Annotated in this window: 56 protein-coding genes (2 of these 56 running past the window's edge); 40 read left to right on the plus strand and 16 right to left on the minus strand. The window is 53.5% G+C overall.

Translation table 11 applies throughout. The features are described from left to right. From prc to LF929_RS11715, 3 genes are all read right to left on the minus strand, one after another. On the minus strand, positions 1–1,018 hold the 5' portion of the coding sequence (prc, locus tag LF929_RS11705) for a carboxy terminal-processing peptidase (protein ID WP_038907763.1). Its footprint begins 1,004 nt before the window's first position; only the first 1,018 of its 2,022 coding nucleotides appear in the window; its start codon is at positions 1,016–1,018; the stop codon falls past the left edge of the window. 19 nt (positions 1,019–1,037) lie between these two features. Further along, positions 1,038–1,769: an RNA chaperone ProQ gene (gene proQ / locus LF929_RS11710; protein WP_038904122.1), complete on the minus strand. Its 732-nt coding sequence runs from the start codon at positions 1,767–1,769 to the stop codon at positions 1,038–1,040. 84 nt (positions 1,770–1,853) lie between these two features. Further along, positions 1,854–2,360 (minus strand): GAF domain-containing protein, encoded by a 507-nt coding sequence (locus LF929_RS11715; RefSeq protein WP_038909542.1) that lies wholly within the window; start codon positions 2,358–2,360, stop codon positions 1,854–1,856. A gap of 303 nt (positions 2,361–2,663) precedes the next feature. Between LF929_RS11715 and yebS the strand changes: the two genes are divergently transcribed. The 4 genes from yebS to LF929_RS11735 all read left to right on the plus strand — a co-directional run bounded on the left by yebS (position 2,664) and on the right by LF929_RS11735 (position 8,463). After that, positions 2,664–3,962, plus strand: coding sequence for a membrane integrity lipid transport subunit YebS (yebS, locus tag LF929_RS11720; RefSeq protein ID WP_226093548.1), 1,299 nt, complete (start codon positions 2,664–2,666; stop codon positions 3,960–3,962). 15 nt (positions 3,963–3,977) lie between these two features. Continuing rightward, a complete protein-coding gene (locus LF929_RS11725; protein WP_226093549.1) occupies positions 3,978–6,608 on the plus strand; it encodes a PqiB family protein in 2,631 nt (876 codons plus the stop codon). Between the two features lie 105 nt (positions 6,609–6,713). Next, positions 6,714–8,162, plus strand: a complete 1,449-nt coding sequence (rsmF, locus tag LF929_RS11730) for a 16S rRNA (cytosine(1407)-C(5))-methyltransferase RsmF (RefSeq protein ID WP_226093550.1) — start codon at positions 6,714–6,716, stop codon at positions 8,160–8,162. Between the two features lie 109 nt (positions 8,163–8,271). Further along, complete coding sequence (locus LF929_RS11735) at positions 8,272–8,463, plus strand: YebW family protein (RefSeq protein ID WP_226093551.1); 192 nt, start codon at positions 8,272–8,274, stop codon at positions 8,461–8,463. Positions 8,464–8,692: 229 nt separating this feature from the next. On the opposite strand, the gene LF929_RS11740 is transcribed toward LF929_RS11735, so the two are convergent. Together LF929_RS11740 and LF929_RS11745 are read right to left on the minus strand one after the other, a co-directional pair. Next, positions 8,693–10,699 (minus strand): methyl-accepting chemotaxis protein, encoded by a 2,007-nt coding sequence (locus LF929_RS11740; RefSeq protein WP_226093552.1) that lies wholly within the window; start codon positions 10,697–10,699, stop codon positions 8,693–8,695. 696 nt (positions 10,700–11,395) lie between these two features. Next, on the minus strand, positions 11,396–12,208 hold the full coding sequence (locus LF929_RS11745; protein WP_172640070.1) for a helix-turn-helix domain-containing protein: 813 nt from the start codon (positions 12,206–12,208) through the stop codon (positions 11,396–11,398). Between the two features lie 154 nt (positions 12,209–12,362). On the opposite strand from LF929_RS11745, the gene LF929_RS11750 reads away from it, so the two are divergent. The 15 genes from LF929_RS11750 (at position 12,363) to LF929_RS11820 (ending at position 24,867) form a co-directional block, all read left to right on the plus strand. Then, the gene (locus LF929_RS11750; protein WP_210174939.1) at positions 12,363–12,845 is read left to right on the plus strand and encodes a hypothetical protein; all 483 of its coding nucleotides are present in this window, start codon (positions 12,363–12,365) and stop codon (positions 12,843–12,845) included. After that, positions 12,842–13,354: a replication protein B gene (locus tag LF929_RS11755; protein ID WP_210174938.1), complete on the plus strand. Its 513-nt coding sequence runs from the start codon at positions 12,842–12,844 to the stop codon at positions 13,352–13,354. The genes LF929_RS11750 and LF929_RS11755 overlap by 4 nt, the downstream gene beginning before the upstream one ends. Positions 13,355–13,476: 122 nt before the next feature. Beyond that, positions 13,477–13,692 carry a DUF2732 family protein gene (locus LF929_RS11760; protein WP_210174937.1) on the plus strand — a complete coding sequence of 72 codons (216 nt, stop codon included), beginning with the start codon at positions 13,477–13,479 and terminating at the stop codon, positions 13,690–13,692. Then, complete coding sequence (locus tag LF929_RS11765; protein ID WP_210174936.1) at positions 13,692–13,916, plus strand: TraR/DksA family transcriptional regulator; 225 nt, start codon at positions 13,692–13,694, stop codon at positions 13,914–13,916. The genes LF929_RS11760 and LF929_RS11765 overlap by 1 nt, the downstream gene beginning before the upstream one ends. Before the next feature lie 95 nt (positions 13,917–14,011). Beyond that, the gene (locus LF929_RS11770; RefSeq protein ID WP_210174935.1) at positions 14,012–16,135 is read left to right on the plus strand and encodes a replication endonuclease; all 2,124 of its coding nucleotides are present in this window, start codon (positions 14,012–14,014) and stop codon (positions 16,133–16,135) included. A 63-nt stretch (positions 16,136–16,198) separates the two neighbouring features. Next, on the plus strand, positions 16,199–16,420 hold the full coding sequence (locus LF929_RS11775) for a hypothetical protein (protein ID WP_012884482.1): 222 nt from the start codon (positions 16,199–16,201) through the stop codon (positions 16,418–16,420). A gap of 499 nt (positions 16,421–16,919) precedes the next feature. Further along, positions 16,920–17,123, plus strand: a complete 204-nt coding sequence (locus tag LF929_RS11780; protein ID WP_012884479.1) for a tail protein X — start codon at positions 16,920–16,922, stop codon at positions 17,121–17,123. Between the two features lie 42 nt (positions 17,124–17,165). Next, on the plus strand, positions 17,166–17,627 hold the full coding sequence (locus tag LF929_RS11785; RefSeq protein WP_038904112.1) for a phage tail protein: 462 nt from the start codon (positions 17,166–17,168) through the stop codon (positions 17,625–17,627). Between the two features lie 302 nt (positions 17,628–17,929). Next, positions 17,930–18,583, plus strand: a complete 654-nt coding sequence (locus LF929_RS11790; RefSeq protein WP_026358052.1) for a phage baseplate assembly protein V — start codon at positions 17,930–17,932, stop codon at positions 18,581–18,583. Beyond that, on the plus strand, positions 18,580–18,930 hold the full coding sequence (locus LF929_RS11795; RefSeq protein WP_019846002.1) for a GPW/gp25 family protein: 351 nt from the start codon (positions 18,580–18,582) through the stop codon (positions 18,928–18,930). The genes LF929_RS11790 and LF929_RS11795 overlap by 4 nt, the downstream gene beginning before the upstream one ends. 4 nt (positions 18,931–18,934) lie before the next feature. After that, entirely contained in the window at positions 18,935–19,843 is a 909-nt protein-coding gene (locus tag LF929_RS11800) for a baseplate assembly protein (protein ID WP_038904110.1), read from the plus strand. Then, on the plus strand, positions 19,836–20,447 hold the full coding sequence (locus tag LF929_RS11805) for a phage tail protein I (protein ID WP_019846003.1): 612 nt from the start codon (positions 19,836–19,838) through the stop codon (positions 20,445–20,447). The genes LF929_RS11800 and LF929_RS11805 overlap by 8 nt, the downstream gene beginning before the upstream one ends. A 229-nt stretch (positions 20,448–20,676) precedes the next feature. After that, on the plus strand, positions 20,677–21,852 hold the full coding sequence (locus tag LF929_RS11810) for a phage tail protein (RefSeq protein WP_368678941.1): 1,176 nt from the start codon (positions 20,677–20,679) through the stop codon (positions 21,850–21,852). A 159-nt stretch (positions 21,853–22,011) separates the two neighbouring features. Next, the gene (locus LF929_RS11815; protein ID WP_226093684.1) at positions 22,012–23,367 is read left to right on the plus strand and encodes an esterase-like activity of phytase family protein; all 1,356 of its coding nucleotides are present in this window, start codon (positions 22,012–22,014) and stop codon (positions 23,365–23,367) included. Positions 23,368–23,520: 153 nt separating this feature from the next. After that, entirely contained in the window at positions 23,521–24,867 is a 1,347-nt protein-coding gene (locus tag LF929_RS11820) for an aromatic acid/H+ symport family MFS transporter (protein WP_210175865.1), read from the plus strand. 88 nt (positions 24,868–24,955) lie between these two features. Here the strand turns inward: LF929_RS11820 and smrA are convergent, their stop codons facing one another. Continuing rightward, positions 24,956–25,522 (minus strand): DNA endonuclease SmrA, encoded by a 567-nt coding sequence (gene smrA, locus LF929_RS11825; RefSeq protein WP_210175866.1) that lies wholly within the window; start codon positions 25,520–25,522, stop codon positions 24,956–24,958. Between the two features lie 153 nt (positions 25,523–25,675). Beyond that, positions 25,676–26,167 (minus strand): phage tail protein, encoded by a 492-nt coding sequence (locus tag LF929_RS11830; RefSeq protein WP_368678942.1) that lies wholly within the window; start codon positions 26,165–26,167, stop codon positions 25,676–25,678. 36 nt (positions 26,168–26,203) lie between these two features. On the opposite strand from LF929_RS11830, the gene LF929_RS11835 reads away from it, so the two are divergent. The 15 genes from LF929_RS11835 (at position 26,204) to LF929_RS11905 (ending at position 41,639) form a co-directional block, all read left to right on the plus strand. Further along, a complete protein-coding gene (locus LF929_RS11835; protein WP_210175003.1) occupies positions 26,204–26,785 on the plus strand; it encodes a recombinase family protein in 582 nt (193 codons plus the stop codon). A 161-nt stretch (positions 26,786–26,946) separates the two neighbouring features. Further along, positions 26,947–27,585, plus strand: a complete 639-nt coding sequence (locus LF929_RS11840; protein ID WP_226093156.1) for a phage tail protein — start codon at positions 26,947–26,949, stop codon at positions 27,583–27,585. 2 nt (positions 27,586–27,587) lie between these two features. After that, entirely contained in the window at positions 27,588–28,199 is a 612-nt protein-coding gene (locus LF929_RS11845; protein WP_226093157.1) for a tail fiber assembly protein, read from the plus strand. 226 nt (positions 28,200–28,425) lie between these two features. Then, positions 28,426–29,595 (plus strand): phage tail sheath protein, encoded by a 1,170-nt coding sequence (locus LF929_RS11850; RefSeq protein ID WP_012884465.1) that lies wholly within the window; start codon positions 28,426–28,428, stop codon positions 29,593–29,595. Positions 29,596–29,609: 14 nt separating this feature from the next. Continuing rightward, positions 29,610–30,128 carry a phage major tail tube protein gene (locus LF929_RS11855; RefSeq protein WP_023639476.1) on the plus strand — a complete coding sequence of 173 codons (519 nt, stop codon included), beginning with the start codon at positions 29,610–29,612 and terminating at the stop codon, positions 30,126–30,128. A 60-nt stretch (positions 30,129–30,188) separates the two neighbouring features. Further along, the gene (locus tag LF929_RS11860) at positions 30,189–30,479 is read left to right on the plus strand and encodes a phage tail assembly protein (RefSeq protein WP_210175006.1); all 291 of its coding nucleotides are present in this window, start codon (positions 30,189–30,191) and stop codon (positions 30,477–30,479) included. Positions 30,480–30,511: 32 nt separating this feature from the next. Then, positions 30,512–30,631 (plus strand): GpE family phage tail protein, encoded by a 120-nt coding sequence (locus LF929_RS11865; RefSeq protein ID WP_012769533.1) that lies wholly within the window; start codon positions 30,512–30,514, stop codon positions 30,629–30,631. After that, the gene (locus LF929_RS11870) at positions 30,624–31,703 is read left to right on the plus strand and encodes a hypothetical protein (RefSeq protein ID WP_226093158.1); all 1,080 of its coding nucleotides are present in this window, start codon (positions 30,624–30,626) and stop codon (positions 31,701–31,703) included. The genes LF929_RS11865 and LF929_RS11870 overlap by 8 nt, the downstream gene beginning before the upstream one ends. Before the next feature lie 10 nt (positions 31,704–31,713). Further along, positions 31,714–32,208: a phage tail protein gene (locus LF929_RS11875; RefSeq protein ID WP_038906312.1), complete on the plus strand. Its 495-nt coding sequence runs from the start codon at positions 31,714–31,716 to the stop codon at positions 32,206–32,208. After that, positions 32,205–33,380, plus strand: coding sequence for a contractile injection system protein, VgrG/Pvc8 family (locus LF929_RS11880; RefSeq protein WP_226093159.1), 1,176 nt, complete (start codon positions 32,205–32,207; stop codon positions 33,378–33,380). Before LF929_RS11875 ends, LF929_RS11880 begins: the two co-directional genes overlap by 4 nt. A 96-nt stretch (positions 33,381–33,476) precedes the next feature. Then, positions 33,477–33,668, plus strand: a complete 192-nt coding sequence (locus LF929_RS11885) for an ogr/Delta-like zinc finger family protein (protein ID WP_012769529.1) — start codon at positions 33,477–33,479, stop codon at positions 33,666–33,668. Between the two features lie 388 nt (positions 33,669–34,056). Beyond that, complete coding sequence (guaD, locus tag LF929_RS11890; RefSeq protein ID WP_210177236.1) at positions 34,057–35,361, plus strand: guanine deaminase; 1,305 nt, start codon at positions 34,057–34,059, stop codon at positions 35,359–35,361. Between the two features lie 224 nt (positions 35,362–35,585). After that, positions 35,586–37,400: a diguanylate cyclase gene (locus LF929_RS11895; protein WP_226093160.1), complete on the plus strand. Its 1,815-nt coding sequence runs from the start codon at positions 35,586–35,588 to the stop codon at positions 37,398–37,400. A 298-nt stretch (positions 37,401–37,698) separates the two neighbouring features. Next, entirely contained in the window at positions 37,699–39,390 is a 1,692-nt protein-coding gene (locus LF929_RS11900; RefSeq protein WP_226093161.1) for a methyl-accepting chemotaxis protein, read from the plus strand. 701 nt (positions 39,391–40,091) lie between these two features. Continuing rightward, a complete protein-coding gene (locus tag LF929_RS11905) occupies positions 40,092–41,639 on the plus strand; it encodes a PAS domain-containing methyl-accepting chemotaxis protein (RefSeq protein WP_226093162.1) in 1,548 nt (515 codons plus the stop codon). A gap of 122 nt (positions 41,640–41,761) precedes the next feature. On the opposite strand, the gene LF929_RS11910 is transcribed toward LF929_RS11905, so the two are convergent. Together LF929_RS11910 and LF929_RS11915 are read right to left on the minus strand one after the other, a co-directional pair. Then, positions 41,762–42,061 (minus strand): hypothetical protein, encoded by a 300-nt coding sequence (locus tag LF929_RS11910; protein ID WP_016942416.1) that lies wholly within the window; start codon positions 42,059–42,061, stop codon positions 41,762–41,764. A gap of 432 nt (positions 42,062–42,493) precedes the next feature. Then, positions 42,494–43,192, minus strand: coding sequence for a metallophosphoesterase (locus LF929_RS11915; protein WP_226093163.1), 699 nt, complete (start codon positions 43,190–43,192; stop codon positions 42,494–42,496). 190 nt (positions 43,193–43,382) lie between these two features. Between LF929_RS11915 and LF929_RS11920 the strand changes: the two genes are divergently transcribed. Then, a complete protein-coding gene (locus LF929_RS11920) occupies positions 43,383–44,669 on the plus strand; it encodes a chloride channel protein (protein ID WP_226093164.1) in 1,287 nt (428 codons plus the stop codon). Between the two features lie 44 nt (positions 44,670–44,713). Here LF929_RS11920 and LF929_RS11925 read toward each other — a convergent pair whose 3' ends face one another. The 6 genes from LF929_RS11925 to LF929_RS11950 form a co-directional block, all read right to left on the minus strand. Further along, positions 44,714–46,297: an ABC transporter substrate-binding protein gene (locus LF929_RS11925; RefSeq protein ID WP_226093165.1), complete on the minus strand. Its 1,584-nt coding sequence runs from the start codon at positions 46,295–46,297 to the stop codon at positions 44,714–44,716. Positions 46,298–46,405: 108 nt separating this feature from the next. Then, the gene (locus tag LF929_RS11930) at positions 46,406–47,089 is read right to left on the minus strand and encodes an ABC transporter ATP-binding protein (RefSeq protein ID WP_226093186.1); all 684 of its coding nucleotides are present in this window, start codon (positions 47,087–47,089) and stop codon (positions 46,406–46,408) included. After that, positions 47,089–47,931 carry an ABC transporter ATP-binding protein gene (locus tag LF929_RS11935; protein WP_226093166.1) on the minus strand — a complete coding sequence of 281 codons (843 nt, stop codon included), beginning with the start codon at positions 47,929–47,931 and terminating at the stop codon, positions 47,089–47,091. The genes LF929_RS11930 and LF929_RS11935 overlap by 1 nt, the downstream gene beginning before the upstream one ends. After that, positions 47,918–48,778: an ABC transporter permease gene (locus LF929_RS11940; protein WP_168365837.1), complete on the minus strand. Its 861-nt coding sequence runs from the start codon at positions 48,776–48,778 to the stop codon at positions 47,918–47,920. The genes LF929_RS11935 and LF929_RS11940 overlap by 14 nt, the downstream gene beginning before the upstream one ends. Continuing rightward, the gene (locus LF929_RS11945; RefSeq protein ID WP_038904088.1) at positions 48,775–49,815 is read right to left on the minus strand and encodes an ABC transporter permease; all 1,041 of its coding nucleotides are present in this window, start codon (positions 49,813–49,815) and stop codon (positions 48,775–48,777) included. Before LF929_RS11945 ends, LF929_RS11940 begins: the two co-directional genes overlap by 4 nt. A 161-nt stretch (positions 49,816–49,976) precedes the next feature. Further along, on the minus strand, positions 49,977–50,669 hold the full coding sequence (locus LF929_RS11950; protein ID WP_210175017.1) for a gamma-glutamylcyclotransferase: 693 nt from the start codon (positions 50,667–50,669) through the stop codon (positions 49,977–49,979). A gap of 787 nt (positions 50,670–51,456) precedes the next feature. Between LF929_RS11950 and chaA the strand changes: the two genes are divergently transcribed. Both chaA and dauA read left to right on the plus strand, forming a co-directional pair. Further along, the gene (gene chaA / locus LF929_RS11955) at positions 51,457–52,557 is read left to right on the plus strand and encodes a sodium-potassium/proton antiporter ChaA (RefSeq protein WP_019846619.1); all 1,101 of its coding nucleotides are present in this window, start codon (positions 51,457–51,459) and stop codon (positions 52,555–52,557) included. 324 nt (positions 52,558–52,881) lie between these two features. Then, positions 52,882–54,597: a C4-dicarboxylic acid transporter DauA gene (gene dauA / locus LF929_RS11960; protein ID WP_210177245.1), complete on the plus strand. Its 1,716-nt coding sequence runs from the start codon at positions 52,882–52,884 to the stop codon at positions 54,595–54,597. Between the two features lie 74 nt (positions 54,598–54,671). Here dauA and LF929_RS11965 read toward each other — a convergent pair whose 3' ends face one another. After that, the gene (locus tag LF929_RS11965) at positions 54,672–55,103 is read right to left on the minus strand and encodes a hypothetical protein (protein WP_038904086.1); all 432 of its coding nucleotides are present in this window, start codon (positions 55,101–55,103) and stop codon (positions 54,672–54,674) included. A gap of 227 nt (positions 55,104–55,330) precedes the next feature. Between LF929_RS11965 and rstA the strand changes: the two genes are divergently transcribed. The 3 genes from rstA to asr form a co-directional block, all read left to right on the plus strand. After that, the gene (gene rstA / locus LF929_RS11970) at positions 55,331–56,074 is read left to right on the plus strand and encodes a two-component system response regulator RstA (RefSeq protein WP_019846616.1); all 744 of its coding nucleotides are present in this window, start codon (positions 55,331–55,333) and stop codon (positions 56,072–56,074) included. Continuing rightward, positions 56,071–57,426, plus strand: a complete 1,356-nt coding sequence (gene rstB / locus LF929_RS11975) for a two-component system sensor histidine kinase RstB (protein ID WP_016942429.1) — start codon at positions 56,071–56,073, stop codon at positions 57,424–57,426. The genes rstA and rstB overlap by 4 nt, the downstream gene beginning before the upstream one ends. A gap of 75 nt (positions 57,427–57,501) precedes the next feature. Continuing rightward, on the plus strand, positions 57,502–57,671 hold the beginning of the coding sequence (gene asr, locus LF929_RS11980) for an acid resistance repetitive basic protein Asr (protein WP_368678943.1). It continues 364 nt past the right edge of the window; 170 of the gene's 534 nt are visible here — the first part of the coding sequence; its start codon is at positions 57,502–57,504; its stop codon lies beyond the right edge, outside the window.

The raw sequence follows: 57,671 nt of genomic DNA on the forward strand, positions 1-57,671 counted from the left end.
CCAGGCGTATGCGTTCACGGGTCAGCGTGATGGTTTGCGTTTTGTTGCCCTTGCCTGCAGGCAACACTTCCAGACGCACCTTGCTACCTTTCGGCCCTTTGATCAGCGCGACGACGTCATCAAGCCGCCAGCCAATCACATCCACCATCGGCTTGCCCGCTTGTCCTACGCCTACGATACGGTCGCCAACGCTAATGCGTTTGCTTTTCGCCGCCGGGCCACCCGGCACCATCGAATTGATGACGGTGTAATCTTCATCCATCTGCAGCACCGCACCAATACCTTCGAGCGACAAGCTCATTTCAGTGTTGAACTGTTCGGTGTTGCGAGGAGACAGATAACTGGTGTGCGGATCGATTTCCCGCGCGAAGGCATTCATAATGATCTGGAACACATCTTCGCTATTGCTCTGGACCAGACGGCGAATCGCAAACTGATAGCGTTTGGTCAAGGTTTCCTTGATTTCCGCATCGGTTTTGCCGGTCAGCTTCAGGCTTAGCCAGTCATATTTGACCTTGGCATCCCACAATGCGTTGAGTTCATCTACGCTTTGCGGCCAGGGCGCTTTAGCGCGATCAAGGTCGATAAAATCGTTGCCGTTGAGGTTAATCGGCTTTTCCAGCAGCGTCAGCGCATACTGATAACGCTCGAAACGGCGCTTCTGAGCCAGGTTATACATGGCGTATGGCAGGCTGAGCTTGCCATTCTTCAGATTTTCCCCTAACTCACCTTTCTGACCGGCAAACTGCGCCACGTCTGAAGCCAACAACACGTTATGGCTGTAATCCAGCATGTTGAGATAACGGTCGAAGATCTTGCCGGAAAATTGCGCATCCAGCATAAACTGGCGATAGTGGGAACGTAGGAAGCGCGATGCCACGCGCTCACTGACGGTAGAATGCTGCGCTTCTGGCTGCAGTTGAGGAATTTGGTCTGCGCGGGTGATGTTCTCACTGGCAAAACTGCCCCCGGACAGCAAAAGCCAGGTTAATGCGACTGCTTTAACAAATTTGTTCATGCCCTGGTTGGCCTCCGTATCAGAACTGCAAATGTTCTGCGCGTACGATCATCGCCAGACCAGAAGCCAGTTGTACCCTGACCCCGTCTTTAGCGATCTCCAGCACAGTGGCATCCATGGCGTTTTTGCCAGCCCTGACCTTGATTTCCTGGCCGATTTGCAAGCTGGAAATATCCGTCACTGCCTGCCGTTCCGGTGCTGCTGCACGGGCTGCTTTAGGCTGACGAGGTTGGGATTTATCGGATGACGGAGAAGCGGTCTGTGTGGCGCGAGGAGAAGACGGACGCGGTTTGCGCGGCGCGGCACCAGCGGCATCACGTTCACGACGCGGGGCATTCTTGCCGGCAGACGGACGCGTACGGGAAGGTTCAGCTTCACCGGACTCGCGTTTCTTCGCCTGTTGCTCGGCACGCTGAGCCTGGACACGGGCCTTAGCCTCTTCCAGTTGCTTGCGGGCATGCTCCACATGCTGCTGCTCAAGCTCGCCGCACGGGTTACCGTCAAGGTCAACGCGTTGAGCACCGAGTTTAACGCCATACAGATAACGCCAGCTTGACGTATAAAGCCGAAGCGCAGAGCGCAACTGCGTCTTGCTAACGTGTTCAGATTCGGACACGCGTTCGACCAGATCCTGAAAAATACCAATCTTTAACGGACGCGCTTCGCCTTCAAGCGTGAAACAAAGCGGAAAACGCTCTGCCAGATAGGCGATCACTTCTTTACTACTGTTCAACTTAGGTTGATTTTCCATGAAATTTCCTGATTACAACGGGTTTGCCAACCAGCGCAGGCATGAACAGGCGTCATTATAATGACGCCATCGGCAATTGCTACGTTATCCTTGTCGCAACATAAGAGAATTGATGAAAGATAGCAGATCGCTCTGTGACAATTGGCGGCATAACACCGCAGTGATAGCCAGTAAACCGGCTTCGTCTTCGGCGTCAAAACGATCATGAACCGTGCTGTCAATATCCAGCACGCCAATCAAGTGACCATCTACCGTCAGCGGCAACACGATTTCAGCATTACTGGAGGCATCGCAGGCGATATGACCGGGGAACGCATGGACATCGCCAACCCGTTGAACATGGTTTTCCGCAATAGCTCGACCACAGACCCCTTTTCCTGCTGGAATGCGCACACAAGCCGGACGCCCTTGAAACGGCCCCAGAAACAGCGTGTCGCCATCCAGCAAATAAAAGCCGGCCCAATTCACACCATCCAATCGTTCAAACAGTAACGCACTGCTGTTTGATAATATCGTGAGGAAGCGATCTTCACCGGCAATCAGTGCGGTTAAGTCACGTTCCAGTTCATTGTAGAATTGTTGTTTTTTCATCATTTGCATAGGCAGAAATTGTCTTTACGGACCGCCTGGCGGCTGATGTCCGCAGTACATTACATAAACTCTCGCGTCGGGATGCTACAGGATTTCTCTTGCCAGCCCAACTTTCACCGCACTGGGTGTGCCATAAAGCCACCGTCATCGCGCATTATACCACGCGCGACACCGCTAATTGCCCGCAGGATACCGTCTGATGACACCGTCATGTGACCTGACAAGAGTAGCAGTGATTTTGTGTCATCCATCATTCAGTTACACTATGATAATACCTGTCCTGTTAACCTGCCCGCAGGAAATATGAAAATTTATAACGCCGCTGCGCCTATCGAGTCGGCCGATTCGCCGCCTGCCGCGCCGCGCCGCTTTCAGCGTTGCCCACAATGCGATCAGCCCTTCATGTTGCCCCGGCTCAAACGCCATCAACACGGCCACTGCCCGCGCTGCGCGGCACACCTTGCCAGCGGCCGCGATTGGTCTATCTCACGGCTGGTGTCGATGGCCATCGCCATGCTGGTACTGATGCCGTTTGCCTATACCGAGCCGCTGCTCAATATTCGCTTGCTGGGTGTGTCCATCAATGCCAGCTTGCTGGAAGGTATCTGGCAAATGACACGCCAGGGCCACCCGGTCACCGCCAGTATCGTGGCATTTTGTACTATCGGTGCACCACTCACCCTGGTCTTCGCCCTGTTGTATCTGTTTTTCGCTCCACGCGTCGGCATGAACCTGCGTCCGGTCTTGTTGCTGTTCGAGCGCCTGAAAGAATGGGTCATGCTGGATGTGTATCTGGTCGGTCTGGCGGTCGCGTCGATTAAAGTGCGTGAATTTTCCGAGGTCCTGCCCGGCAATGGGTTGCTGGCGTTTCTGGTGCTGATGGCGCTAAGCCTGTTGACGCTGATTCACCTTAATGCCGAGCAGCTCTGGCAGCGCTACTATCCACAACGAGACCTACATCCACAACGAGACCCACATCCACAACGAAACCCACAACGTGATCAACAGCGTGCCAACCCAGCCCCAGCAGAGGCTCTGGTCTGCCTGTCCTGTCATTTTACTGCACAGCCTGACCATCAAGGCCGTTGCCGTCGTTGCCATGTGCCGCTCACGCCGCGCCGTCCTTATAGCCTGCAAAAATCCTGGTCGGCGCTGATTTCCGCCGTTATTCTGCTGTTGCCTGCCAATTTGATGCCGATCTCAATCATTTATGTCAACGGCGTTCGCCGCGAGGACACCATTTTTTCCGGCATTATGTCGCTGGCAACCAGTAATGTCCCGGTGGCGCTGGTGGTTTTTATCGCCAGTATTCTGGTGCCGTTCAGTAAGGTTATCATCACCACATTTCTGCTGGTCAGCATCCATTTTCGGATGAAAACCGGCCGCATGCTCCGTATGCGTCTGCTGCGCCTGATGTCCTGGATTGGGCGTTGGTCGATGCTCGACCTGTTTGTCATCGCCCTGACCATGTCGCTGGTTAACCGCGACCAATTGCTTGCTTTTACCATGGGACCTGCGGCGCTTTATTTTGGCGCTGCCGTTATCTTGACCATATTGTCTGTCGAGTGGCTGGATAGTCGACTGATATGGGATAACGACTAAATTAATAGGATAACAATGTCGAACTCAACGCCGATGCCCGCCGCTGAAGCCCGCATCAAATCCCGACGTCGCTTGTCGCCTTTCTGGCTGCTGCCCGTTGTCGCCTTGCTGATTGCCGGCTGGTTGCTCTACACCAACCAGCAGGAGCGTGGTGCGACGGTAACAATTGATTTCGTCTCGGCGGACGGCATCGTTCCCGGCCGCACACCGGTGCGCTATCAAGGGGTGGAAGTCGGTACTGTGCGCAACATAAAACTCAGCGATGATTTGCGCACGATTCAGGTCGTCGCCAGCATCCGTAACGACATGAAGGATGCGCTACGCAGCGGTACCCAGTTCTGGCTGGTGACGCCCAAAGCCTCACTGGCCGGGGTCTCAGGGCTGGATGCACTGGTTGGCGGTAACTATATCGGCATGTTACCCGGTCGTGGCGACCCGGCGACTCACTTCACCGCACAAGATAATCAGCCGAAATATCGCGCTAACAGTGGCGAATTGCTGGTACACCTGCATGCTGACGACCTGGGGTCGCTCAATGCCGGTTCGCTGGTCTATTTCCGTAAGATTCCGGTTGGGAAAGTCTACGACTACAGCGTTAATGCCGATCACCGTGGTGTGACGATTGACGTATTGATCGACCGCCGTTTCACCGGGTTGGTGAAAAAGAACAGCCGCTTTTGGAACGTTTCCGGGCTAAAAGCCGATGTCAGTTTCAGCGGGGCGACCGTTGAAATGCAAAATCTATCGGCACTGGTTAACGGTGCTATCGCTTTTGACTCGCCCGAACAGAGCGAACCCGCCTCTGCGGACCAAATTTATGATTTGTATCCGGATCTGGCACACAGCCAGCGTGGCGTGTCGATAACGTTGGATTTGCCTTCTGGCGATAAACTGCAAGCCGGGCACACTCCCTTGCTGTATCAGGGACTGGAGGTGGGTACACTGCAACGGCTCACCCTGGAAGCTAACCAGCGCGTCACCGGTGAATTAATTGTCGACCCGTCCGTGGTGTCGCTGATGCGAGACAACACCCGCATTGAGCTGGCCGCACCGCGTTTATCGCTCAGTGATCTCAACCTGCCCAGCCTGTTAGGGGGGACAACACTGACGCTCATCCCCGGCGAGGGCGAACCGAAGCAACACTTTACCGTGGCTGACGCGACACAACAGCAGTTGCAACAGCCCGGTGCGCTTAACGTCGAATTAACGGCCGACCAGAGTTACGGTATCGACAGCGGCCAACCGATCATGTTGCACGGTGTGCAAATTGGTCGCATTGTTCAACGCACGCTGACCGATAACGGTGTGAGTTTTACCGCCGTTATCGACCGCCAATACCGTCACCTGCTGCATAAAGACAGTCAATTTGTCGCCAGTAGCCGGGTCAATGTCAAACTCGGGCTGGATGGCGTACAGATGCTGGGCGCCAGCGCGCAAGAGTGGCTTAACGGCGGAGTCACCGTGTTACCGGGCTCGACCGGTGAGCCACAATCACGTTACCCGCTCTACAGCGATCGGGAAAAAGCCGGTGCCGGTATTCAGGGGACAACGCCCCCCACCACGCTGACGTTATTGGCCGACAGCCTGCCGGATATTCAGGACGGCTCCGTCGTGCTGTATCGCAAATTTCAGGTCGGTGAAATTACCCGTATTCGCCCCAAAGCCGACACCTTCGAAATCGATGTTTATATTCGACCGGAATACCGCAAGTTGCTCACCGATAACAGCGTATTCTGGGCCGAGGGCGGCGCGCGCGTGCAACTGAACGGCGCAGGACTGACGGTTCAAGCTTCTCCGCTCAGCCGGGCGCTGAAAGGGGCGATTAGTTTTGACAATGTGGACGGCGCTGCCGATGTGCAAGGCGGCAAGCGCCCGTTGTACAGCAATGAAACCGCCGCCAGAGCCATTGGCAGCCGAATCACATTGCGCACCTATGATGCCAGCAAGCTCTCCGCCGGTATGCCAATCCGCTATCTTGGCATCGACATCGGCCAACTGGAGTCACTCAAACTGGCGGAGCAGCGCGACGAAGTGCGAGTACAGGCGGTGCTATACCCGGAATACGTTCGCCATTTTGCCCGTGCGGGTACCCGTTTTTCGGTGGTGACACCCGACATCTCCGCCGCAGGGGTCAACCACCTGGAAACGCTGATCCAGCCCTATATCAACGTCGAGCCAGGCAATGGTGCCGTTACCCGCAGTTTTGAACTGCAAAAAGCCACGATTTCCGACTCACGCTATCAGGACGGGCTCAATATCAGCGTTGATACCGCGGAAGCCGGATCGCTACAGATTGGTACCCCGGTACTGTTTCGCGGTATTGAGGTCGGCACGGTGACCGGCCTGTCACTCGGCACCTTGTCCGATCGGGTCTCTGTCGCGCTGCGTATCAGTAAACGCCATGCTCATCTGGTACGCGATAACTCGGTATTCTGGCTGGCTTCCGGCTATAACCTGCAATTTGGCCTGACCGGCGGTGTTATCAAAAGCGGCACGTTCCAGCAATTCATTCGCGGTGGTATCGCCTTTGCCACACCACCCACCACACCGCTGGCACCGACAGCACAGGCCGGTAAACACTTCCTGTTGCATAGCGAAGAACCCAGTGGCTGGCGCGACTGGGGAACCGCCCTGCCGGAACGATAAGCACAGGCGGCTCACCGCATCTGAAGCAGTGAGCCGCCATCCCTTCCCATCACTGGGATATGGTAAGATTCATACTTTGATTGTTGTTGTAACGGAAACGCTGCCGTGGCTAAACCTATTCCTGCTTCCCTCACCCCCGATTTTCTGACCGCCATGCAAGCCATCATGCCTGCGCACCTGAGCATGGATGACTTCATCGATGCCTGCCAGCGGCCATTACGCCGTAGTATTCGCGTCAACACATTGAAAATTAGCGTGCCTGATTTTCTCACGCTGGTCGCCCCTTACGGTTGGGAAATGGAGGCAGTACCCTGGTGTCACGACGGTTTTTGGCTGCTCAACGCGGATGAAGAAGCCATGCGGCTGGGTAATGCGCTCGAACACCTGAGCGGCCTGTTTTACATCCAGGAAGCCAGTTCGATGCTGCCAGTCAGTGCGCTGTTCATGGGGCATGATACCCCAGAGCGGGTGTTGGATATGGCCGCCGCCCCCGGTTCTAAAACCACCCAGATTGCCGCCCATCTCAACAATCAGGGATTGATTGTCGCCAACGAATACTCCGCCAGCCGGGTGAAGGTTTTGCACGCCAACCTGCATCGTTGTGGCGTGAGCAATACCACGCTGACACACTTTGACGGCCGGGTCTTCGGCAGCGCCTTGCCTGAAACCTTTGACGCTATCCTGCTGGATGCCCCTTGCTCTGGCGAAGGCGTGGTCAGGAAAGATCCTGCTGCCATGAGTCACTGGTCGCTGGAAAGCATCGCTGATATCGCCACCACTCAACGCGACCTGATACTCAGCGCCTTCCATGCACTGAAGCCGGGCGGCGTGCTGATTTACTCCACCTGTACCCTGAATCATCAGGAAAACCAGCAGGTGTGCCATTGGTTAATGCAACAATTCCCCGGCGCGTGTGAAATCGAGTCGCTAAAAGGCCTATTCCCACAAGCGCATCAGGCTCTGACAGACGAGGGGTTCCTGCACGTCTTCCCACAGATTTATGACAGCGAAGGTTTTTTTGTGGCGCGCTTGCGTAAAACTGCGGGCGTACCGCCGCTGGCACCGCCGGATTACAAACCGGGCAAGCTGCCATTTACGCCGCTCAGCAACAAAGACGCACAACTGATTTGCCAAAGCGCCCGACGTTTGGGTTTGCGATGGTCAGATCAACAGTTACAACTGTGGCAGCGAGACGATGAGATCTGGTTGTTTCCAACCGCACTGCAACCCATGCTGGGTAAAATGCGCTTCTCCCGTATCGGCATCAAACTGGCGGAGCGTTTTGCCAAAGGGTATCGCTGGCAGCATGAAGCCATTGTGGCGCTGGGCGACCCGCAGAGCCCGAACGCCTTCGTGCTTACTGCCGAGCAGGCCGTGGACTGGTTCCGGGGAAAAGACATTTATCCTCCCGCCTTCATCGACCATGACGACATATTATTGACCTGGCAGCAGACCCCGCTGGGGCTCAGCAAACGTGTTGGTCAGCGACTGAAAAACACCCTGCCTCGCGATCTGGTTCGCGATGGGGCCAATCTTGTGCTTGCTATCGATTAATCTTCAATTTCATCGATTAATCTTTGACCGGGTCGCCGCTTGCGGCGTTCCCGATCGGCGTTTTTCATCTACACTCACAATCAAGGCGTAGTAACCTGTTGAGGAATCTATGTTCGCACTGGTGATCTTTGTCTGTTACCTGGGGGGTAACTGCGAGAGTCTGGTCGCGGGAACCTATATCAATGAACCTCAGTGTCTGAGCGCCATGGAGGAGCAACAAATCCGTAATGGCGGCTGTTTTCCGATTGACGATTTTCGCAGCGGGTACTGGAAACCGGCCCGCGAATACCGTGACCGTTAACCCCTCACGTCGTCCTGTGTTTTGCAGTTACGAACGGCAACTCAGGCAGCACTCGCCATAACCGTTATTGACTCACCCGACACACAATTCAATAAGCAGATGTTCAAAATACGTCCCCAATAAACGGCAACGCATAACACATAAAAAAGGGCAATGTCATAACGGTAACGACATTGCCCAAACTGATGTAATAAAGACCGACTGTTATGGACAGACTTTCACTCACTTATCAAAACTTCACCCACTCATCTTTGTCAGAATGGTGTTTAGACGACTGATCCGTCTTCGCAGTGTGTTTACGCCCTGACTGACTCGATTTACCGGACGACGGTTTACCCAGCAATAGCGCCTGATGACTGGCTGCAGCACCGGAAGTATGGGTATGGTGGTGCGTATGGGAATCGTCACCTAAATGAAACGCCGATACCGCCTGCATCAGCAACTGTGACTGTTCTTCCAACGCATTAGCCGCCGAGGACGACTCTTCCACCAGCGCGGCGTTTTGCTGCGTGGTGCTATCCAGCTCAGTCACTGCCTGAGCGATTTGGCTAATCCCGCGACTTTGCTCATCGGATGCCGAGGCAATTTCGCCCATGATGTCAAACACATGGGTAATAGAGCGGACGATATCCTGCATGGTTTTGCCTGCATCATCCACCAGCTCTGAGCCGGTATTCACCCGCGATACCGATTCCTGAATCAGCCCTTCAATTTCTTTTGCTGCCTGTGAACTACGCTGAGCCAGATTACGCACTTCGCTGGCGACGACAGCAAAACCACGCCCTTGTTCGCCCGCTCTTGCCGCCTCGACCGCCGCATTCAGCGCCAGGATGTTGGTCTGGAAGGCAATACTATTGATAACCGAGGTAATTTCGGAAATGCGCTTAGAACTACTTGAAATGTCGTTCATGGTTTTCACCACGTTACTGACTATCTCACCGCCCTTGATGGCATTTTGTGAGGCTTCTGAGGCCAGTTGTGAGGCGTGATGCGCGTTTTCAGAGTTCTGTTTTACCGTTGAGGTCAGCTGTTCCATACTGGCAGCAGTTTCCACAACGGCAGCCGACTGCTGCTCTGTGCGGGACGACAAGTCTGAATTACCGGCCGCGATCTCCGCCGAGGCCGACGCTACATTTCCGACCCCTTCGCGAATATCCCGAATCATGGTGCGTAATTTGTCATTCATGTTCGCCATAGCGGTAATCAGCATGCCTAGCTCATCACGGCGTGAAGAACTGACTGATGACGAGAGATCACCTTCAGCGATGCGTTCAGCCACCGACAAACCCTGTCTAAGTGGCGTTACAATCTGCACCGAAATACGCCATGCCATGAAGATGCCAAACAACACCACCGCCAGCCCGGTCACCATCATTTTTAATTCCGATGAACGAGTGGTTTGAGTCGAGTTAGCCAGTTGCTGACTAAACAGGGCAGACACGTCTTTATTCAATGTATCCGCCGATGCCGTCATGGCCTGACTGGCACGGGTTTCATCCTGAAATGCCGTCAGATAGGCACCGGCAGATTGACGATACACCAGAAAATAATCCCAGGCCGTTTTCAGACTGGCTTGTATCGCTGCTGGCAACTGCCCGGCTTTTTCTTTAATGACTTTTTCCGCCGTATCAATACTCTTCAGCGTCACTGCCAGCGTGTTATCAGACGGTGCCAGCAACAAATCATGGGCTACATCACGAATATCTGACATGCGTTCACCCAGTTGATACAGCACCAACTGGGTATCAGAAGGAAGTCCGGTTGCCTGCTGCCATTGGCTCTGGAACGTTTCCAGCACTTTTTCACTATCATCCTGGCTAATTGCCAATCCTGCGGTATCACGCTTTTTGCTGGTGGCAATAAACGCTTCTCGCGCAGCACTATAGACTTTCAAATCCTGATCGATACGTTCGACATCATCAAAGGTATTCTTATCCCAGCTCAGATTTTTAGCCTGGGCGAGAATATCGCCCATCTTATTAAGCAGCACCCCGTTTTTCTCAATCACACTGTAATCGTGCGTGAACTGGAATTGCGTACGCAAGACCCGCGCTTGAGCCAATGTAGCATTAAGATCATTCGTCACCTGAACCTTAGTATTACTATCATCGATGGTTCTAAACCCGACGAGGCCGGATATCAATACCACCAGCGATAATAGCAGCACTACGCCAAACCCTAACGACAGCCGGGTTCCCACTTTAAGATTATCGTATTTTTCACCCAGAATACTCATAGCATCACCTGTTTATGATTATCGTGATCTGATTACCAGCGTATTATTTCGGCCATCACCAGACTGTAAGCCTATTGATTCCCCTGCACTCCAAACACATAAGGCATAGCACATAGCGACGATGATGGATAAAAACATCGTCATGTAATAACTCAGCGATTAACTACTCACAAAGATTCACTGCCATCCAGGTTTTATGTCCATACATCCCGCCTCAAAAATTTATCGGCCTGTATAAAGAGTAGTTTAATCAAAACACCCAAGAACCCCCAATAATTAGACAACTATCACAACTCGTCTTTTTTCAATTAAATGTCTAATAAATCATAACCATATAGAATAAATAAATATTTATTCCAAAAATGAGTACAAACAATAATGTGAAAAATAAAAAAGCAACATAATAATAATCAGCTATAATCCGCCGATCCATTCTACTGTGATAACCACAGTAACTAATGTAATTATAATGTTATGGTTATGATAATTATTTGATAGTGAATTTTTATATATCCTAAATAATTCAAGTTGCAGGACAACACGCATGCGTGTTGAACAACGCAACGCGTTGGCCCTTTAGGGCAAGGCTCATTAGAGCCTTGTAATGCGGCAAGAGAGCGACAAATTCACAAGAATAATGACGAAGAGAGAACACATACAGCGCACCTCGGTACGCCATATGTGTTGATGTTGATTTTAGAGACTGGGCGTTAACGTCAGCACCACTACCCCACGGGGAGTGACCTCGTCGACCCCGCACTGAAATTGCGAGCCGCCGCCTTCAACCTGCATTTTGCGCCCCGGCAACAGGGCCACATCATAGATATCGTTTTTACCATCAATATCCAGCAACCAACGTCCATTACTGATACTGGTAATACCGGTATCCACCAGCCAGGAAGCGGTGCTCCCCTCCACCAGCAACGGTGCATGCAAGCCAGCAGGAATGCATTGTGGGTCAGCTTTCCACTCCCCTGCTTCCTGCAATTTACCTGTTTTTAGTACGTTGCGTGGAATCAGGGTAATACCCGCGTCATCATGACGGCTCACCGGCGTATCATGCTGTTGCGGCGATCCTTTACCGGTCGCCAGCCACGCCAGTGACACCCCGGTATCCAGCGCGCAAGTAACGACAACATCCCCAGGAAAGAAATCTCGCCGAATCCAGGTACTGATCGTCCCAGGCGCAATGCCCAGTAAATCACCCAACTCTTTTTGCGTACTAAAGCCATAGGCATCAAGCATACGACGCAGTACCGCCTTACCACCCGATGACAGAATTTGCTCATAAAGCGCCTTGCCTTTCAGCGGTGATTTATGAGCAAAGACATTCGCATTTGCAAACTCACCAGTTACCAGCCATCCTGCTTCGGCTCCAGTATCTAGCGCACATTTAAGAATAATGTTACCCGGCACGTTCCCTCGCTGAACCCAGTTACTGATTGTATTGGTAGGTATTTCAGTTACCTCGCTCAGTTCCTTCTGAGTCTTTACTCCATAGCTTGACATGATGCGCTCAAGCACGGAGGCCGCAGACACGGCATCACTATTTGTATTCAAAAACACCTCACGAGTATTTGCATATACACGTTACGTGTTTTATAGTGTCGACATAGCACATGTAACACCATAGAACACCCTGGCCTGGGGGAGATATTGCTTTATGTCGAACGAGATTTCAATTCTATCGCTCATTTCTGAGGAAAATCCTACGTCAGTGAGTGCTTTTTGTGTCATCGCAACACCGGTAGCCATAGATTATCGAATACCTCATTTTATGCCTGCTCAGGTAACGGCGACTTTCACCTGCTTGCACAACGCGATGCAAACGGTATCGGCAATGGCTGATCTCTGGCGCTATTCACCTGCTACCGGGAATAGATACTGCACCGCAATCGATCTCCCCAGTTACTGTTATTTTGAAAATGCAAAAACACCGTTCACTCCTGACGGGAAATCGGACGCATTTTCACTTGTTGCAACGTTACAGCTGCCGCCAAATGGGCAATACCATTTGAACGTTGTGAATGGTACTAATGACTTTACCACGAAATTCGGAAATTCGAACTCTACTAAAGTTCAGTACCACCATCCCCAGTTCAGCAACCGGCCAAACGCCCGTGATAGTCAGCGAGCGTCATCATGAAGCCGCATTATGCCTTTACTGCCAATCACCTGCAGGCTCTGCCGCCAAATTTGCGGGCGCTGCTTGGAAAACATTTTGCTGATTCGCGCTGGGAACAGACTTGCCTGTTTTACCAACGACTTTCGGAACGCTATCGGCGCACGCTGTGTTTTCATGCTGCCCTGCACCAACGCTGGTGTGTCTACCTGCTTAATGAGATGGATGAAATGGCAAGAGAGCGGGTTGTCAGCGCGTTGAGTGAACTACGCAACGCATTTGGCGGGTCGGAGATTAAGGAAAGAAATGACGTATTGCCATTAGTCACCCGCTTACACCTTAGCGAGCGCCGCACTCTGTTTTTTCACGCCGGGCTCACAGCGCGGGAATTCAACCACCCTTTGCGGCGTATCGATGAGCCAGATTGCCAATGGACAGATGCACTGGTTCGCGCTGCCGGTGAATTACACAGCCTGTTTAGCGATGCCCCTGACATTCTGTCCAGTATCAAACCCGAACACTATTTTCGCTAACACCCGTTTTTATCGCTAACGGCTGATTTCATCAGAAAACCACCGCCGTTAACTCAACCGCCGCCAGACAGGCCGCCATTTTGGCTGGCAGGACTTGTTGCGGCTTATTATCAGGAGAATGTATGAAAAATAACCAAAAAAGGCACTGCACAAGCTTCATCCCACCGAGTAGCCGCCCGCAGGATAGCTGGCGCACCGACCTTGCTCATCGCTACAGCGAGCATCTGGATAATCTGGCGCAACACGCCTGTCAGGAGCATTTATCCGCACAGGAACTGGTAGCGCTATTGCAACAGGAAGCAGAAAACATTCGGCACCAGCTGTGGGAGGCGCACTGATGGCAGACAGTATGGACATCTCTCAGGAGCAGCAAGCGTTACTGCTGGATGCACAAATTGCGCACGCACGTACCGCGCCCGTCATCCCATCGGCATTAGTCTGTGAAGATTGTGATACGCCGATTCCCGAGGCTCGTCGGCTGGCGATTCCCGGTGTGGTGTGCTGCGTATCCTGTCAGGAAATCCGTGAACAGCGGCTACGCCATTACCGGCCGCTGTCCTGATGACAACATCTACGAACTGACAGACCGGAAACGGTACGGCAATTTGTGCCGATCATCCGGCAAACACACATTGGGTAAAAACACGCGGGCTGGTTATGACGTCTGACAACAGCGAAAAAAGTGCCGATAACGGGGAACAACGCTGGGCATACGCCTGGAATGCCCCTCGTACGGCTATTCTGCCCGAATCCAGTACGCTGTCTTCAGATACGCTGCGACAAGGGCAGGCAGTCTTGTATCAACTGGCGCTGTTACCGCGTTTCCTCGCTGATCACTTTCGGCGACGCTTCGAGTATCTCAAGCAACATCAGGGGCTACAGGCCGCGTTTAACTACCTGTTAGCGGTGGTTCATCGTCGGCTGTGGCCCCGAATCGACGCCGTTAACTCCCGTTACCGGATGAACACTCGCCGTTCTTCGCGCTTCATCAGTGAGGCGGAACAATACCACCAACTGCCGGACATGCCAGACAGGGTGCTGTCTGCATTTGCCAGCCGTATCGCCGGTCACATGAATGATGCCTACAACGCGCGTTGCGATCAGTACTTGCAGGCGTGTAGTGGCAATCATCACATGCCGCTATTCAGTGACGAGATACAAACCCGTCTCTATGGTCAATTGGCGACGCTGGCACAGGCACTGAACGTAACCCCGGCGTACTGGCATCGCCACCAGAGTGGAACGCTCACGCTAGAACAAGCCTGCGCCGGTATCATGCGGCTGGTGACCCCGCGCTGGTGGGAACGGCAGTTAAAAATACAGCGTACCCGTTGGCGTGAAGCGTTGTGGATTGCCAGCGGCGAAGTCAGCCGGGCGGCATCGCCGTTTCTCAGCCGTCAGGCCTGGCAGGAGAGTCACTACCGCCGACTGGCGACGCTGGATTTCCTGAAAAGTCGGGATCTGGAAAATACCCGCAGTGGTGAGCGCGTGGATCTGATCGATAAAGTCATGTCCAGTATCGCTAACCCCAGTATTCGCCGTATGGAACTGATGGCGATGCTGGCAGGCATCGAACGTTATGCCACAGCGCATCAACACATCGGTATGCTGGTCACGCTAACGGCTCCTGGGCATTACCACCCCACCCGTACCCGTAATCACGACCAGGTATTGCCTAACACCGGATGGATGCCGGATTGCCCATCGCCCAAAATGACTCAACATTATTTGGTCAAGCTGTGGAGCAAAATTCGTACTGCACTCAAAGACCGCAAGTTATCCGTTTACGGTCTGCGGGTCGTCGAACCGCATCATGATGGTACGCCGCACTGGCACCTGATGCTGTATTGCGAGCGCGCGCAGCGTCAGGCGATTGTCGATATCCTGCGGCGTTATGTGCTGCAACAGGAAAACAGCGGCGCAGCGCAACGCTTGTTTGACTGCAAACACATCAACAAAGGCGGTGCAACGGCTTATGTTGCCAAATACATTGCCAAAAATATCGACGGCTACGCATTAGACGATGAAACAGACCATGAAACGGGAAAACCATTGAAAGATATGGCGGCCGCCGCTTCTGCATGGGCATCGCTGTGGCGCATCCCCCAGTTTCATTTTATTGGCCTGCCTACCGTCGGTGCCTATCGGGAATGCCGGCGCATTCGCAGCCGTTCTCTGACAGGCGCATTGGGGGAGCAGGCCGAACGCGTGAGATATGCCGCCGACCACGGCGACTTTGCTGCCTATATTGAAGCGCAAGGGGGAGCCAACGTTGCCCGAAAATGCCAGTCGGTTCGCGTCGCCAGAGCCGCCAGCGAACGACTCAACGCTTATGATGAAACGATCGTGCGTACTGTCGGTATTTTTTCTGTCCAGTGCGGCAGTGAACGCGTCTTCCCCACCCGGCCAGATGAATGGCGAATCGTGGCCAAAAACCGTACCACTCACCACGACGAAACCGACAGGCAGCGGTCTGCTCTCCCTTGGAGTTCTGTCAATAACTGTGGGGGGAGGATTTCACGGGCTGCACTCCCGTCGTCATACCGTGATATTCCTCGTGTTCCTTCAGCACGATTAACCAATTTCCAGCGTGACAAACTGGCGTCATTAGGCCCCCGGTTAAGACAACGAGGCATTCACCTTTCACGCTGGGAACGGGAGGCTCTGGTTCGAGGCGCCAGGGTCAGCGTTGACGGGCAACTGATTGATGAAATTAGGAATAAAGCTATATCCGCCGTTGATGGAAAGCGCATCATGGACACACAGGTCCTGCACTTATGAGTTGACGAATATTACTGAATAAAGTACTGTATATAAATACAGTCTCACAATGGAAGAGGTACCGTGGAACAGACTGAAAGCAGAGAGCTGACCTTGTCAAGGATTCGATTAATTGCCGATATGTCTTTGATATCACAATGCAATCCTGAAGAAATGAAAATCGCCATGTCGCTAATCGCCGACTTATCTCACGGCGAGCTCCCGCATAGTGATTATCAGCAATTTCTGAAGAGCAGTGGTGATGGGCAACAGCTAAAGGCATGGTTAGAGCAACAATCGTTGTGAGGGATTGCGATGGATAATAACGACCGGCATGAAACGCCTGGTTATTTAACCAGATGCACGGGCAAATTAATGGATTTTCTCTGTGGCCAATGCGCCAGACTTATACACAGCAACATTTTTTTTCGTATCCAGACCGTTTGATAATAGCGGCCAGTCCGATTAAACCCGGAATATACGTTTTGGCATGAATTGTAATAACTGACTCAGTGCAGACCTGTTCGTTGGTAATATTTTTTTCGTTTTATACAGCAAGGTAAAATTAAGAACCTATCCCAACTGGCGCGATAATGGAGGAAATAGCCTGGTGGGATAGGTTCTGTCATATCTCCCCATCCTCCCTTTTAATCATTCGAATGACATAACAACGCGCTTATATGTTGTTGTGCTATCAGCACCACACCGCGCCTGCATTGCAGTTGAGGCTGATCCTCGGGAGGATAACGAATCAGAAACAGCCCGTTTTATTCGGCCTTATTTTATCTGCACTCAAAGGTGTCACATGAAAGTCTACGCTCATCAGGACGACTCGCTGGATGCGCTCTGTTACCGCTATTACGGCCGTACGCAGGGCGTAGTTGAAACCGTCATGCAGTCCAACCCGGGACTGGCAGATCTTGGCCCCATTCTGCCACACGGCACTGCCGTTACCCTGCCCGATATCAGCGTGTCCAGTTCTCAGGAAAGTATCAATATTTGGGAATAATCAGCCTACGCTGACGATCGCCGCCACACCAGGAACCTTACTATGCAAAAACCGCAAAGCCTCAGACTTGCACTGACCACAGCATTACCGTCATTGAGTAATGCATTACAGTTTCGGATCCAGGAAGGTGAAATTGCTGCGTTGCAGGAACCCTCCCTGTCATTCGAATACCGTTATCAGCTGCTACTGACGCTGAATAATTTCGCTGATAACCCCGATACACTTTTCGTCACGCTGTTACTTTGGGTGCGCCAAAACCAGCCCGATTTACTGACGCGGGAAAGCATTCGCAATAAAGGTATTAGTTTCACCATTGATAATAATGCCGATAATACCAGCACGTTGTCTATTCGCCTTAACCTGACAGAGCGTAATCGCGTCAGCGAACTAAACCAGACCGTGCAGGTCAATTACGAACCGGAACCCACTCCGCCTGAACCGGTTAGCCGGCCCACCGCGCTCTATATCGCTGGGGAATTGATCAGTCAATGGAAAGGCAACTGATCGTTTGAAATAACACTGTCCCCATAAAGGCCGTTGTGAAAGCGGCCTATTTTTTTACTATTACCTCATTCCCACCTCAGATACGTCCCCTCTGCCATATAGTGATTCCTGATATTACTTTCTTATTATTTTATTTATCTCCAATTTGTCATCACGATTCTATCGGCGTTTTTTTCGTATTCATTTCCCCTTATCGCTCATACCAGGTTATTCAGCGTTTACCTCGCAACGAATAATGCAACTACCGGTGGTATCCGTAGCCACACAACCGTGGACAATTGTCTCATTCACTGGGAAGACGCATGCTTCCCACCATGAATACATACGAATATCTCTCCGAAATCCAGCGTGCGCTGCGTAACCTGATTCGTATCGGCGTCGTTACTGAAGTTGATACCCAACAGGCGCGCTGTCGCGTGCAGACCGGTGGCATGGTCACCGGATGGCTCCACTGGCTGTCCCGTCGCGCGGGGAGTTCCCGCGAATGGTGGGCACCGTCGGTGGGTGAACAGGTACTCATACTTGCTATAGGAGGCGAGCTCAACACAGCTTTTGTCGTACCGGGTATTTATAGCGATAACCACCCTGCACCGTCGGTTTCTGCGGATGCCTGCCACATCCGTTTTCCCGATGGTGCTGTGATGGAATATGAACCAGCGAACGGCGCACTGACCGTCACCGGCATCAAAACCGCCACTGTCGTTGCGGCAGAATCCGTGTCCGTTACCACAAAAAACGTCACCATCAACGCCAGCGAACGCATCACGCTGGATACTCCGGAAGTCGTCTGTACGCATAAGCTGATTACTCAGACCATCGAAGTGCAGCAAGGCGGCAGCATCACAGGCAGCGTCACCCATTCAGGGGGCAGTTTCTCCTCTAATGGTGTGGTGGTCCATACCCATCAACACGGCGGCGTACAAAGTGGCGGCGGCACAACAGGAGGACCTTTATGACCAGCGCATCGTACACCGGCATGAATCGCAACACCGGCGTCAGCCTGAGCGATCTGGAACATTTGCGCCAGAGCGTGCGCGATATTCTCACCACCCCGCAAGGCAGCCGGGTCATGCGGCGTGATTATGGCTCGCTGCTGTCCACGCTTATCGACCAACCGCAGACACCCGCCCTGAAGCTACAGGTTCAGGCTGCCTGCTATGTCGCGCTGTTGAAGTGGGAACCCCGCCTGACGCTGACGTCCATCTCAATGGAAAGCCACTACGACGGCCAGTTGATTGTGGATATTTCCGGCACGTTGTCCGGCAACAGCACATCCCTTTCGTTAACCATTCCTGTGAGCTGAGATCATGCCCATTATCGATTTAAGTCAGTTACCCGCCCCAAGCGTCGTGGAAACGCTGGATTATGAAACCCTGTACGCCTCGCGCAAGGAAACGCTGCTATCACTTTACAGTGACGATGAACGTGCCGCCATTGCACGTACCCTGACCCTGGAGTCAGAGCCGTTGGTAAAACTGCTGCAGGAAAATGCCTATCGCGAACTCCTGTTACGCCAACGCATCAACGAAGCCGCTCAGGCTGGGATGCTGGCGTTTTCCCGTGGCAACGATCTGGATCAGTTGGGTGCTAACGTTAACGTATCACGACTGGTGATCACCCCGGCCGATGCGACCACCGTTCCACCGACCGCCGCAGTGATGGAGTCGGATACCGATTTTCGTCTGCGTATCCAACAGGCTTATGAAGGTCTGAGTGTGGCGGGTTCCATCGGCGCATACCAGTTTCATGGACGCAGCGCCAGCGGCCAGGTCGCCGACATTTCGGTTATCAGCCCCGGTCCTGCCGAGGTACTGGTATCGGTCCTGTCTCGGGAAAATGACGGTACCGCCAGTGACGCGCTCATCGCCACCGTTAACGCCGCACTCAACGCCGAAGATGTCAGGCCGGTGGCAGATCGGGTCACCGTCAAATCGGCGGTGATCGTTCCTTACGACATCAATGCCACGCTGTATTTGTACCCCGGACCGGAAGCCGAACCGATACGTGCTGCTGCCGAGAAGAAGCTGCAGAGTTACGTCACCACCCAGCACCGCTTGGGACGCGACATCCGCCGATCGGCCATTTACGCGGCATTGCATGTGGAAGGCGTTCAGCGGGTAGAGTTAGCCAGTCCGGCCGCTGATATCGTACTGGATGATACCCAGGCGTCGCATTGCACTGGCTACACCCTGATATTGGGGGGCACGGATGAATAAAAGCCCCCTGCTTCCCCCCGGTTCATCCACACTGGAGCATGCGGTCGCGACGACTGGCGCCAGTGTGGAAAACGTGCCGATTCCCCTGCGCCAGATCTGGAATCCCGACACCTGCCCGGTCGAGCTGTTGCCCTATCTGGCCTGGACATGGTCGGTTGATCGCTGGGATGAAAGCTGGTCGGAAGCCGTCAAACGAAAAGTCATCAAAGATGCGTTTTTTATCCATCGGCATAAGGGCACTATCGGCGCACTGCGCCGGGTGGTTGAACCGCTGGGATACCTGATTCGCATCAAAGAGTGGTGGCAAACCGGCGATGTTCCCGGCACCTTCCGGCTGGATATCGGCATCCAGGAATCGGGCATTACAGAGGAGTCCTTTCAGGAACTGGAACGCCTGATTGCCGATGCCAAACCCGTCAGCCGTCAGATGTTAGGGCTGAATATCAATCTGGACACGCAAGGTACCGTCTCGCTGGGCGCCAGCTCTTACAGCGGTGACGAGTTAACCATCTACCCCTACTTCCCAGAAACCATCAGTATTTCGGGCGAAGAATTCACCGGTGGTGCGATTCATCTGATTGACGACCTGAACGTCGGCGGTTAATCCACGCTCCTCGCCAAGCCAGCCTGCGCTGGCTTTTTTTATGTCCCCCTCCCCGATGTTGTCTGCGCCTTGCGCCAACACCCACCAGATGCGACCAGGCAAGCACTCTCGCATACTACCGTGACGCAATCACAGCCGGGGTTCAGCCGGCTGGTTATCACCAGTCAGCACCCCAGCACCCCCGATGCCACAACGGCATCCTACCCTGTTAACCGTATGAGTAATCTGCATGAGTACAAAATACTTTGCTTTACTGACGAATATCGGCGCGGCGAAGTTGGCCAACGCCACCGCGTTGGGTAGCCATCTGGCTATCACGCAAATGGCCGTGGGCGATGGCGGCGGCAGCCTGCCAACCCCAACACCAGCCCAAACTAAGTTGGTCAACGAGAAACGTCGTGCGCCGCTCAATGCACTGAGTGTCGATCCCCAAAATACTAACCAAATCATTGCCGAGCAGGTTATCCCTGAAACTGAAGGCGGCTGGTGGATTCGCGAAATCGGCCTGTATGACAGCGACGGCGACCTGATTGCCGTAGCAAACTGCGCCGACACCTATAAACCGCAGTTGCAAGAAGGCTCGGGCCGGGTACAAACCGTCCGCATGATCCTGATTGTGAATAGCGCTGACGCCATCACCCTGAAAATCGACCCGGCGGTCGTGCTGGCAACACGACAATACGTCGATGATAAAGTCATTGAGGTAAAAGCGTACGCCGATAGCCAGCTCAACGCGCATATCACCGCCGCCAACCCTCACCCACAGTATGCGCCACTGAATAGTCCAGCCTTAACTGGCGTGCCAAGTGCCCCGACTGCAGACAAAAGCACAAACTCCACCCAACTGGCCACTACCGCATTTGTCAAAAACACTGCGTTGCTCAAAGAGCAGAACGGTGCCGATATCGCCGATAAATCGGCTTTTCTCGCAAACCTGGGTTTGAGCGACACGCTGAAAATCGCGGATATCGTCGGCATTCCGTTGCCCTGGCCACAGGCGACGCCACCTGCTGGCTGGCTGAAATGCAACGGTCAGGCTTTCGACAAAAACGCCTTCCCGAAACTGGCACAGGTCTATCCCGGTGGCGTACTACCGGATTTGCGCGGCGAGTTTATTCGTGGCTGGGATGATGGGCGTGGGGTGGATAGCAACAGAAGCATACTTTCGCTACAGGGTGATGCGATTAGAAACATCACCGGGTTTGTGAGTGGTGTTTATGTTGGATTTGATGCTTACACTGGTGCGTTTTATGATACTGGTTCCCGAAATTCAATAGCACCAACATCAGCAGTTGTTGGACAAATGAATGATGACTTTGCGTTCGATGCTTCCAGAGTGGTGCCGACAGCCAACGAAAACCGTCCCCGCAATATCGCCTTTAGCTATATAGTTAGGGCTGCCTGATTCTCTGGCTGTCTCGCCCCCAATAGCAGTCACACTACTATTTACGCGGTGAGGAAACTCGCCGCGTTTTCTAAAGTAATCGGCTATGGGGATTGTCATACAAGCGTCGTATTACCGTCTTAGTGTAATCTCGCCACTTCTCTATCACGGGATTCAACTATGCGCTTTGGCTTACCTCTTCTCCCTATGATGCTGTTAACCCATGCAGTCTACGCTGCCGATATTCAAACCGAGCAATACCAGATTACCTTTCCTGATAATGATCGGGTGAGTTATCACGGCAAATGGCAAGCGCGTTTTCCGAATGGTTTTCCAATGGGTGTCGGCTCTGGGTTGGCATTAATCAGACGTGAGGGGGACAAGCTGATATTTGTTACCGTCACTGATCGTGGGCCAAATGCTGATGCTCCGGAATATCAGGGGAAAGAGGCGAAAATATTTGCTGCTCCTGATTTTACCCCTGCGATTATGACTATTACCGTGGACACTAAAAGCGCACAAGCCACTGCGCTACATCCATTACATGATGAATCGGGCCCTGCCAGCGGTTTGCCATTACCCAGAGCCTTGATCGGTACAACCAATGAAGTGGCCCTCAATGATGTGTTGCAAACGCTGCCAAACGACCGTCGGGGATTAGATACTGAAGGGATTACACCTGATGGTCAGGGGGGATTTTGGATCTCAGATGAATACGGCCCATTTCTTATTCAGACTGATACACAGGGTAAGATCCTGAAAAAAGTGGGGCCAACTCCATTAAATGGCGAACAGGGTATCGCCAGTGGTCTCCCGAACATTCTTAAATGGCGGCAACCTAACCGGGGCTTTGAAGGTATCACCCGAATGCCTGATGGACGCATTCTTGCGGCGGTACAAAGCACACTGAATATCGATGGGAAAACGCAAAATAAAGCACTGTTCACCCGGCTGGTCAGTTTTGATCCCGCAACAGGTAAAACAGCGATGTATGGTTATCCGCTGGATGCCGAAAAATGGAAGAAGACTGGAGATGCCAAAATTGGTGACATGGTTGCGCTGAACGATCATGAAGTGTTGGTGATTGAACAAGGGGCGGATAAAGACCAGGTCATGCACAACCTTATTTATCGTGTTGATCTGGATGGGGCCAGCGACTTGACCCCGTTGGATTCGACACAACCCCCAGAGTGGAACGATGCCGAAACACTGAAAACACGCGGTATTGTACTGGCGAAAAAGCAGCAATTGGTCGATCTACGCCAGCTAGGCTGGAAACCAGAGAAAGCAGAAGGGCTAGCGCTGATTGATACCAGCACGCTGGCAGTAACCAATGACAACGATTTTGGTTTACAGTCTGTACTGGTCAATCCTGCCAACGGTGTAAAGAAAATTGGTAAATATCAGGTGGGGTCTGATGGCAAACTGTCGTTAAATGGCCAGCAGGTCAATACCCAACTGGAGCTGGAGCCACTGCCTAAAGATGAGGCAACCAGCCAACTGTGGATTATTCATCTTCCCCAGCCACTTCAGTAAAATCCAGCAACTTACCAGGCAGCGTTTCTTCTAAGGAAGCGCTGCTTTTTCATTGTTACACAAAATTTTCTCAGCATCGTATTTCCCTATCGGAAATAATTGTTTACAGTGTAAGCCATTGTGAACATTTTGCGGTATTGTTGGAGAAAAAGCGTGACAGGTTCCACCGCGATTGACGTACGACAGCTGATTAACCAGCGCCCGCTTGGCGCTTACCAGAAACTGATCGTTCTCCTGTGTTTTTGCATTATTGCGCTTGATGGTATGGACATCGCCATCATGGGGTTTATTGCTCCTTCGCTGAAAACAGCGTGGGGAATTGGCAATGCAGAGTTAGCTGTGGTTATCAGCGCGGCATTGATTGGTCTGGCTGTGGGGGCCATGGTGTCTGGCCCGCTGGCAGACTGGCGTGGGCGTAAAACTATCATCATCGCCAGTGTGTTTTTGTTTGGTCTATGGACACTACTGACAGCGTTTTCCGAAAACGTGCAGCACATGGTCATTTTCCGCTTTTTGACCGGCTTAGGTCTGGGAGCGGCGATGCCAAATGTGGGTACGCTAGTTTCAGAATTTGCTCCCGAGAAAAAACGCTCTTTCATCATTACCGTGGTTTTTTGCGGTTTTAGTTTCGGTGCCGCCAGTGGTGGATTTGCGGCCTCATGGATGATTCCTCAATGGGGCTGGCATTCTGTCTTGCTGCTGGGGGGGATTTTGCCGCTGTTATTGATGCCATTCCTGCTGTTAAAGCTGCCCGAATCGGTACGTTTTCTGGTTAGCAAGCGTGCGGACTCACGGCAGATACACCACATTGTGGACAAGATAGCCCCCGGCGTGACCCAGGCCGATAGCCTGTTTGCCATGCCAATAGCGGAAAAACCACCGGCGTTTGCCGTGAGACTGGTGTTGTCCCGTTCTTATCGTTTCGGCAGTATTATGTTGTGGGGCGGCTATTTCTTTGGCCTGTTCATGGTGTATTTGCTGGGAAGCTGGTTGCCGACTGTTATCAAAGAAGCGGGCATGAGCGTGACTGAAGCGACTGTCATCACGGCACTCTATCAGGCTGGTGGTACATTCGGTTCGTTATTTGCCGGTTGGCTGATGGACCGGGTTAATCCACATCTGGCGCTGGGCATCATTTATGCCGCTGGCGGTGTTGCCACAGCAATGATTGGCGTCACTCATGCATATTTCGTGCTCCTGGCTGTGGTGGCTTTCAGCAGTGGTTTCTGCCTCAACGGTGCCAACACCGGTATGAATGCACTGTCTGCGCGTTATTATCCGACTGAGGCCCGAGCTACCGGTTCCGGCTGGATGCACGGCATTGGGCGCATGGGGGCCATCATGAGTGCGTTTGCCGGTGCACAAGTTGTCAGTATGGGGTGGGGATTGAGCGCTATGTTCACTATTCTCGCCATTCCGGCGTTACTGACATCACTGATGATCTTCGCCAAGGGACAATTCGGCCATAGTCGTCCCTCCATCGCAGAATTGAGTTATTAGCGTTGAGCTATTTTAGTTTAGCGTTGAACAATTAATGCATTAACGCCCGGTCAGCCGGGCGTTTTTGTTATCAGATAAGCCACATTCGTCACCGGCTACGTTTAGCATGCCTCTCGCGGTTATCCTGTCGGGCCTGATCTGATTTTCTCAGCGACACATAACAAGCACCAGTACCACCATGAAATGGCTGAGCAACACAGCATGCCTGTACCGCATCAAACTGCTGCAACCAGCGAAACAGGTAGTTACGCACCACGTTGGCATGCGACTTATCATGGCGACTTTTGCCATGAATGATCAGCAAATTGCGCAAATTCTCCTGCTGTGCCCGTAACATGAATGCGAACAAATTCTGTCGACAGGTTTCGATGGGTTGTCGCAACAAGTTCAGGCTGGCATCCAGCGCATATTTTCCCTGACGTAATTTGTCCACCACCCCTTGCTGGATGCCTTCTCTTTTGAATTCCAATGGAGTGTCACACGAAACCAGATCCAGAAATCCAGTAATCAGGAAATTATCCAGCTCGGGTTCTTGCGCACGATGAGGCGTCACATTCGGGAAAGAGGACTTCAGGTGAACGACGGTTGAGGACGGTTTCAGCGGTTTGACATCGTCCATGGCGTTAAGGAATAGGGCTTTTTCGTCAGGAGTCATCGTGTCACTCGCAATAATCAACTTAACTACGCCCCTACTATAACCAGAGCGCCATCAAATATCACCCAGTAAGCGGAAACGCGGCGAGTTTCCTCACCGCGTAATCGCGTATTGATGGGGGCTATACGACAAGTGGGGAAATAAACTCAACCGTCATGCTGCCCTCACGATATAGCTAAAGGCGATGTTGCGGGGACGGTTTTCGTTTGCTGTCGGCACCACTCTGGAGGCATCGAACGCAAAGTCATCGTTCATATTTACACCAGCCAGTGATGCTGATGATGTTGTTGCATATCGGGAGCCAGTATCAAAAAATGCACCCTGAAATGCATCAAATCCAACAAAAGCACCACTCACAAAACCGGTGATGTTTCTGATAGCATCGCCCTGTAGCGAAAGTAGGCTTCTGTTGCTATCCACCCCACGTCCATCATCCCAGCCACGAATAAATTCGCCGCGCAGGTCCGGTAACACGCCACCGGGGTAGACCTGCGCCAGTTTCGGGAAGGCGTTTTTGTCGAAAGCCTGACCGTTGCATTTCAGCCAGCCAGCAGGTGGCGTCGCCTGTGGCCAGGGCAACGGAATGCCGACGATATCCGCGATTTTCAGTGTGTCGCTCAAACCCAGGTTTGCGAGAACGTTCACGGATAAATACAATCAGCCTTTTCAGGAGGTTACGTTATGCTTATCGGTTATGCCCGGGTATCGACCAGCGATCAAAACACCGAATTACAAAAAAATGCACTGAATAGTGCAAATTGTGAGCTGATTTTCGAAGATCAGGCCAGCGGCAAAAATGCCAGACGACCGGGGCTTAAACGCGCATTGCGTAAACTCAAACGTGGCGACACGCTGATTGTCTGGAAACTGGACCGACTGGGCCGCAGTGTGCGCGATTTGATTACCATGGTGTCTGACCTGCAAAGCCGTGGTATTCATTTTCGCAGCCTGACAGATGCCATTGATACTTCCACGCCTGCTGGCCGTTTCTTTTTCCATGTCATGAGTGCACTGGCGGAGATGGAACGCGAGTTGATAGTCGAACGTACCCGGGCGGGATTAGCGGCGGCCAGAGCCGCCGGTCGCATCGGTGGGCGGCGTCGCATTATGACACCCGATGCGATTGATCATGCCAAAACATTGTTAAGTAATGGCGCAACACGCTGGCAAATCGCCAATATCATTGGGGTGTCGGCCAAAACCATTTATAAATATTTTCCTGCCACGAAAGAATCCATCCATAGCGAAATTACCTCCAAATAAAGAATATTAATTATGATAATTTAAATTAAAACAATGAAGCCGCTATATGTTTTGCCACCCTCCAAAAAACTGTCATTCAATGCATGCGTTGTGTTTTCAAAAAATAATACAAGCGCGATATCACTCGCGCTAACAACATCATTCATATTGAGAGAAAACACATGGAAAAAAGTAACTCCCCATGTTCACTGGACCTGATCTTGGGTAAAGAGAATCTGTATAAAAACAGCCCGATTAATATCGGCAGTATTACCGTTGGATGTGCCAAATGCCAGGATAGCCAGCAAGATACCCCGGCGACGCAACCTACCACGACCGACGGGTTGAAAGATTTGGTCGGTATCCCGCAACCCTGGCCGCTGGCAGATGCACCGGAAGGCTGGCTGAAATGTAACGGTCAGGCATTCGACACTGCGAAATATCCACAACTGGCAAAATTGTACCCAGCCGGCACGCTGCCAGATTTGCGCGGCGAATTTATTCGTGGCTGGGATGATGGGCGTGGTGTAGACGCTGAGCGTAAGCTGTTAGCTGAGCAAACCGATGCTATCCGTAATATTTCAGGTAGCTTGTATTACGGAGTTGATGCTGATGGCACACTCAATGAGAGCTATTTTAATGGTGCTTTATATTATGACTTGAAGGCAATAACCAAAGACTCTAAAAACAATGGCTCATGGTCAAATGGCGCAGCCAACTCATGGGCTCCTGCAATATTCGACGCATCACGCGTCGTCCCGACTGCATCGGAAAACCGTCCGCGCAATATCGCCTTTAGCTATATCGTCAAGGCAGGTTAATCATGACAACACAAAACGAAAATACAACTCAGTTGAATGAACAGGGGTTGAGTGTCAGTAATGGGTATATTCAGGTTTACCATATTGACCCGCAAACACGGGAATATATCGGTAGCACCCGGGAATACCTGATGGAAGGTGTTGGCATTCCGGCACACAGTTTTACGGATACGCCACCGGATGAGCAAGCTGGTCACACGAGCGTGCGCAGTCAGGACGGGTTAACCTGGGAAAGCATTGTCAATTATCGCGGGCAGACCGCCTACGATAAACAGACACGTCAATCCACCCAGATAAGCCAACCCGGCGACCTGCCCGATACCCTGACGCTCTTGCCGCCGACAACCGACTATGATGTCTGGCAAGGTGACAACTGGGTAACGGATGAAAAGGCAAAACAGGCCGCTCAGCTGACTGCCGCTCAACAGCAACAGGCGAGTTACCAGGCGCAGGCGGAAAAACGCCTGACCGTACTGCAGTACGCGGTTGAGCTGAACATGGCGAGCGAACAGGAAACTCAGGCGTTGAAGGACTGGAAAACCTATCTGGTGTTGTTAAACCGGGTGGATCTGTCTGCCGCGCCCGCGATTGACTGGCCAACCATGCCAGCCTGATTGAGCGTTCACACTGACGCCCTCTGCTGAGGTGTGTCCCTGCCAAAGATGCCGTCGCCCCCCCAACGGCATCTTTTTTATTTTCACTCAACCACCTGTTTTTAATAAGAATTTAAACACCTTGCTTATTCCCCTGTTGTGCCATCGGATACCAAACCCCATTCGGGTGCCTTCTTTTTTGTAGCAAGGCACTATTACTCGCACCCCACAACAGGAGACATTCTTGATGAGTGATTTTCATCACGGTACGCAGGTCGTCGAAATCAACGACGGTACCCGCGTCATTTCAACTGTATCAACCGCGATCGTCGGTATGGTCTGTACTGGACCGGATGCTGACGCCGCCACTTTCCCACTGAATACACCGGTACTGATTACCGATGTACTGACCGCCGCAGGCAAAGCCGGTAAAACCGGTACCCTGGCTGCTGCGTTGCAGGCCATCGGCGACCAGACCAAACCGGTTACGGTAGTCGTTCGCGTAGCGGAAGGCGCCAACGAGGCTGAAACGGTATCCAACATCATCGGCGGTGCCGATGCCAACGGTAAATACACCGGCATGAAAGCCCTGCTGGACGCGCAGGCCGTGACTGGCGTGAAACCGCGTATCCTCGGCGTTCCGGGGCTGGATTCCCAGCCTGTCGCTACCGCGCTGGCAGCTATCTGCCAGTCACTGCGCGCCTTCGGTTACGTGAGCGCTTATGGCTGCAAAACCTTGTCTGACGCCATCAAATACCGCGGCAACTTTAGCCAGCGCGAACTGATGGTGATTTGGCCGGACTTCGTTGCCTGGGACACCACGGCTAACGCCAGCGCAACAGCTTACGCCACCGCGCGTGCGCTGGGCCTGCGTGCCAAAATCGACCAGGAAACCGGCTGGCATAAAACCCTGTCTAACGTCGGCGTTAACGGCGTTACCGGCATCTCCGCAAGCGTGTACTGGGACCTGCAGACCATCGGTAGCGATGCCGACCTGCTGAACCAGGCTGGCGTCACCACGCTGGTACGCAAGGACGGTTTCCGCTTCTGGGGTAACCGCACCTGCTCCGACGATCCGCTTTTCCTGTTTGAAAACTACACCCGCACGGCGCAGGTACTGGCCGACACCATGGCCGAAGCGCACATGTGGGCGGTCGACAAACCGGTAACTGCCACCCTGATCCGCGACATCATCGAAGGTATCAAGGCTAAATTCCGCGAGCTGAAATCCAATGGTTACATTATCGACGCCGATTGCTGGTTCGATGAAAGCGCCAACGATAAGGAAACGCTGAAGGCAGGCAAGCTGTACATCGACTACGAGTACACCCCGGTGCCGCCACTGGAAAACCTCACGCTGCGTCAGCGTATCACCGACAAGTATCTGGTGAACCTGGCCGCATCTGTTAACAGCTAAGGAGCGACAGACTCATGGCACTGCCACGTAAACTTAAATATCTCAACCTGTTCAACGACGGTATGAGCTACATGGGCCAGGTGCATTCCGTCACCCTGCCGAAACTGACCCGCAAACTGGAAAACTACCGTGGCGGCGGTATGCAAGGTTCCGCGCCGGTGGATTTCGGTCTGGACAACGACGCCCTGGTGATGGAATGGAACATGGGCGGTCTGCCGGACAGCGCCTTCTGGAGCCAGTACTCCCTGCCGGGTGCTGATGCCGTTCCGTTGCGTTTCGCCGGTTCTTACCAGCGTGACGACACCGGTGACATCACCGCTGTTGAAATCGTACTGCGCGGCCGCCACAAGTCGATTGACAGTGGCGAATCCAAGCAAGGCGAAGAAACCGATGTTCGTGTTTCCACCCAGTGTACCTACTACAAACTGATCATTGACGGCGTCGACATGATTGAAATCGACACCATCAACATGATCGAAAAAGTCAACGGCGTTGACCGTCTGGAACAGCACCGCCGCAATATCGGTCTGTAATGACCGCTTCATGGCCAGCTACGGCTGGCCATTCTTATTGATAAAACGGGAGTCTTTATTATGACGGCTGAAAATACTGCACAACACCACATGATTACCCTGAACGCCCCGATTAAACGCGGCGACACGCAGATCGACGCGATTACGCTGCTCACGCCAACGGCAGGGACGTTGCGTGGCATCGGGCTGGCGGCACTGGCGAGCGCCGATGTGGAAGCGCTGATTAAATTGCTGCCTCGCATCACCTACCCGGCCTTGACCGAGGCGGACGTGATGGGGCTGGAACTGCCTGACCTGCTCGAATTCGCCGGTAAGGTGATCAGTTTTTTATCACCGGGCTCGGTTCGCTAACGCCCCCACCGAGCCTCACGGTTGACGACCTGATGGCGGATATTGCGGTGGTGTTCCACTGGCCGCCATCAGAACTTTTCCCCATGAGCCTGGCAGAGTTGATTAACTGGCGTGGCCGGGCGCTACAACGAAGTGGACAAGACTATGCCTAAGCAAAAGACGGTGCCTAAGCCATCAACTTCCCCAGGTTCGGGGTCTGCGGCAACACCGCGCAACAGCGCTCCGGACAACAGCATTTTCTCGCCGCTGCGAGACAATGTGTATCTGAATAAAATCAACAGCGTATTGCTGGATTTCTTGAGCAAAGCCGGTCAGCTCGCCAACAGCGGTACATCAACCGTTGCCAGCGCGCAGAAAAGCAGCGGAAAAAAAGGCGGCAGGACTTCTGCCGCCGCACAGCTGGGGATGCTGGGTAATCTCGCCAGGCGGTTTGATACCATCACCGCTGCGCTGAACCCAACGTATGCTGCATTGAAAAATGCCCATCACTTATCGCAAACCGGCAATAGTGGCCTCTCTCGCTCAGGTCAGAGCCCAGGCGCTGGCGTGACGCAATCGCTTATTGCCCAGGCCAGTGACGGTGTCAACAGCATCTATTTATCTGCCGCTGCTGCCATGCAGGCACAACAACATATCGCCGGTCTGGTGCCCTCTGCCAGACTGGCTTCCGCCTCTTTGCCGGGCAACGTCTCATCATTGCTGAACGCACAGCAAAGCCTCAATCTGCCGACCAACCTGCTGCCACAGCCTGGCACGGGTGCAACATCGCAGACTGGCGCTGAAGGGCTGAGTGCCCTCTTCGGTACCGCCCAGGAGTCTTTCGTCGGTACGGAAGAAACCAGCATGATGATATCCGCCTTAAGCAATGCGGATCTGGATGACGGTGATGGCGGTTCAGCGTTTCAGGGCAGGCTTGATAATCTGCAGGCGCTGTCAGGGTCTGCGATGCAATTGCTCAACCAGCCGGGTCTGATGAACCAAAGCAACGTGGAAAACCACGCCAGTTTGCAGTCCGACATGACGAACGGCCATTACAACGCCCTCTCGCCGAATTCATCACAACGTTATTTTGACCAGCGCGTGGTCAATAACATCACCATTACCGTACCCGAAAACAGTAACCTCGACGTGATTAAGCAATACATCGAAGAGGCACTGAGAAAATACAGCCCGAATAGCAGCGCCTATTCCTACAACTCAATGACCTCTAACCTTATTTCATGAGGATAATATGATGATGCTTGCACTGGGTTTATTTGTATTTCAATTGCAAACACTGCCGTACAGTACCCTCAGTCGTAATGTTAATTATCGCTGGGCCAACAATGGCCGTATCGGTCTACGCCCTGCGCAGCAGTTTTTGGGGCAAGGTAACGAAACCATTAGCCTTAATGGCGTACTGTGCCCTGAAATTAACGGCAAGTTCAGTAAACTCTCGTTATCAGCGCTGGAACTGATGGCCGGGACAGGTCGCGCCTGGCCGTTAATCGAGGGCAGCGGCACCATTTATGGCATGTTCGTCGTTGAAAGCCTGCAACACACCAATACGGAATTCTTCTCCGACGGCAGCGCCAAGCGTATCGAATTCACGATTAACCTGACGCGTGTCGATGAATCACTGATAGCCATGTTTGGCGACCTCAGCCAACAAGCTACCGATTTGTACAACCAGCAGATTACACCGGCCATCGCGTCCGCCAAAGCCGCCATCGGAGGTGTCTTCTCGTGATAGTAAATAACCGCATTGGTATTGCAGACCAGCTTGCGCCGGATTATCAGATAACACTGACGGATGCATCCGGTAACCCGCAAACGACCCGCAATCTTAGCCAACGGCTCATTTCGCTGTCACTGCACGATGTCCTGGGATTTGAATCCGACCAGCTATCGCTGGATATCGATGACAGTGATGGCAAAGTGCTGATGCCCAAACGCGGGGAAAAAGTCAGCGTTAAAATCGGCTGGAAGGGTAAAGCACTGGAGGATAAAGGCACCTTTGTGGTTGACCAGGTCAGTCACAGCGGTGCACCGGACAGAATTACCCTCAGCGCACGTAGCGTTAATTTTCGCGGCGATCTCAACACGCCACGTGATGGTTCCTATAACATGACCACACTGGGCGATATCGCCCGGACGATTGCGGAACGCTACAGCCTGCTGGCGTCAATCGATACCTCGCTGGCTAATACGGCAATCGTGCACGAAAACCAATCCAAAGAGTCCGATTTGTCGTTTCTCTGTCGTCTGGCCAGGAAATACAGCGGCACAGTAGCGATAAAAAACGATACGTTGCGGCTCTTTGTCGCAGGCAGTGGTACGGCGGCAGATGGCAAAAATGTCGCGACGTATCTGATCGAGCGCAGCGACGGCGACTCTCACAGTTTTACGATTGCCGATCGCATTGCCAATACCGCGATCACCGCCAACTGGCATGATAGCCGCGATGCAAAAACACATACTGTGAAGATTAGCCGCCAGCGTAAAACACAGACCACGGCGTCAACATCGCACCCCAGCGCCAAATCGGCTAGCCAGCCGTCCGATCTATCAACTGACGATTATCTGGCCGGGGAAGAAGACAGCCAGCAAACGCTACAAACCATCTACGCCAGCCAGGATGAAGCCACACAGGCCGCGGTGAGTAAATGGCGTGAAACCCAGCGTGGCACGGTAACGTTCTCGATTTCGCTGGCACGCGGCATGGAGAATCTGAAGCCTGGCGCGCTGGTGAATCTGAAAGGATTCAAGCAGGTGATCGACGAGCGGCAGTGGACTATCAAACGTCTGACCCACACTATCGCCGGTAGCGGTTTTACCACGGCGGTTGAGCTGGAAGTGTCGATGCTGGACGTCGATTACGACATTAGCTACAGCGTAGTGGATAACACCACCGCGCAATGAATCACTTTTCGAATTTAAAGTTTGCAAAATCGAATTCTATCACATAGTATGTGTGTAAGATGTTTAACTAACCCGTACACATAAGGTGATTTCAAAATGATGCATTGTCCTTTGTGCCGTCATTCCGCTCATGCCCGTTCCAGCCGCTACCTGTCTGAAAATACCAAGGAGCGCTACCACCAGTGCACCAACGTCAACTGCGGTCACACGTTCGTGACGATGGAAGCCATTACCCGCTCCATCATGGTACCTGGCAAAACTGAACCGGTTGACGGCGAACGCAAGTAACCCGTTATTCCTCACTCCCTCCGTGTTTCCTTACTTTTCTGACCGTCTTTCCCCGCCGCCCGGCGGGGTTTTTTATGCATCAGAATACACATAAAGTGTTTTTTCTGGCTTTACTCGTCAATCATTAGCAAAACGTATTATTGACGCAGACCGCCATCGGCTCGTAGTATCAAACCGCTTTTACTGATTTTCAGTCACTTGCTGCGACGAGGTCTCACGGCCTGCCGGGCCATCAACGCCGCAAGGGATGAATCCTGCCGTGACGATGGTGCACCTTCCTTTTCACCATCAAAAATCAGACGCTGACACCGCTTTGAACAACACGGGAGCAGGAAGGCGTCATGGCAATGCGCCCATGTTTTCCTGCTCCACAGCAGGGAGAATACCCATGATGGACGCCACCCTGGCCTACCGCGCCAGTCTGTTACACTTTGTCGACGACCCACTGCACCACCCCGACGCCACGCGCTTTATCGAAGACGGTGCGCTATTGGTGCGTAACGGCCGTATTCAGGACGCTGTGCCGTATGACAGCCTCACCGAAACGGATCGTCAGGCGCTAACGGTTATTGACTACCGTGGTCAATTACTGATGCCGGGATTTATTGACACCCATATCCACTTTCCCCAAACGGAAATGATCGCCTGTTACGGTGAGCAACTGCTGTCCTGGCTTAATACCTACACCTTCCCTACCGAGTGCAAGTTCGCTGATGAACATTACGCTCGTGAACGGGCGGTATTCTTTATTCAGGAACTGTTACGGCACGGCACCACCAGTGCGCTGGTCTTTGCTACCGTCCACCCCCAGTCGGTTGATGCGCTGTTTAGCGCCGCCGAAGACAAAAACATGTGCCTGATTGCCGGTAAAGTCATGATGGACCGCCATGCACCGGACGAGCTGTGTGACACCGCCCAGCAGAGCTATGACGAGAGCAAGGCGCTGATTGAAAAATGGCACCACCGCGGGCGGTTGCGCTATGCGGTCACGCCGCGCTTTGCTGCCACCTCTACCCCGGAACAACTGGCGCTGGCAGGCCGCTTACTGCGGGAATATCCGGATGTGTATTTGCACACTCATCTGTGTGAAAACACGGACGAAATTGCCTGGGTCAAGTCGCTGTTTCCCGAACAGCAACACTACCTTGATGTCTACCATCACCACGGGTTAACCGGACGCCGCTCGGTGTTTGCCCATGCTATTCACCTGCACCCGGATGAAATTCACACACTAACGCGTAGTCAGTCCGCCGTAGCGTTTTGTCCCAGCTCCAATTTGTTTTTAGGCAGCGGGCTATTCCGGCTGCATCCGTTAAAAGCCGCCGGGGTTCGTGTGGGTATCGGTACCGATGTTGGCGCAGGTACCAGCCTGTCGTTGCTGCAAACCCTCAGCGACGGTTATAAAGTGCAGCAATTGCAAGGCGAAAAACTCTCGGCACGCGAAGGCTTCTATCAGGCCACGCTGGGGAGTGCGGCAGCGCTGTCACTGGATGACAGGCTGGGTAATTTTCTGCCGGGCAAGGACGCCGACTTCGTGGTGCTGAACTGGGCCGCGACACCTCTGCAGCAACTACGCCAGCAACAAGCCACCTCGCTGGACTCACGGCTGTTCGCCCTGATGATGCAAGGTGATGACCGAAACATAAGCGCGACTTATGTTCACGGTCAATGCGTCTATCGGCAAGGTCAATAAACCACGAACCTGTCAGTGATAAACCGGACGGGATTGCACCCCATAGGGTGACGCACCGCACATTTCACTAAAAAAAGTCATGTTGCGGTGTGCTACCTACCGATAACTATTCTTGAATCATAACCGGACAAGCGCTCAGGCCAAATGCGGGATGGCGACATCTGCTGCGCTCTGCCCTTCGCAGAGCCGACAGCCACTATCATCAGGTATTATAAGGTTTCGTCATGACGTCCCCATGCCATCGTTGTAGCGAAGAACAGCAAGACATCCTCGCGCGCATGCTGAATATTTTCGACACCCAGCCCGCTGATGAGCTCCCGCGTCTGGCACGTATCACCCGTACCTTTTTTCAGGTGCAGAGCGTGGTGATTTCACTGGTCAACAGCGAGCGCCAGTGGTTTCTGACAAAAGAGAATTTTCCGCGTCAGGAACCGGCTATCGAATTTTCCTTCTGCGCTCATACCGTCAGCGCCAACGCACCGCTGATCGTTCCTGACACGCTGTTGGATTCACGTTTTGTGAATAATCCGCTGGTCACCGGCGCGGATCCGATTCGTTTTCACGCCAGTTACCCACTGCTCTCTTCGCTCGGTGCGCCACTGGGCGCACTGTGCCTGTATCACCACCAGCCTCGTACCTTTAGCGATGAGGAACTGCAGCAACTGAGCGATTTAGCCTGCATCGTGCAAACCGTGCTGCATAAAGTAGAAATGCAGGCGCGTGAAGCGATAGCGCAGGAAAGGTTGCACCACGCGGATTACATTAACCAGCAGATGTTTTCCAGCGCGGCCATTGGTCTGGCGCTGGTAACCCCGGATAAACGTCCGATAAAGGTCAATCCCGCGTTTTGTGACATGCTCGGCTACGACGAGCAAACGTTGCTGACGCTGCCGGTGGAGAACGTCGTTCACCCGGAGGATTTACCGGCACTCATCGCAGACTACGAACGGCTGATGAACAACGATATGCGGGAAAGTACGCAGCAATGCCGCTACATCCGCGCAGACGGTAGCGAACTGTGGGCGCAGGTCTCCATTTCGGTACTCTGCAATCCCGACGGCAGCAAGTTCGGTCTGTTACTGGCGTTGACCGACCTCAGTGCGCAGAAAGCCTCGGAACAGCGATTACGCGACCTGAGCCAGGAACTGGAAACCCGTGTAGAACAACGCACCGCCGAACTGTACCAAAGCCATCAATTCATTCAGGACATCACCGACCATATTCCGGCGATGATTTCCTGCATCAATCCGGATAACGTGCTGGTTTTTGCCAATCGCCACCTGCGCAGGTTAATCGGTCATGAGCATGACAACCTGTATCAACGTGATATCCATGACATCTTTCGCCCGAAGGAGCTGGCGTTGCTGTTGCCACGACTGGAGGAATCGCGCCAGAAACAGCACCCGGCGTCGTTTGAGCATGAAGTGGGCATGCCTGACGGCCAACGCGTCACATTGCATACCGAACTGGTGCCCGCCGAATCACCGGAGCTCGGCACCTATATCCTTTCCACCGATATCACCTACCTGACGGTGTTGCGCGATCGGCTATCGTTTGAAGCCAATCACGACCACCTGACCGGCCTGCCCAACCGCCGTGCCGTCATCAGTTACCTGCAACGGCTGGCGGGCAAAAAACGGCGTGGGGCGCTGGCCCTGCTATTTTTTGATATCAATAACTTCAAACACTATAACGACCAGTTTGGGCATGATTTTGGCGATCGGGTCATCAAAACTTTTGCCCGCCTGCTACGCCAGAATACCCGCTCTTACGATTTCATCGGTCGGCTGGCGGGAGATGAATTTCTGATGGTGATTCATGAACAGCAGAATCTGGCCAGCGAAATTCGTAGCATCACCCAGAAACTGAAAGCGAAGATTGAAAAACCGGTCACCATTCGCCATCAGACGATTACGCTGTCCGCCAGCGTGGGGCATGCGATTTTGCAAGAGGACGCGCCGCTTAACGCCAATGAGCTGATCCGCAAAGCGGATAGCGCTATGTATCGGGCAAAACGCCGTTATACACCCCCGGCATAATAGCCCTACCATTTTAGCCTGATGACGATTTACCTCGTCATCACTTACCTTATCATTACTTTTACTTTGTCATTATCAGATTTGCCATAATCAGCAACCCCACTTGCCAGCATGCGAATAACGAAAAACTATAAAAATAATATTATCCGGACGATCATCCTGCTTATTCCGCTGTAATAACGACAAGCTGTGTCATAAGTATTTCCTGTGATGATAATCACGTTTTTTTTAAAGTTCTCACTTTTGAGTGCCGATGGATTTTTTACCGACGTCATTATTCCATCACCGAGAGCAAACCATGTTCAGAAATATAAAAATTGTCACCGGACTTTTTTCATTACTACTGGCATTAAGTCTATTGCAGTTGGTCAGTTACGGTTTTTTCTTTGGCGCCATGAAAGGTGATCGCAATAACTTTGTCGTCGCACAAACGCTGCGCAAACAGAGCAGTGAGTTGAATGCGTCCTGGATAGCTCTGATCCAGACACGCAATACCATGAATCGCGCCATCGCACGTATGATTATGGAAACCAACAACATTCCCAGCGCCGGGAAATCGGCCGAGCTGATTGATGTCGCCAATCAGTCGCTGGCTCAGGCGGACAAACATTTCGCTGCCTACACTCAAATTCCGTTATTGCCGGTACAGGACGCAGCGCTGGCGAAAGACATCAACACCCATTACCAGGCACTGCGCCACGTATTACAGCAAATCGTTGATTTGATTAAAACGCAGGACGTCAAAACCATTCAGGCACTGCCGACACAAAAAATGCAGGACGCCTTCCAGAATTCCTTTGATGCCTATTTCCGTCAAAACGATGCCCTCAATGACAGCGCGGTGACCGATAGCAACCAAAATTATGACTACAGTATCATCGTGATAGCCGTTTGTGTGTTGATCCTGCTGTTCGCCACCAGCAGTGCCTGGGTGTATATTCGCCGCATCCTGTTGCAGCCATTACGCCGGGTAATAACGCACCTGCACCACATCGCCACCGGCGACCTGACACAGTCACTGCACATTGAAGCGAAAAATGAAATTGGCCAGTTGGCAGAGAGTGTCCGCCATATGCAACAGTCGCTGACTGACACCGTTGGGAAAGTGCGTACCAGCGCAGATGAAATTTATCGCAGCGCCAGTGAAATTGCCGGTGGCAATAGCGATCTTTCCTCGCGTACCGAACAGCAGTCAGCATCGCTGGTAGAAACCGCCGCCAGTATGGAGCAGTTAACCGCTACCGTTAAACAGAATGCCGACAACGCCCGTCACGCCTCTCAGCTGGCGCGCGACGCGTCTGATACCGCTCACAAAGGGTTGCAGGTGGTGGATAACGTGGTCAGCACGATGAAACAAATCAGCGGCAGTTCGCAGAAGATCAGTGATATTACCGGGCTTATCGACAGCATCGCCTTTCAGACCAATATTCTGGCGCTCAACGCGGCGGTAGAAGCCGCACGCGCAGGGGAACAGGGTCGTGGCTTTGCCGTGGTAGCCGGTGAAGTGCGGAATCTGGCGCAGCGTAGCGCCGAAGCAGCTCGCGAAATCAAAGGGCTTATCGAAGACTCGGTTAATCGGGTGCACGAAGGTTCGGTACTGGTGACCTCTGCCGGGGAAACCATGGGCGATCTGGTGAAAGCCGTTTCACGCGTCACCGATATCATGGGGGAAATTTCGAGTGCATCGGAAGAGCAAAGCCGCGGCATCGATCAGGTTAGCCAGGCCATCAGCGAGATGGATCGCGTCACGCAGCAGAACGCGGTACTGGTAGAACAATCCGCTAATGCGGCCGTATCACTGGAAGAGCAAAGTGACCACCTTAACCATGCGGTGTCGCTGTTCCGGCTTCATGCAACGCCCGTTCAGGACAGCGGGAAAAAACGGCCCGTCATCGGCACATCCGGTAAAACACCGTCGCCGTTAACGCTTCCCGGCAAAGCCGCCACCGCCGGAGCCTACCACGATACGGGAAACTGGGAGACATTCTGACTCCTCTCCCCCGATTGAAAACCTGCTTTCATCGTCCGCCCTGCTTTGGGGCGGACACCCCATGAACGCGCTTACCTACCGCTTATCCACTGCGTCTCTCACACTGTTATCACGACCAAATGCTATTTTTTATGTCCTTCAAAAACGACTGGCAATAAATACTGTGCACCGGATAAACACCTGTTAGATGACCCCCTGGGGCATGATTTGTTTTCTCTCTTTCTGCTAATTATCTCTGCCCATCGATGGTGATAACCGTCAGGCGCTTTATTTTTCATCACAACCTTGCGATAGCGCATCATTATTTCTGGCGAAAAATGAAATTTGCCAGACAAATGCTAAATTTAAAATGATATCGGATCAGATCTCATGCATATGTTTGTTATTGTTAGGTTGCATAATCGTTAACCACATCAACAGTCGGCTGTCTATGGCCTGAACAGGGCATATATCGTCAGCTTTTTATTAAAAAGCGAGCTATAGGTAAAAAAACAAATCACAGATTACGCTACGGGTATCCAAATAACGTAATAGCAGGACGTCAGCATTGATACGCACGACGCCCTTCGAAAAGGAATACGTCAGGGAAGACGGGATAATAAAACCAGCGCACCTGCACGCTGAAGCATCGCGGCTATATATCTTTTCTATGCGACAGACCCTGAAGTCCAAACTAAAAATAATTTTCACGAGGACCTGAAATGCGCAACAACCAGCCAGTCACACAAAGGGAATATGTTTTTGACAAGGATGCCACGCTCATGTCGGTCACCGACGTGGATAGCCATATTGTTTATGCCAACGATGCGTTTATTGAGGTCAGTGGTTTCGAGCCTGAAGAAATTGATGGACAACCACATAATTTCGTCCGTCACCCGGATATGCCGGTCGAAGCCTTTCGCGACATGTGGCAAACACTCAAGCAGCAAGAACCCTGGACAGCACTGGTCAAGAATCGACGTAAAAACGGCGATCATTACTGGGTGCGCGCCAACGCCGTCCCGATTGTGCGCCAGGGACGCACGACTGGATATATGTCCGTACGTACCCAACCTTCCCGTCAGGATGTGGAGGCGGCGGAAAAACTGTATCAAACCATGCGTGGCGATCAGGGTAAGAACCTGAAATTACACAAAGGGGTACTGTATCGCACTGGTGTGACCGGGCTGTTTTCGCGCCTGAAGCTGATATCGATGCGCTGGCGCTTGCGCGGGATTATCACGCTGACGGCGTTGATAAGCTACATCGCGTTCTGGTCACTTCATGGCGATTTTGACTCTGACTTTTATATCACCAGCGCGTTTATGACCGGCATGATGCTGCTGCTGGACGGCTTACTGGAGTGGCAATTAATCAAACCGATTGAAATGGTTAAACAGCAGGCGCTGGATATCGCCACCGGCAACGTCACCACCCTGGATTATGGTAGTCGCGGCGATGAGATTGGCACCATCCAGCGTGCCATTGGACAACTGGGGTTGATGTTTCGCTGGCTGGTGGACGACATCAGCACGCAGGTACTGAACATCCGCTCCGCCAGCGACGAACTGGCCCACGGCAGTGAAGACATGAGTGACCACGCCGAACGCACCGCGGCGAATGTGCAGCAGACCGCCGCTGCCATGAACGAAATCAATACCACGGTGCAGACCAACACCACGACCACCAGCGAAGCCAGTCAACAGGCCTCCACCGCCTGCGATGCAGCCATCAGCGGCGGTCGGGTCATTGGCGAGATGGAAAAGACCATGGACAGCATTGTCGCCAGCTCGGAGAAAATCGCCGGTATTACCTCCATCATCGATAACATCGCCTTCCAGACCAATATTCTGGCACTGAACGCCGCCGTGGAAGCCGCGCGTGCTGGTGAACAAGGGAAAGGGTTTGCGGTGGTCGCGGGCGAAGTGCGTAATCTGGCACAGCGTAGCGCCAGTGCGGCCAATGAAATTAAGCAGTTGATCGAATCCAGTGTGGAACAGGTCCGCACCGGCTCCACCCATGTGCGGGACGCGGGCAACAGTACGCAGAACATCGTCACCCGGGTAAATAGCGTCAGCCAGTTGATTGCGCATATTGCGGATTCAACTAAAGAACAAACGGTTGGGTTGTCTGAAATCGGCCGTGCGGTGGAGGAACTGGAACAGATCACCCAGAAAAATGCGGCTCAGGTCAATGCCTGTGCGCAGGCATCGGATCAGTTAAAACAACAGGCACGCCGACTGGAACAGGCCTTACACGTATTCCGGTAACGCCTCTCAACCTTTCCTTGACTCTATGACACAACGCCCTGATGAACTTGTCAGGGCGTTTTTTCAGGTGCCGTTCGGGAAAATCGCCACGCCGGACAGACATGGAGATCGATACGTAATGGTTACTGTGCCCGCGACGTGTTGTTTTCACGCCAGCGCGCCACCTGCTCTTTTGTCACATCGTCTTTATAACAGGCTGGTGCCGCGCCGCCTTTGCGACTCCAGGCACTACGCCCACCACAGCGACTGCCATTACTGGCCGAATTATACGGACAGGCACAATTCCCCGCATAACTGGCAATAGATTCCTCAATAATAATTTGCTTGATCTCATTATCACTCAGGCGGGTATTTTTCGCGTCTGCGGTTGCAGCCAATAAAACACATGATGCACACAATAATTGGAAGAGATATTTTTTCACGATACATTCCTTACCCAGAATATGTTTTTTACCCAAGATAATGTTTTTTACCCAAGATAATGTTTCTTACCCAAGAATATGTGTCTTACCCAAGAATATGTGTCTTACCCAAGAATATGTGTCTTACCCAAGAATATGTGTCTTACTCAGAAGACGTTATTCCACGCACCGTCACGTTGCCAAATCTTCTATTGGCACACCGTGTCCTGCAACGACACCGCGGCTAAGCGCCTTGCAAAGCGAGCCTTCGCACCGGGTTATCGACAACCTGACATCACATAGGGGAAGAACGATTTTTATTGATGATTAACATCACTCACATTGCGTTTCAAATGCGTATTCGAAGTAGTAAGCATAGAACGATTATTCAGATGACACTGATAGAATGGTTATTTCTCAGGATATCGATTTATCTTTATTTCCCACTGTCTGTTAATTTCCCTCTGCAGGCTTTCCGGCTCGCTGAACACAATACAGCGTCAGTTCACCGCCAAATACTGCACCGGTATCGATATAGTGCATGTTCCAGAACGTCAGCGGCTTTCGCAACGGCGTATGACCAAACAGGAAATCGTCTGCACCGACGATAGACCCACCGATCCCCGCCATCGCCTGGCTAAGCCGTTGCCGATTCCATAATACCTGCGCCCAGGGCAACGGCTGCTCAAACTGGTAGCCGTCAGCCGGGTAATCGGCATGTGCGACCACCGTGCGCTGGGTTGCGGTCACGATTTCAATGACATAAGGCAATTGTGCCGCCAGTGACAACCCGTGGCGGGCCAGCCTCTGCTGTTGTGCTTCGAGCCGGAAAAACCAGTCGCCGCCATTGGCCCGCCACAACGCAATACGCCCGGCATCGTTTAACGCATCCAGCGCCATCTGCTCATGATTACCCCGCACGGCGCGAAACCACGGCTGTTGTAGCAAATCAAGACAGGCCAGATTTTGAGGGCCACGATCGATCACATCGCCGACAGACACCAGCAGATCGCAACCGGTATCAAACCCGACCCGCTCCAGTGCCGCCACCAGTGGCTGATAGCAACCGTGCAGATCGCCCACAACAAAGATATGTCGCCAGTCAACGCCGGTAATACGCTGATAGGCTGGCGGTGGTTGAACAAGGGTCATGATACCTGCCTCCCTGTCATCACATTGCAGCCTGGAGACTTACGGTTGAGGTATAGTCCGTACAATGTGCGGTGATAATGATGTGCGGTGATAATGATGCGGCAATGCTATATGCCATGTTGCGATAATAAAATGTCGTGATAATAAAACATTACAGCAATGCGATTTTCCACAGCTGATGTGAGTGAGTATGTCCGAAATAATGTCCGAGAAAGTGTCCGGGAACCTGTCCCAGCGTTTTCGTTTTGTCATCGCGCTGCTGCTAACCGGCGTTCTGTCGGGTCTTGGCGGTATGTTACTGGCGCTGTTGCTCCACACCATCCAACACCTGGCCTATGGTTACAGTGTGGACCATATCATCAGCGAGGAAAGTTTTTTACAGGGAGTCAGTGCAGCAGAACCCACCCGTCGGTTTATTGCCTTGCTGGCGGGCGGGCTGGTCGCCGGGTTGGGCTGGTATGCGCTCTACCGCTATGGCCGTCGGCTGGTAAACATCAACGCGGCATTACAGGCCGATAAACCTGACATGCCGATAAAAGAAACCATCATCCATGCCTTACTACAAATTGTGACCGTAGCGCTCGGCTCACCGCTGGGCCGGGAAGTGGCACCGCGTGAGCTGGGGGCGCTGGCCGCCAACCATCTCTGTCGTACATTACGCATGACCCCGGAAGACACCCGGTTGCTGATTGCCTGCGGTGCCGGTGGCGGGCTGGCGGCGGTGTATAACGTTCCGTTGAGCGGTGCGCTGTTTGTCGTGGAAGTTCTGCTGGCGCGCGTTCAGCTCAAAACCTGTCTGGCTGCTTTTTTCACCAGTGCGACAGCCGCCCTGATAGCCCGTGTCGCGCTGGGTGATGAATACCAGTACCACCTGACAATGCCGCTGACGGTATCCAGCGACCTGACTGTCTGGGCACTGATCTGTGGGCCGATATTCGGGGTCGCCGCCTATGGGTTTAACCGCCTCACCCGCCACGCCCGACAGCATTCACCGCGAGACGCCTGGCTGATTGTCACCAACCTGCTCAACTTCGCGTTACTGGGGGCGCTGGTGATCAGCCTGCCGCAACTGGCGGGCAACGGCAAAGGGCCAGCGGAACTGAGCTTCACCAGCCAGCTGTCAGTATCGATGGCGTTACTGCTATTGGGATGCAAGGTGCTAGTGCAATGGGGCAGTCTGCGCGCTGGTGCGCAAGGTGGCTTGCTGACACCGGGACTTGCCAACGGCGCGTTACTGGCGGTGGCGTTGGGCGGTATCTGGTCGTGGTTCTTTCCGGATAATCAGCCGGGTGCCTATGCCGTCATTGGTGCCGCCGCGTTTCTGGCAACATCGATGAAAATGCCGATCACCAGTCTGGTTCTGATTATGGAGCTGACTCATGTCAGTGACGATTTCTTTGCGCCCATGGCGCTGTGTATTACCGGCGCGGTCGGTACCAGCATGCTGATTGAGAACATGACGGCAGATAAAAAATAACGCTGGGTACCCGGTGGGTAAACGCGCGGGCAATACAGCCACCGTCATTCTGATGGCACCGCTTTCGCCTTGCTGATTTCATCGAAATAGAGCATCGAATTGGTCATGCTCTGGCGGGCATTCACCAGCGAATTATGCACCGCGACCAGTCGCCGTCCCTGCAACATGAGCACGAACGGCGAGTCACCCCTGACCGCCCGTTGCAATTGTTGGTAGGTATCACGCCGCACCACGGGGTCGCACTGCGCGGCTGCCGTTCGCGTCATCTGGCTGAGTGCCGGAGGAACAGACCACCCCAACCGCCCGGCCAGCGTACCGGGCTGGCTAAGCGCGAACACGCTGGCATTACTGTTAGGGTCGATATAGTCTGGCCCCCAGTAGGTAAATACCGCCTCAAAGCGACCACTACGCATACGCGTCCACAGTTCGCTCTCCACCACCATCTGCACATCAATGCGAATATCGGCACGGGCAAAACTGTCCTGCAACGCCTGCGCCACCTCCACATACGGTGGCTGATTCGCCACCAGCAAGGTAAACCGGCTGCCCGCCGCTATTCCGGCATCGCGCAATATCTGCCGCGCTTTCGCCACATCCAGTCGAAACGGCTCTTCCTGCAACGCGGCATCAAAGCACTGCGGCAAAAAATTCTGATGCACGTTGAACTGTTTTTTCAACAATTGCTGCGCAATGCTCTGGTAGTCAACCAGCCAGCGCGCCGCCTGCCAAAAAGCGGGTTGCCCGAGAAACGGTGCTGTCTTGCTACGTGTATTAAACCCCAGATAGTAGATTTTGGTACCTGATGTCATTTGCACCGTCACGTCGGGGTGGCGTTCCAGAGCACTGAATTGATCCGCCCCCAGATCGTAAGCAACATCCGCATCGCCTTGTAGCAGCAACAGGCGTCGCACACTCGGGTCGGCCACGTCTTTTAAAATCACCCGCGGTAATATCGGTGGACGACGGGCATAGGGGTTGCTCTCCAGCAACAAAGCCTGCTGCGGCAAATAGTGTCGAATGTGATAACTGCCACTGCCTGCCGAATGCGTCTTCAGCCATTTGTTGCCGAAATCGCCCCTATTACTGTGTTTTTCCACCACTTTACTGTCGACAATCAGCGCGACGCTGGCCGACAGCAACCGCAACACCAGTTCACTGCCAATATCGCGGCTCCAGCGTATTTCCACGCGCTGATCGTCGATTTTGCGAAATTGCGCCTCGATATTGCCTGGCTCCCACCCCAGCTCATTGAGAATAAACGCCGGTGTTTTATTGAGCTTCACCGCCCGGGTCAGTGAATAAATCACATCATCAGCCTGTACCGGGTTACCGGAAGCGAACACCGCACTGGGGTCCAGGGTAAACGTCAGGCTTCGTCCGTCCGGGCCGGGATGCCAGTCGAGCGCTAACGCGGGTTCCAGTTGGGTGGGGTTGTCACGACTGTTGGTGACCAATCCTTGATACAGTGAGGTAAGGCAGCTGCTGCTGACGGTTTCAAAACTTTCCGCCGGATCAAAACTGATAATACTGTTCAGGGAAATGGCGACGACCAGCGTATCGTCCGGTGTCGACGCTGCCGCTGGCAGGCTGAATAGCAGCATCAGTAAAACGGCAAACCCTACCTTCATCGTTTCGTCCTCAGTATCGCGGCATCCATGTCATCAGAAGGATGGTGGTCAGCGGGATCCTGTTCTGTGGGATTACATTCAGTGAGATTATGTTCAGTGAGATTATGTTCAGTGAGACAGTAGCCTGCCGTCTTGCATCCACAACACACGATCACACATGTGTTCCATCACATTGCAGTCATTGCTGACCAGTATCATGGTCAGGTCGTCGCTCTCACGCAAGCGAGTAAGGACATTGAACACACGCGCCTGCCCGAGCATGTCCAGCGCGGAGGTGGCATCATCCAGCAACAACACGCGCGGGCGCATCAGTAACGTGCGCAATAACGCCATCAGTTGGCGTTGTCCGCCAGACAACTGATGCGGGTAATTATCCAGCAGATAGCAAGGCAAACCCAGTTGCCCTGCCCCTTGCGCCAGTCGATCGTCCACATCGAATACGCCCATCAACCGTAACGGGTCGCTCAGGGTTTTACGCAGGGTATGACGTGGATGCAACGACGCGTAGGGGTCCTGAAAGACCATCTGTACCTGCCGCCGCAAGACCGGCCCGAATGACCGACCGGGATAGATCGGCTGCTCAAGCAGTGTCATCGTTCCCGACCAGTGAGGGTTCAGCCCGGCCAGCGCCCACAACAGCGAAGACTTGCCACTGCCGGATGGCCCGGCCAGCCCGAAACACTCGCCCTGCACCACCGTGAAACTGGCGTTATGCACAACATCATGGCGCTGATACCCCTGCCAGTGCGCCACACTCACCTGCTCAACGACCACGGCCATCGGTTCGTGCATCATGCCGTTCCTTCCGGTTGGTCCGGCATCATCGGCAATATCTGCCCGTGTGTCTGTTTACCCGGCTGGGAATGCCAGAGCATCCGGGTGTAAGGGTGTGTCGCATTCGGTAGCTGTGACGCGGGCAGCGTATCCACCAGATGGCCCTGACGCATCACCAGAATGTGGGCACAATGGTGCACGACCAGCGGCAAATCATGGCTAATCAACAGTAATCCCATGTGGTGTTCGGTGAGCAAGTGGTCAAGTAATGACAGCACCTGCACCCGGGTTTCCCTGTCCAGCGCAAAGGTGCGCTCATCGATAATCAACAGATCCGGCTGGGTAATCATCGCCATCGCCAGCATCACCCGTTGAGCCATACCGCCAGAAATCTGGTGAGGATAACAGGCCAGCACCCCACCGGACTCCGCCAGACCAACAGCGTTCAGGCTCTCCAGCACGCGCTCTTGTCTTTCTTGGCGCGGCAACCGGGTGTGCAACCGCAGCGGCTCCTCCATTTGCCAGCCTATCGTGCGCATCGGGTTTAATGCCTGCTTCGGCTCCTGCATCACCATCGCGACACGCCTGCCACGCCATTGTCGCCACTGCGTCGAACTAAACCGCAGCAGATCCTGCCCGGCCAGCTCAAGCCGCTCCGCCTGCATCAGGCATTCATACGGCAACAACCCCATCAGCGCCCAGGCCAATAGTGATTTCCCCGCGCCGGACTCGCCCACCAGCGCCACCCGCTCTCGTCGCATACGGAATGACAACGGGTGCACCAGCACGTGCGGCTGACCGTTACGACGCCAGATCGAAAGATTTTCCACCTCCAGCAAGCAGGAGTCAGTGTTTGCCATAACGAGGATCCAGTCTGTCGCGCAGAGCGTTGCCCAGAAAATTAAAGGTCAGGCTGGTAAATAAAATCGCCAGCCCCGGCATGGTGGCAACCCACCACTGTTCCAGCATCACATTACTGCCTTCCGCGACCATCGCCCCCCATTCCGCCATCGGCGGTGGTGCGCCCAGCCCCAGAAAGCCCAGTCCAGCGGCCGCCAAAATCATATTGCCCGGCGTCATCGCGGCACGGGCCATCGCACCAGGCAGACACAAGGGCAGTACGTGGCCATACATCAATCGCCATCCACTAATGCCTTGCATACGGGCGGCCAGCAGAAACTCACTGTTACGCAGCGCCATCGTTTCAGCTCGCGCCTGTCGGGCAAACTGCGGCCAGGCACTTAACGCCAGCGCCAGTGCGCCATGCAGTAATCCTGGGCCCAGCACCGCGACCAGCGACAGCGCAATCACCAACCCCGGCAGTGCCAGCATGATATCCGTCAGTCGCATCAATACTTTATCTATCCAGCCACCCAGATACCCTGCACCTACCCCCACGATAAGCCCAACGGGAATCGTGATGATGAGAATCAGCGCCACCATGATCAATACAGGGCGGGTGCCGTAAATCACCCGTGATAACAGGTCACGCCCAAAACCGTCGGTCCCCAGCCAATGCGCCTGGCTCGGTGGTTGCAATCGCTGGATAATATTATGGGTATAAGGGTCGAACGGTGCCAGCCAGGGGGCGAAAAGCGCCACCAGCGTCAGTAAGGTCAGCATAAGAAAACACACATTGATGCTGTTAAACACAACGCGACGACGCGCTGGCCGACGGCTAACCGGGAACAGGAAGGTCCACCTCATCGTGTACGTGGGTCCAGCAAAAAGATCAGCGCATCCGCCAGTGCATTGAGCAGGATGAAACAGACCCCAATCAACAACGTCGCCCCCAGTACCGCCGGAATGTCAGCGGCAAACAGCGCCGTCGTCAGGTAGCGCCCTACGCCGGGCCAGGAAAACACCGTTTCCACCAGAATCGCCCCTTCCAGCAGGCTGGCGTAAGAGAGCATCAATACTGTCACCATGACCGTCTGGATATTGGGCAAAATATGAAAAAGCAGGATACGCCACCGACTGGCCCCCATCGCACGGGCTAACGTGACGTATTCTTTACCACTCTCTTCCAACAGCGCCGTGCGCAACATCCGTGCGATGCTGGCCATTGACACAAACCCCAGTACGCAGGCGGGCAGCCACAGGTGTGCCAGCGCGTTACGAAGCATCGCCAGATTGCGACTCCAGTCGCCGAACAACACAAATCCGGTCGGTAATTCGGCCGAATACTGGTAAACGTCATCGATCCGTCCCGGCCCGGCAGACCAGTGCAGCACCGAGTAAAACAGCAACAGGCTGAGTAGCCCAATCCAGAATACCGGTACGGAATACCCCAGCAACGCCACCGTGCGCACCAGATAGTCTAAAACACCGCCGGGTTTCAACGCCGATAACAGCGCCAGCGTAATGCCGCCACCAAATCCAAGCACGATGGCGCTGGTCGCCAGTTCAAAGGTAGCCGGGAAGGTGCGCAGTAAATCATCCAGCACCGGTTGTGAGGTGGTACGCGATACGCCGAAGTCGCCTTGCATCAGCGCGCAAAGGTAATCCCAGAATTGCAGCCACAATGGCTTGTCGAGCCCCAGTTGCTGGCGCACCTGGCTATAGGTAGCATCGCTGGCATGTTCTCCCGTGACGGGCAACACCTGATCAGCTGACGCTAAATGGGTTAACAGGAAGGTAAAAAACAACAGGCCCAACAGCGTCAGGCATAACGAAAGGAAACCACCCAGCACCTTGCCGGGACGCGCCGCAGTTCCCCATATCTGTTGATAAAATGAACTCATTGACGGTGGCCTTGTTGCCGGTCTGACAATCCCAGTCGTGACACGTTGCCTGCATGGTATCATCACTACCGCCGAACCGGTATAGACAACCGCCGCCTCAGTGTATGCCTACCCTGCTGGCTCACACCGTCAACGTACTGCCAGAACACCGCCAATAGCAATCAGCACGGGGATTCCTGTGCCGGGCCGATGGAGAGATTTTGTTGCAGCTCACGTACCCGCTGCGCCAGCGCACTCAGGCTTTCGTCCGCCATACCGTAGTGATTCAGTTCCTGTTCCAGCGCAAACAGATACTGGGCATTGGTACCGAGCGGCCCGCTGGCGCTGGCAATCAACGGCGCGATGCTCTGAATACAGGTATCCGCTTCCAGCAATGGATGTTCCGGGTTGGTGACAAACACCAGCGCGGTAATCGGCTCCCCGTTCTGACACCGTAACTCACACCACAATGGCCGATAACAGCCGGTCAGCATTTCGCGCTTCCACAACAGTTCCAGCTCGTCGCGCAGCGTCGTTTCAGGCAACCGATAGGCCAGCCCGGTCGTTTCGCCTCCCGGTTTCAACCCCAGCATGCGGCCGGGCTGACTGTGCGTACCGCGCCCTGCGGTAAGACGCAGACAAAAGGTACGATGCCAGCCGTAAAGCGTTGCCACACAGACTTCTTCGGCATCAAACACCGGGTTCCACATCAACGAGCCATAGCCAAACACCCAGACAGGGCTTTGATCGGGGCGGGATGCCAACGTACACGCCAGAGAAGCCTCTCGCTGCTGAGGTGTTAGCAGCAATGATTCGTCAATTTTTCCAAACGAGGTTTTACAATCCGCTTTCTGCAAGAAATCACGCGTCAACACTACCTACTGCCCTCACTAAAACGATTTTACTGCGCGGCTGCGCCGCCTTGTCTATTCTGGCCGATTATCAACCCTATAATCAACGCAGGTATTGCTTATTTCTACGGCAAAATATCGTTAATCTTTACCAGAATTATCATAAAGCCGATGAGCCATTAAGAACGGTAAGAAAATGCAATGGCAACAAGGTGGAATAGCCACGCCTTAAGCACTATCTCGCCCGTCCCCCGGCATTCAGTAGCATCACATCAGGAATCGCATCAGGAATAAACACCGGGCTTGCCGCCCAACGCACAACCATTCGATTCATGAAAAAATAGCACTCACGTCTTATTTATTACTCGATAACCCTAAAAACAACTATGTATAGAAAGATAAAGTGCGTTATTCTTTGGTAAAGAGAGTAAACAAAATAAACAAAATCCTTTATTATTAATCATATAAATATCAAACAATAAAAACCCTCAGCCACCTTTCATTTTATGAGGTTACCCTGAGGTTTCAGCAATAATTCAACACCGAGATTATCGACGAGGCAGCGAAAACATTCAGGTAACACCGCCGACTATGGCCAGCGCCAGGCTATATCGTGTCGGCAGCGATAAACACCCGGATACCGCCTCAGCATTGTTTTCAAAACGCATTGTTTTCAAAACGCATCGTTTCTCGCGCTGCATTGCTTGCAAGAAACCGTTTTTCACCACCTGTTGCTTTCACGCTATGTGGCTTTCACGACATTCTGTTTGCAGACGGTATTTTTTCAGACGGTATATAAGGAGACCCGATCATGCCGACATCCACTGACGCGGTGAAAACCCGTCATCACGAATATACCTTGATCTTCCCACTGCTGGCGCTGCTGGTGCTTACACTCTGGGGCGATAGTCGCAGCCTGTCCGCCATGGTCGGCATCAATCTGCTGGCGTTGGTCGGGATCCTTGCCAGCGCATTTAGCGTCGTGCGCCATGCGGATGTGCTGGCGCATCGTCTGGGTGAACCCTACGGGTCGCTTATCCTCAGCCTGTCGGTCGTCATTCTCGAGGTCAGCCTGATTTCAGCGCTGATGGCGACCGGGGACGCAGGCCCGACGCTGATGCGCGATACCCTCTACTCCATCATTATGATTGTCACCGGTGGTTTGGTCGGTTTCGCGCTGTTGCTGGGTGGGCGAAAATTCGCCACGCAGTACGTTAATCTGGGCGGCATCAAACAGTACCTGATGGCTATCTTTCCGCTGGCGGTACTGGTGTTGGTGTTCCCGGCCGCCTTGCCAGACGGCAATTTTTCGGTGGCGCAATCCATTATTATCGCGCTGATTTCAGCCATGATGTACGGCGTCTTCCTGCTGATCCAAACCCGTACGCATCAAAGCCTGTTTGTTTATGAGCACGAAGACGAGGGCGATGACGGCGACCCACATCACGGCAAACCTTCCGCACACAGCTCTGCCTGGCATGCCGTCTGGCTGCTGGTCCACCTGGTGGCGGTCATTGCCGTTACCAAAATGGACTCCCCGCAGTTGGAAGGGCTGCTGGAGGCCATGAACGCCCCGTCCCAGTTCACCGGTTTTCTGGTCGCGCTGCTGATCCTCTCGCCGGAAGGTCTGGGGGCGATTACCGCCGTACTGCGTAATCAGGTGCAACGTGCGATGAACCTGTTCTTTGGTTCCGTGCTGGCAACCATTTCGCTCACAGTCCCCGCCGTGACGCTGATAGCCACCCTCACCGGCCGGACGCTGCATTTCGCCCTCGACTTGCCCCATATCGTGGTGATGCTATCGGTACTGATCTTGTGCCAGATTTCGTTTTCTACCGGTCGCACCAATGTGCTCAACGGTAGCGCCCATTTGGCGCTGTTCGTGGCGTACCTGATGACTGTTATGCTGTAAACGCACCCCCCTTCCCGCTGTGCCGGTATCGACGACCTATACCGGCGCAGGCCGCCACTGATGAGCGACGATGAGCGACGATGAGCGGCATTGTGGCACGGCCTCAGTCGCGACACATTTACCCCGAAAAAACCCTTTCTATTGATTTATCGCTGGATCTTCGCCAAAAAACAGGCGTATGGTATCGACTTTGGACTGTGTCCTACCGTGGTGGCTGCGTTTTTTATTCGCGTTTTTCAGGCAACCACCGCAGGCGGCACACGCCCTGGCCGTGACGGGCCGCTGTCGACCCGCCTGTTTTTCATTGTTTGGTTCTTGCTTTCCATGAAATCACACCGAATTAACGGTATCAGACCGTTCAGCGCGCTGATTGAAGCCTGCTGGCGAGAAAAGTACACCTTATCGCGTTTTACCCATGATGTTATCGCCGGCATTACTGTCGGTATTATCGCCATCCCACTGGCTATGGCGTTGGCTATCGCCAGCGGCGTGCCACCGCAGTACGGGCTTTACACCTCGGCGGTTGCTGGATTGTTGATCGCCATCTGCGGCGGTTCGCGCTACAGCGTATCGGGGCCGACAGCCGCGTTTGTGGTCATTCTCAACCCGGTGTCGCAACAGTTTGGTCTTTCCGGGCTGCTGGTCGCCACTCTGCTCTCTGGGGTCTTTTTACTGCTGATGGGGCTGTGTCGGCTGGGGCGGCTGATTGAATACATCCCGTTGCCGGTCACGCTGGGCTTCACGTCGGGTATCGCCATTACCATCGCCACCATGCAGGTAAAAGACTTTTTTGGCCTGACGATGGCGACGGTGCCAGAGCACTATGCCGCCAAAGTCGCGGCGCTGGCGCTGGCTATGCCCACACTCAATATCGGCGACACCCTTATCGGCGCCACGACACTGTTGGTATTGATAGTCTGGCCCCGGCTCGGCGTTCGCCTGCCGGGGCACCTCCCGGCACTGCTGGCTGGCACCGCCGTGATGGGGGTGCTGTCATCGTTTCATATCGAGGTCGCCACCATCGGTTCGCGTTTTAGCTACCTGTTGGCCGACGGCAGCCACGGGCAAGGGATCCCAGCTATCCTGCCGCAGTTTGTTCTGCCGTGGAATATCCCCGCGCCGGATGGACACACCATGACGCTGAGCTGGCAAAGCCTGTCCGAACTGCTGCCAGCGGCATTTTCGATGGCGATGTTGGGTGCCATTGAATCGTTGCTGTGCGCTGTCGTACTGGATGGGATGACTGGTCGCAAACACCACCCTAGCAGCGAACTGCTGGGCCAGGGCATCGGCAACATGGTTGCCCCGTTCTTTGGCGGCATTACCGCGACGGCGGCGATCGCCCGCTCAGCGGCAAACGTGCGTGCGGGAGCGACCTCGCCTATCGCGGCGGTGATCCATGCCTTGCTGGTATTGCTGTCTTTGCTGGTGCTGGCTCCCTGGCTGTCTTATCTGCCGCTCTCCGCCATGGCGTCGTTGCTGCTGCTGGTAGCCTGGAACATGAGCGAGGCGCACAAGGTGCTCTATATCCTGCGCCGGGCACCACGCGACGATATCCTGATATTGCTGTTGTGCATGGGGTTAACCGTTCTGTTTGATATGGTGATCGCCATTACGGTCGGTATTGTGCTGGCCTCATTGCTGTTTATGGGGAATGTGGCGCGCATGACCCGACTGAGCGAACTGCCAGGCACCGTTGCAGACCAGCGGCTGGTGCTGCGAATCAACGGCCCGTTATTCTTTGCGGCCGCAGAGCGGCTGTTTACGGAACTGATGGAACGTGCCGAGCCTTATCCAACCATCATCCTGCAGTGGGATGCAGTCTCGGTGCTGGATGCGGGCGGCCTTAATGCATTCCGCCATTTTGTGGAATTGTTACCGCCAGAAAAACAGTTGATTCTTACCGATATCCCGTTTCAGCCGCTCAAAACACTGGCTCGGGCGAATGTGACGCCGATTGCCAACCGGCTGGGATTCTACGCGACGCTGGAACAAGCGCTGGCAGAAACCCAAGCCCAGCACGACTCGCTCAACACCTGACAACCGACCGGCCTTAGCATTGCGCGAGGCCGGTTTTCCTGATCAATTAAAAAACAGATAGGTTAAAAAACAGGTTAGCAAAATTCGGCTGACGCCACGGAATGCACCGAAAGGCATTCCGCCCGCTGGCTCAACACCAGTTCGTAGCCGCGACACGCACGCTCGATTATCTGCAACTGCTCGCCAGACAATGCATACGGTAACTGGATATCCAGTTCCGTCACCCCATGTTGGCACGCCAGTGTAATCAACCGAGAAAGATTGGTTTCATCGCTGGCCTGAGTGGACAACACCTGCATCGCCAGCTCCAGCAGGTCATCTTTCCCCGTGGCACCGGTCGTTCCCGCCGCCATGGAAGATTTGGTCACCATACCAAAAATAGGCATCACACCATATAACGCATCAACAAAACGCCAGCGCTTGCGGCACAGCGCACCGAGGTACGCCGTGTAATCAATACACATCCTTTCAGAGGAGCCCGCAGGCCCAGAGTGAGCCTCTTCCATCCCTTCTCTCCTTTCCGCCAAGCGACCATTGCCGTCGCGCCATTCACATCAACCATTACAACGTAAAAAGGATTAATAAGGTATAGTATCTCTAACAATTGTAGAGCTATACGGCAAAAGCTGGGGCTTTTCTGCTGGCAATGCGATCCAGCGCACCCTACGCTTTGGCCGTCGCTTCCATGCTGTCGCATGAACCATAATACGCGTACTGTTGTGAGTAGAATGTCATGTATAAAGTTGTTTTTGTTGAGGATGATCCGGAAGTTGGCAAACTGATTGCAGCCTATCTGGGCAAACATGATATTGATGTGCGCATTGAGCCTCGTGGTGATAACGCTCTGGCCTTCATCGAAGAACAACAACCCGATCTGGTGCTACTGGACATCATGTTGCCCGGCAAGGACGGCATGACGATTTGCCGTGAGCTGCGCCCACAATACACCGGCCCGATCGTTCTGCTCACCTCGCTCGACAGCGACATGAACCACATTCTGTCGCTGGAGATGGGGGCCGATGACTATATCCTGAAGACCACACCGCCTGCGGTTCTGCTGGCACGTCTGAGATTACATTTCCGTCAATACGCCGCCACACCGCAACCTGTCGTTGAGAAGAACACCCCGGAAAAAGCACAGGTGCAGGTGCATAAATCGCTACATTTCGGCCTGCTGTGTATCGACCCGGTCAACCGCGACGTCACGCTGGCGGATGAAAATATTCCGCTTTCCACGTCGGACTTCGATTTACTGTGGTTACTGGCCACCCACGCCGGGCAGATCATGGATCGTGAAGCGTTGCTCAAGGCGTTGCGCGGCGTCAGTTACGACGGTATGGACCGCAGTATCGATGTGGCGATTTCCCGTCTGCGTAAAAAGCTCTACGACAACGCGCTGGAGCCGGTGCGTATCAAAACCATCCGTAACAAAGGCTACCTGTTCGCCCCGAATGCCTGGGAGACCCTCACGCCATGAAAAAACTGTTTATTCAGTTCTTTCTACTGCTGTTTGCCAGCTTTCTGGTGATGACCCTGCTGGTCGGGTTGGTGTACAAAGTCACGGCGGAGCGCGCCGGTCGGCAATCGATGGACGACCTGATGAAAAGCTCGCTGTACCTGATTCGCAACGAATTACGCTCCATCCCCCCCAGAGAGTGGCACAAAACCATCAACCAGATGGATCTCAATTTGTCGTTCAAGTTACACATTGAGCCCATCAATAAATATCGGCTCAGCACGCTGGCGCAACAGCGGCTGATTCAGGGTGAAATCGTCGCGTTGGATGACGAGTACACCTTCATCCAGCGTATTCCGCGCAGCCATTATGTGCTGGCGGTCGGCCCCATCCCCTACCTGTTCTTCCTGCATGAAATACGTCTGGTCAATTTACTGTTTCTGGCGTTAATCGGGTTGTCGCTGGCGCTACCGGTATTTTTATGGATGCGCCCACACTGGAAAGCGATGCTGCGGCTGGAAAGTGCGGCACAACGGCTGGGCGACGGGCATCTGGAAGAGCGCACCCATTTTGATAATACCTCCAGCCTGTTTCGCTTAGGCGTGGCATTCAACCGTATGGCCGATAACCTCAACCAATTAATTACCAGTAAGAAACAGCTTATCGACAATATTGCCCATGAGCTGCGCACCCCGCTGGTTCGGTTGCGTTACCGGCTGGCGATGAGCGACAACCTGACCGATGACGAGCAGGAAGCCATCAACCGGGATGTCGGCCAACTCGAAGCGCTCATCGACGAACTGCTGACCTACGCCCGTCTTGACCGGCCGCAGGTGACGCTGCATCTCGAAGAGATCGACCTGTCGCAATGGTTGCAAAAACGGGTCGATGATTTTCGACTGGTGCACGATGACAAACTGATTGAACTGGATGTCGCGAGCGGTAACCAGTTCGGCTATGTCGACCTGCGCCTGATGGAGCGGGTACTGAATAATCTGGTCAATAATGGTTTACGTTTCTGCCAACAACGCCTGCGAGTCGGGTTGACGCTCGATCAGCAGACCGCGTGTCTGCAAGTGGAAGATGACGGGCCAGGTATCGCACCGCAAGACCGTGAGCACATTTTCGAACCCTTCATCCGTCTGGAGGCAGGCATCGAAAACAGCAGCGGCGGTTGCGGTCTGGGGCTGGCCATTGTTCACGCCATCGTGCGTGCTTACAACGGCACTATCGACGTCGACAGCAGCCCGTTGGGGGGCGCTCGTTTCCTGTTCCGCTGGCCGATTGTCACCACCAAACCCGCATCAAATTCTTCGTCTGCGAACCTTGTACAATCCGTTACACGCGGAAACCAAACACTCACAGATCGTTAGCGTCGCTTATCTTATGCTTCAGTCATCGGCCCACCCTGGGGCTTGAAATGTGAACGGGATAATGAGGAATTTACGATGAAGAAATTTTTAGTGTTGATCGCAGGTGCGGCTCTGGGTCTGTCCTCTGTAGCCTTCGCAGCTGGCACCACTGCTGCTCCGGCTAACGCCCCGGCAACTGCTGCCGCTCCGGCTAAAGCGGATACCGCGAAAAAACCGGTGAAAAAAGTTGAGAAGAAAAAAGCGAC

The organism is Dickeya oryzae, assembly GCF_020406815.2.
Lineage (GTDB): Bacteria > Pseudomonadota > Gammaproteobacteria > Enterobacterales > Enterobacteriaceae > Dickeya > Dickeya oryzae.

Coding starts and splice junctions, on each gene's coding strand:
- LF929_RS11860 (WP_210175006.1), top strand. CDS start 30,189: ATGACGGCTGAAAATACTGCACAACACCACATGATTACCCTGAACGCC.
- LF929_RS11745 (WP_172640070.1), bottom strand. CDS start 12,208: ATGTCAAGCTATGGAGTAAAGACTCAGAAGGAACTGAGCGAGGTAACT.
- LF929_RS11780 (WP_012884479.1), top strand. CDS start 16,920: ATGAAAGTCTACGCTCATCAGGACGACTCGCTGGATGCGCTCTGTTAC.
- LF929_RS11865 (WP_012769533.1), top strand. CDS start 30,512: ATGGCGGATATTGCGGTGGTGTTCCACTGGCCGCCATCAGAACTTTTC.
- LF929_RS11855 (WP_023639476.1), top strand. CDS start 29,610: ATGGCACTGCCACGTAAACTTAAATATCTCAACCTGTTCAACGACGGT.
- LF929_RS11870 (WP_226093158.1), top strand. CDS start 30,624: ATGCCTAAGCAAAAGACGGTGCCTAAGCCATCAACTTCCCCAGGTTCG.
- LF929_RS11790 (WP_026358052.1), top strand. CDS start 17,930: ATGCTTCCCACCATGAATACATACGAATATCTCTCCGAAATCCAGCGT.
- yebS (WP_226093548.1), top strand. CDS start 2,664: ATGAAAATTTATAACGCCGCTGCGCCTATCGAGTCGGCCGATTCGCCG.
- LF929_RS11805 (WP_019846003.1), top strand. CDS start 19,836: ATGAATAAAAGCCCCCTGCTTCCCCCCGGTTCATCCACACTGGAGCAT.
- LF929_RS11760 (WP_210174937.1), top strand. CDS start 13,477: ATGAAAAATAACCAAAAAAGGCACTGCACAAGCTTCATCCCACCGAGT.
- LF929_RS11750 (WP_210174939.1), top strand. CDS start 12,363: ATGTCGAACGAGATTTCAATTCTATCGCTCATTTCTGAGGAAAATCCT.
- LF929_RS11900 (WP_226093161.1), top strand. CDS start 37,699: ATGTTCAGAAATATAAAAATTGTCACCGGACTTTTTTCATTACTACTG.
- rstB (WP_016942429.1), top strand. CDS start 56,071: ATGAAAAAACTGTTTATTCAGTTCTTTCTACTGCTGTTTGCCAGCTTT.
- LF929_RS11795 (WP_019846002.1), top strand. CDS start 18,580: ATGACCAGCGCATCGTACACCGGCATGAATCGCAACACCGGCGTCAGC.
- LF929_RS11800 (WP_038904110.1), top strand. CDS start 18,935: ATGCCCATTATCGATTTAAGTCAGTTACCCGCCCCAAGCGTCGTGGAA.
- dauA (WP_210177245.1), top strand. CDS start 52,882: ATGAAATCACACCGAATTAACGGTATCAGACCGTTCAGCGCGCTGATT.
- LF929_RS11755 (WP_210174938.1), top strand. CDS start 12,842: ATGAAGCCGCATTATGCCTTTACTGCCAATCACCTGCAGGCTCTGCCG.
- LF929_RS11765 (WP_210174936.1), top strand. CDS start 13,692: ATGGCAGACAGTATGGACATCTCTCAGGAGCAGCAAGCGTTACTGCTG.
- LF929_RS11915 (WP_226093163.1), bottom strand. CDS start 43,192: ATGACCCTTGTTCAACCACCGCCAGCCTATCAGCGTATTACCGGCGTT.
- LF929_RS11810 (WP_368678941.1), top strand. CDS start 20,677: ATGAGTACAAAATACTTTGCTTTACTGACGAATATCGGCGCGGCGAAG.
- smrA (WP_210175866.1), bottom strand. CDS start 25,522: ATGACTCCTGACGAAAAAGCCCTATTCCTTAACGCCATGGACGATGTC.
- LF929_RS11965 (WP_038904086.1), bottom strand. CDS start 55,103: ATGGAAGAGGCTCACTCTGGGCCTGCGGGCTCCTCTGAAAGGATGTGT.
- LF929_RS11845 (WP_226093157.1), top strand. CDS start 27,588: ATGACAACACAAAACGAAAATACAACTCAGTTGAATGAACAGGGGTTG.
- LF929_RS11840 (WP_226093156.1), top strand. CDS start 26,947: ATGGAAAAAAGTAACTCCCCATGTTCACTGGACCTGATCTTGGGTAAA.
- LF929_RS11850 (WP_012884465.1), top strand. CDS start 28,426: ATGAGTGATTTTCATCACGGTACGCAGGTCGTCGAAATCAACGACGGT.
- LF929_RS11875 (WP_038906312.1), top strand. CDS start 31,714: ATGATGCTTGCACTGGGTTTATTTGTATTTCAATTGCAAACACTGCCG.
- LF929_RS11935 (WP_226093166.1), bottom strand. CDS start 47,931: ATGGCAAACACTGACTCCTGCTTGCTGGAGGTGGAAAATCTTTCGATC.
- rstA (WP_019846616.1), top strand. CDS start 55,331: ATGTATAAAGTTGTTTTTGTTGAGGATGATCCGGAAGTTGGCAAACTG.
- LF929_RS11735 (WP_226093551.1), top strand. CDS start 8,272: ATGTTCGCACTGGTGATCTTTGTCTGTTACCTGGGGGGTAACTGCGAG.
- LF929_RS11940 (WP_168365837.1), bottom strand. CDS start 48,778: ATGAGGTGGACCTTCCTGTTCCCGGTTAGCCGTCGGCCAGCGCGTCGT.
- LF929_RS11715 (WP_038909542.1), bottom strand. CDS start 2,360: ATGAAAAAACAACAATTCTACAATGAACTGGAACGTGACTTAACCGCA.
- LF929_RS11835 (WP_210175003.1), top strand. CDS start 26,204: ATGCTTATCGGTTATGCCCGGGTATCGACCAGCGATCAAAACACCGAA.
- LF929_RS11925 (WP_226093165.1), bottom strand. CDS start 46,297: ATGAAGGTAGGGTTTGCCGTTTTACTGATGCTGCTATTCAGCCTGCCA.
- LF929_RS11725 (WP_226093549.1), top strand. CDS start 3,978: ATGTCGAACTCAACGCCGATGCCCGCCGCTGAAGCCCGCATCAAATCC.
- LF929_RS11930 (WP_226093186.1), bottom strand. CDS start 47,089: ATGCACGAACCGATGGCCGTGGTCGTTGAGCAGGTGAGTGTGGCGCAC.
- guaD (WP_210177236.1), top strand. CDS start 34,057: ATGATGGACGCCACCCTGGCCTACCGCGCCAGTCTGTTACACTTTGTC.
- LF929_RS11740 (WP_226093552.1), bottom strand. CDS start 10,699: ATGAGTATTCTGGGTGAAAAATACGATAATCTTAAAGTGGGAACCCGG.
- LF929_RS11895 (WP_226093160.1), top strand. CDS start 35,586: ATGACGTCCCCATGCCATCGTTGTAGCGAAGAACAGCAAGACATCCTC.
- chaA (WP_019846619.1), top strand. CDS start 51,457: ATGCCGACATCCACTGACGCGGTGAAAACCCGTCATCACGAATATACC.
- proQ (WP_038904122.1), bottom strand. CDS start 1,769: ATGGAAAATCAACCTAAGTTGAACAGTAGTAAAGAAGTGATCGCCTAT.
- LF929_RS11885 (WP_012769529.1), top strand. CDS start 33,477: ATGATGCATTGTCCTTTGTGCCGTCATTCCGCTCATGCCCGTTCCAGC.
- LF929_RS11920 (WP_226093164.1), top strand. CDS start 43,383: ATGTCCGAAATAATGTCCGAGAAAGTGTCCGGGAACCTGTCCCAGCGT.
- LF929_RS11785 (WP_038904112.1), top strand. CDS start 17,166: ATGCAAAAACCGCAAAGCCTCAGACTTGCACTGACCACAGCATTACCG.
- LF929_RS11905 (WP_226093162.1), top strand. CDS start 40,092: ATGCGCAACAACCAGCCAGTCACACAAAGGGAATATGTTTTTGACAAG.
- LF929_RS11945 (WP_038904088.1), bottom strand. CDS start 49,815: ATGAGTTCATTTTATCAACAGATATGGGGAACTGCGGCGCGTCCCGGC.
- LF929_RS11770 (WP_210174935.1), top strand. CDS start 14,012: ATGACGTCTGACAACAGCGAAAAAAGTGCCGATAACGGGGAACAACGC.
- LF929_RS11815 (WP_226093684.1), top strand. CDS start 22,012: ATGCGCTTTGGCTTACCTCTTCTCCCTATGATGCTGTTAACCCATGCA.